Origin of the sequence: Paraburkholderia fynbosensis, from assembly GCF_902859935.1 — a bacterium.
Classification (GTDB): Bacteria; Pseudomonadota; Gammaproteobacteria; order Burkholderiales; family Burkholderiaceae; genus Paraburkholderia; species Paraburkholderia fynbosensis.
The window spans coordinates 172,061-229,731 of the sequence record NZ_CADIKI010000001.1 but is presented as its reverse complement, the minus strand read 5'-3'; the positions used below and the strand labels follow the sequence as shown (position 1 = coordinate 229,731).

Genomic DNA, 57,671 nt, shown 5'->3' with positions numbered 1-57,671 from the left:
GCCTTCGCGCGAAGTTTGTCACGAGGTGTTTAGCACTGACTGAGCATGCCTAGCCGCCGTGCTGTGTTGGTGAGCGAGACATTGCTCAGCCGCCAGGCACGGCCCGTCTGCCCACCCCTCACCGCCGCTTCACCGCCCGCTCCACCAGCCGCGCCGACAAAAACCGGTGCTCCGCCGAAAATAGCCGCCGGTATGTCAGCAGCACCGCGCCCACGGTCCCCAGCGACGATGACGCCGCGATCAGAAACATAATGACGATCTGATAGCGCACCGCCTGCAGCGGCGACTGCCCCGCCAGCACCTGGCCCGTCATCATGCCGGGCAGGCTCACCACGCCGACCACCGCCATCTGGTTCAACGTCGGCATCATGCCTGCGCGCACGGCCTGCTGCGCCGGGGCCTGCGCCGCTTCCCAGCGCGTCGCGCCGAGCGCGAGCGCCATCTCGACGCGATCGCGCCGCGCCGTCAATTCCTCGGTCATCCGTTCGATGCCGAGCGACACGCCGGTCAGCGTATTGCCGAGGATCATTCCGAGAATCGGAATCGCATATTGCGGTTCGTACCAGGGATGAATGCGGATTACGACGAACAAACCGACCGCGGCCACCAGCCACGAACTGACCCAGATCGACAGCACGCTGTCGGCGCGCTGCCCGGCATAGGTACGGCTGCCGCGCCCCGCGCCCGCGAAGCCGGCGATCAGCGTCATCACGATCATCAGCGGCAGCACGACGTACCAGCGGCCGTAACTGAATACCCAGCCGAGCACATAGCCGATCGCAAGCAGTTGCACCACGGTGCGCAGCGCGGCCCACGCGAGCTTGCGTTCAAGATCGAGCTTCAGCGCCACCGACACCGCGCCGTTGACGACGATCAGCAGCGCGGCGATCGCGACGTCCCACAAAGTCAGGTTCTGCAATGTCATGGCGCGGGCTCCTGATGCGCGGACATCGGCGCGGTGATTTCGTCGAGCGTGCCGGCGCGCATCGTCAGATGGCGTTCGCTCATGCGCGCCGCTTGCGCCGAATCGTGCGATACCCAGATCGACGCATGACGGCCGGGATCGGCGTCGAACCACGCGCGCACCAGAGCTTCGATCGCGAGCGACGACGCCGGGTCGAGCGATGCGGTAGGTTCGTCGAGCAGCAGCACCTCGGGTGCGAGTTGCAGCACGCGGATCAACGCGGTGATCTGCGCTTCGCCGCCGGACAGTTCGCTCGCGCGTTTGTCGAGAAAATCGTCGGCACGGCCCGCCTGCGTGGCGAGACTAGTCGCCCGCGCGCGATCGAAGCGCACGTCGCGATAGGCGCGCAATTCGAACGGATAGCGCAGGTTGTCTTCGACACTGCCGTCGAGCAGCGCGGGACGCTGCCGGATATAGGCGACGTTGCGCCGGTAACGCGGAATCGCGGTGCGCTCGACCGCCGCACCGTGCCACAGCATGCGTCCCGCATCGAGCGGATCGAGCAAGGCGAGTGCGCGCAGCAACACGCTCTTGCCCGAGCCGGACGCACCGGTGATCGCGACCCGCTCGCCGGCGTGCAGCGCGAAGGTCGTCGGCTGCAGCAGGGTCTGGCCGCGCAGCGCATCACGCCGGACCATACCGTCGGCGAGGACGAGGGGAACATCGGTCATAAGCTGGATCGTAGTGGGTTGTGCCGCGGCCTGGATCACCTGCGAGGCGGCGCGCCGTGCCGCCGATTCGCTGTAGCGGGGTGCAGCATGATAAAACGACAACGCGACCGACAACGCGATCCATCGCGAGGCGCCGGGCATGATATCTGCTGCCCGGTCCATCACGAAGAACAATGACGGAGCTTCGCAATGGCAGTGTCGAGCATCGGACGGCGAATCGGAAAAGTCATCGCCTGGCTGCTGGCGACCATCGTCCTTCTGATTATCGCGCTGATCATTTTTATTTTGACCTTCGACTGGAATCGCGCCCGGCCTTATGTCAACGACAAGGTCACGCAAGCTATCGGCCGGCCGTTCGCGATCAACGGGGACCTGAAGGTGGGCTGGCGGCATCCGGTGGGCGAGAGCGGCTGGCGCGGCTGGGTGCTCTGGCCGCGCTTCTCGGCGGCCAATATCACGGTGGGCAATCCCGACTGGACCAAACAGCCGAACTTCGCCACGCTCGATGAAATCGATTTCCAGGTCAAAGTGCTGCCGCTGCTCGCGCACGACATCGTGATTCCGGCGATCAACCTCGTCAATCCGTCCGTCGATCTCGAACGTCTGCTTGACGGGCGCAACAACTGGACTTTCAAATTGCCTGCATCGACCGGGCCGTCCGAATGGAAGCTCGATCTGCACGACATCGCGTTTGCGAAGGGCAATATCGCGCTGTCCGACCAGCAGAAGAAAGTCGACGCGCAGATGGTCATCGACACGCTCGGCCAGCCGATTCCGATCGGTGAGGCGATCAAGCAGCAGGAGGCGGCCTCGCGCAGCGCGTCCGCGCAGGCGATCGGCAAAACGGGCGCGAGCAGGCTGACCGCGCAGGCGAATGCGCAGGCGGCATCGGAGGCCGCGGCGGCATCGGCGGCAGCCGCCTCGGCCGCCTCGGGCGCCTCGGCGACCGATATCGATGCATCGGGCGCAAGCGCGGCGACGGGCGCCTCGGGCGCGCTGACGGCCGGCGGTTCGCGCGTGGCCAGTGAGAGCGCAGCCGCATCGGGGGCGAGCGAAACGAAGGCACAGCAGAACGCAGCGGCAGGGGCGAAGCGGGAGGTCCCGCCGTATGCGATCGGCTGGACCATCAAGGGCACCTATAACAAGACGCCGGTGGCGGGCAGCGGCAAGGTGGGCGGCGTGCTGGCGCTCCAGGACGCGAACCGGCCGTTCCCCGTGCAGGCCGACGTGAAGGCGGGCGACCTGCACGTGGGCCTCGTCGGCACGATCACCGATCCTGCGCATCTCGCGGCGGTCGATCTGCGCCTCTGGTTGCAAGGCAACAGCATGGCGCGCCTCTACTCGCTGACGGGCGTGACCTTGCCCGACACCCCTCCGTACGCGACCGAGGGCCGGCTAATCGGTCAATTCAGGTCGAGCGGCAACGTCTTCAAGTATGAAAATTTTACAGGCCGGGTCGGCGGAAGCGACCTGAACGGTTCGTTGACCTATACGGCGCGCGAGCCGCGTCCGTTGCTGCAGGGCGAACTGGTGTCGCATCTGCTGCAGTTCTCGGATCTGGCACCGGTGATCGGCGCGGATTCGAACGCGAGCAAGGCCAAACGCGGCGATGCGAAGGCGCAGCCGAGCGGCCGCGCGCTGCCGGTCGAGGAATTCCGCACCGATCGCTGGAAGGCGATCGACGCCGACGTCAGGTTCACCGGCCGGCGCATCGTCAAGACGACGGACCTGCCGATTACGGACCTGTACACGCATGTCGTGATGACCGATGGGGTCCTCTCGCTGGAGCCGTTGAAATTTGGCGTGGCGGGCGGCTCGCTCGCATCGGACATCCATCTGGACGGCAGCGCGGTGCCGCTGAAAGGGCGCTTCTCGACCTCGGCGCGGCATCTGAAGCTCAAGCAGTTGTTCCCGAACTTCAAGACGATGCAGAACGCGCTCGGCGAGATCAACGGCGACGCCGCCTTGACGGCGACCGGCAATTCGCCGGCGGCGCTCGCGGCCACTTCAAACGGAGAATTGAAGGCGCTGGTGACGGAGGGCACGGTGAGCCGTCTGCTGATGGAAGCGGCGGGGCTGAACGTGGCGAACGTCGTGTATGAAAAACTGTTCGGCAATCGCGACGTGAAGATCAATTGCGCGGCCGCCGATTTCGTCGCGACCAACGGTGTGCTCGAATCGCGCATATTCGCACTCGATACCGACGACGCGGTGATCAACATCGACGGCACCGTCAATCTGCGCGACGAGACGCTCGATCTTGGCGTGCATCCACATACCAAGGGCTTCCGGGTGTTTTCGCTGCGCTCGCCGCTGTACGCGAAGGGCACCTTCAAGGACCCGCACGTCGGCGTGAATGCGGCGGCGCTCGCGCTGCGAGGCGGCGCGGCCATCGGGCTCGGCCTGATCAATCCGTTCGCGGCGCTGATTCCGCTGCTCGCGCCTAGCAACAACAAGCCGCTGCCGTGCGCGCAGTTGCTGTCGCAGGTTCGTCAGGCGCCGACTGCGCCGCCGCCAGGCGTCAAGCAGAAGCCCAAGGCGCCGCTGTCTCTGGAAGGCGCGCCGGTCAACAAGTCCGTGGGCGGTGCATCGTCTCCCGCCGCGGTGAATCGAAAGCCCGCTGTCATGTCACCGGCGAGCGCGGCCGAATATAAGGGGAGCTGATGTTTTCCATGCTGCCGGTACTGCCCGCGGACTGGCTGAGCTGGAGCGTCGGCGGCGGCCTGTCGTTCATCTTCCTGTGGCTGATCAGCGTGCCGCCTCCGCGCGGCCACGCCGACGAATCTATCCCGGAGTAACGGACAGCGGCACGCCGCCTATGGGGCGCACGCGGTCAACGCGGTGCCTGACATGGCAAGTTCAACTGAAGAGAGGGGATGCAGCGCCACCCGGATCACACCGGTGGCGCTGCCGGATGCGGCAAGTGCAGGAATGAACCGCTGGGGCTATCGCAACGTCTCTACCGGAGCGAGCGCGGTGTGGCATCGCCCGCGGCATCCTGCCGACGCACACCTCGCCGCGAACCGACTCGCGTAGCGCCGAATTCCGTGAGAATCTTGCCGCGCGCGCGGCTGGCGAAGACAAGGAAGCCGAAGCCGTCCGCCTCGTACCAGTACCCGCCGTTCTCGAGCCCGTCGAGCGGCTGTTCCAATGCATTGGTGATGGATTCGATGCAGCGTCGCCTCAATTCGGCGGCCGCCGGATAGGGCGGTTGCGCGCCGCGCACGCTGCACAGGAGCACGTCGAGCCCGGGCAACACATGGGCATACAACACCGGCTCGTCTTGTGCACGAGCACGCGCAATCTTGGTGTCGAGCTGGCCGAACGGTTTGAAATGCCGCAGTACCGCGAGGAACGACTCATCGCCGTCCACCTTCGCGCGTCTACGCTTTTTCGGGAAGGACATAAAAATTCGCCTGAAAAAGAATTGCAAGAAACGCTGCGTCCTCATGCGACAACTCCCGGCTTCGCGCGCCGCACGTCGATCTTTTATAGCATACGACAAGGTCGGATTCACGATGAATCGACGCCTTTGCCGCCTCATCGCCTCCCGCACGAATCATGCCGAACCGCCTCGCCGCGCGCTTTCGCATCCCAGCACATCTGTTTCCATCATAGACGCACGAGCCGCCGAAAAAACATCCAATAACAATAAAAAAGTCATTTTTATGTGGGCGAGCGCATCTTGCGGTCGCGTTGAAATATCTTGCGTTCACGTCGATAATGGCCCGGCCGGCTGCATTGCGCAGCGCGCGGGGCGCTCGCCTCTGGCGCTTCAGCGGCGCGCGCGCAACCGGTGCTCGCGAGCCGCCTCGGCACGAACGACCCTTCGGGCGAAACATGAAATTATTCACGAAGGGTCTGCTGCTGATTGCAGTGCCGAGCGTGGTCGAGCTGGCGCTTCTCGGCGTCGTCTTCGATACCCAGGAGCAGACAGCGCAGGCCGCGCAGTGGGTCGACAACAGCAAGCAGATCCTCTATCAGTCATCGGCCCTCGTCGATCCGCTGCTGCGTCAGGCCGCGCGAGTGCGCACGGCCATGGCGACCCACGACGCCTCGCTGCTCGAGCGTCATACGGTGTGGGTCGACCTCGGCGACCGTCTGTCGAAACTCGACGCGCTGGTCGCCGCCACGCCGCAGCAGCTCGAGCGCGTGCGCAACATGCAGCGCGTGGTCGATGCCTATCGCGCGCATACGCTCGCCATTTCGCAGGCGCTGCACGAGGGGCGCAGCCTCGCGCCGTTCATCGCACGGGAGAGCGGCGCATTGCCGCAGCAGATTGTGCTGTTTCGCGACGAGCTCACCGCGTTCGGCAACGAGGCCACGCGGCTCGATGCGGACCGTTCAGCGGCGCTCGCACGGCGCCGCGAGCGCCAGCAATACGCGCTGATCGCGGCGGTGTTGGGCTCGATGCTGATCTGGGCGGCCACGGCGGCAGTGTTCGCGCGCAGCATCGGGCGGCGCCTGGAAGTGTTGACCGACAACGCCGAGCGCCTTGGCAACGGCCGGCCGCTCGCAGTACCGCTGTCGGGCAACGACGAAATCTCGACGCTCGACGCCGTGCTGCATCAAACCGGTGCGCGTCTGCGCGAAGCGGAGAACAAGCAGGCCACGCTGAAGACACGGCTTGAGGCGCACGCGCTGGCGCTCGCGGGCGTCAACGAGGAGCTGCGTCAGGAAACGCAAGACAACGAAATGTTCATCTACAGCGTGTCGCATGATTTGCGTTCGCCGCTGGTGAATCTGCAAGGCTTTTCGAAGGAATTGCAGGTGTCCTGCGACGAACTGGATACCATCGTGGCGCAGGCCGGATTGCCGGAGGCGCAGCGCCGGCGCATGGCGCATATTCTCGACGGCGACGTGCGCGAGTCGTTGCACTACTTGCGTACCGCGGTGACGCGGTCGGCGGCGATCATCGACGCGCTGCTGCGCATTTCGCGCGCGGGCCGCCTCGAATATCAATGGCAGCGGGTCAGCGTTGGACGCGTGGTGGGCCGCGTCGTCGACGCGCTGCGGGGCGCGATCGGCCAGCGCCAGGCGGTCGTCACGGTGCGCGAGTTGCCGCCTGCATGGGGCGACCCCGCCGCGCTCGAGCAGATCTTCAGCAACCTGATCGGCAACGCGCTGAATTTTCTCGATCCGGCACGTAGCGGACGTATCGAGATCGGCGCACTGGAGCCCGGACCGGTCGACGAAACCGAGCCGCACGCGGTGCGCATGCGCACGTATTATGTCCGCGATAATGGCCTCGGGATACCGGCTGCGTATATGTCGAAGGTGTTCCGCGCGTTCCAGCGTCTGCACGGCGAGGTCGTGCGCGGCGACGGCATCGGACTCGCGGTGGTGCGGCGCACGGTGGAGCGGCATGGCGGGCGAGTGTGGGTCGAGTCGGCCGAAGGTGCGGGATCGACCTTCTTCGTCGCGTTGCCCGAACAGCCGTTACGCCTCTGACGTGGCACGGGCGGGCGCACGGCAACGGTGCGGACATGACGGGCGTGACGGACACGGCGGACCTGACAGTCCGCATGGCTGGACGAATGAATAGCACGGAGCGCATATGAGTCACGGGGAAACCGTCAGTATCGTGCTGATCGAAGACGACGACGGCCACGCCACGCTAGTCGAGCGCAATCTGCGCCGTGCGGGCATATCGAACGGCTTCGTGCGTCTTCGCGACGGGCAGCAGGCTCTCGATTATTTCTTCGGCCCGGCGCCGCCCGAAGGCGCAGGCGGTTCGACGCCGAGCCCCGTCGCTGACATTTATCCGCCGTGCGCAGACCTGACCAATTTCGTCGTGCTGCTCGATCTGAAAATGCCGCGGGTCGACGGCTTCGAAGTGCTGCGGCGTCTGAAGGAATCGTCGCGGACCGCCTCGGTGCCGGTCATCGTGCTGACCACGACCGACGATCCGCGCGAAATCGCACGCTGCTACGAACTCGGCTGCAACGTCTACATCTGCAAACCGGTCGAATACGAAGCGTTCATCGAAGCAGTGCGCCGTCTGGGCTTTTTCCTGCAAGTGGTCAAGCTGCCGCCCGGCCATCGGCTCGGCGCGCGGTGATCGCGGGCTTGCGCGCGTGCGTGTCCCGGTGCAGCCCGAAGCTGCCCGAAAGCCGCTCATGACAAGATAGAGCAAACCGACAGACCAACCGATCAGCCAGAGGACAGTTCGCATGACCGAAGAAGTGTCCACGCCGCACGCCGCCTATGTGCTCGTCGTCGATGACGACGAAGGCATTCTGCGGCTCGCGCGCAAGTCGCTCGAACGCGCCGGCTGCCGGGTCGCGATCTGCGCGGGCGCCGATGCCGCCCGTGCGCGGCTCGCCGACGGCGGCCCCGATCTGCTGGTGCTCGACTACCAGTTGAGCGGACCGGAAACCGGACTCGACTTCTTTCGCCGCCTGCGCGCGGAAGGCGTGCGGATTCCCGCGATCCTCGTGACAGGTTTCACCGATGAGTCGCGCGTGATCGAAGCACTGCGGGCGGGCGTGTCCGACGTGGTGCCGAAGGCCGGCGATTACCTCGATTACCTGCCGGAAGCCGTCGAGCGCGTGCTGTCGCAAGTGCGCCTGCAACGAGCATCGGACGAGGCCTTGCTGCTGCGCGATCGCGAGCAGCATTACCGCACGTTGTCGGAAGCATTGCCGCACCTCGTGCTGACGTGCAACGCGGCCGGCGACTGCGATTTTCTCTCGAAGCAGTGGTGCGACTACACGGGGCTCTCCGACCAGAGTTCGTATGGTCTCGCCTGGCTGGACGCGGTGCATCCCGACGATCGCGAGGCGATCCGCCGCAGTTGGCTCAAAGCGGTGGCGAACCCGACCGGCGATTACCGGCGCGAGATGCGGATTCGCCGCCATGACGGCGAATACCGCTGGTTCGACACGCGCGTGGTGGCGGTGCGTGACGCCGAACGCAACGTCGTCAAGTGGTTCGGCAGTTGCACGGACATTCATTCGCAGCGCGAGGCGATCGAGGAACGCGAGCGGCTGCTCGCATCGGAGCAGGCCGCCCGTCAGACCGCCGAAGAAGCGAACCGCGCGAAGGACCGCTTCCTGGCGATGCTGTCGCATGAATTGCGCACGCCGCTCACGCCGGTGCTGGCCGGCGCCCGCGTGCTGGAGATGATTCCCGATCTGCCCGACCAGGCGCGCAACAGCGTGCGCATGATCCGTCGCAACGTCGAACTGGAAGCGCGGCTGATCGACGACCTGCTCGATCTGACGCGCGTGGCGAACGGCAAGCTGCGGCTGTCGCTCGAAACGGTCGATGTGCACGACGTGATGGACAGCGTGCTCGAACTCTTTCGCAGCGAGATTCAGATCAAGCAACAGGATGTGCACGTCGACAAGCGGGCGACCCATCATTACGTGCTGGCCGATCGCGCGCGCCTGCAACAGATGCTGTGGAACCTGATTCGCAACGCCGCGAAGTTCACGCCCGACGGCGGCCATATCTACGTGCGCACGCGCGACGAGCGCATGCACGTGCAGATCTGCGTGGAGGATACCGGCATCGGTATCGAGCCGGAACAGATCGGCAAGCTGTTCAACGCGTTCGAGCAGGGCGGCCAGAACATGACGCGGCAATTCGGAGGGCTGGGTCTGGGCCTCGCGATCACGAAAGCGTTGACCGACGTGCACGGCGGCACCGTCACCGCGCAGAGCCCCGGCGCGCACTGCGGTGCGACCTTCACGATCACGCTGCCGACCGCGGCGCCGCCATCGGGCGCGCAACCGGTCGCAGTTCAGGCCGCGGTGCACTCGGGCGGATTGCTGACCATCCTGCTGATCGAAGATCACGTCGATACCGCCGAGGTGATGGCGCAGCTGATCCGTGGCCTGGGTCACGACGTGACCGTGGTGGGCCGGGTCGACGATGCGCTCGCCGCCACCCAGCAGCAGGCTTTCGATCTGATCGTCAGCGATGTCGGCTTGCCGGACGGCACGGGCCTCGATTTCATCAAGGCGTTTCGCGAGCACTCCGATGCGCCCGCCGTCGCGCTGACCGGCTTCGGCACCGATGAAGATGTGCGCCGCTGCCTGAGCGCGGGCTTCACGTCGCATCTGACCAAGCCTGTCAATTTCGGCCAGCTCGAAACGATGATCGAAAGCGCGGTGAATCTGAAGGCACAAAAGTAGGCGTGACGCGTGCGCCGCATGAGCGCGTTGCTTCACGCTCATGCAAAAGACAAAGGCCTGTTGCGACTCTTGTCGCAACAGGCCTTTCTTTTGGCTCGATCCGGCGCACTGAATGTGCCGTTTCGATACGGTTCAACGTGGGGAATTCTTCAACGAATCGCGGATTTCGCGCAGCAGCAGTACGTCTTCCGGCGTCGGCGGCGGCTCTGCCGGTGCGGCTTCAGTCGGCTTGCGCAGATTGTTGATGAACTTGACCATCAGGAAAATGATGAAGGCGAGAATGATGAAGTTGATGAGCACGGTGATAAACGAGCCATAACCGATCACCGCGACGCCTGCCGTCTGCAGGTCTTTGTACGAAGTGGGATTGCCGTGATAAGTGGGCGGAATCGCGCCTAGGCGAATGAACATATTAGAGAAATCGAGACCGCCGGTGGCAAGCCCGACGATCGGCATGATCAGGTCTTTGACAACTGAATTTACAATGGTGGAAAAAGCGCCGCCGATAATCACACCGACCGCGAGATCCATCACGTTGCCTTTGAGGGCGAATTCCTTGAATTCCTTGATCATGCTCATAGAGGTTCTCTCCCAGATATCAATAGCCGCATGATACCAACCTGAGAAGGATAGGCCAGTGTTTTGGCCCGGGCTGCGCCGATGAATGTTTCTATTGAGGAAACTGTGACTCGCCATGGCGCGCACGCTCGAGATGCGCGGCAAAACTGACCGGGTCGGTATTAGTGCCGCACAACAGCACGCCCACGCGCTTGCGCCGCAACGGCTCGCGCAGCGGCCCAAGCAGCGCCGCGGTCGCCGCCGCGCATGCCGGTTCCACCGCCAGCTTCAGTTGTGCGAAGAGGATCAGCATGGCCGCACGCAACTGGTCGTCGGAGACGGTCACCAACTGGTCGATATGACGGCGGCACAACTCGTAGCTGTATTGCTCGGTATGCGGCGACATCAGCGAATCGGCGATGCTGTGCATGTGGCCCATCCTGACCGTGTGATTGGCGGCGAAACTCTTGCTCATCACGTCCGAGCCTTCGGGTTCGACGCCGTACACATGCACATTGGGATTGGCGAGCCGCATCGCGGTGGAGACGCCGGCGGCAAGACCGCCGCCACCGACCGGCACGATCACCGCTTCGAGGTCGGGCGTTTGCGTGGCCCATTCGTAGCCGAGCGTGGCTGAGCCCAGCACCGTGCGATAACCGTTGAACGGATGCACGAAATAGCGGCCTTCTTCGGCTTCGATACGGCGCACCAGCTCGAACGCCTCGGCAATATCCTCCGCGAACACGATGTCGGCGCGATATTGCCGGCACAACGCGACACGCGCCGGATTCGCCGCGCGAAACAACACGACCTTGGCGCTGATGCCCAGACGCATGGCCGCATACGCGAGCGCCACCGCATGATTGCCACCCGAGACGCACGTGACGCCCGCGCTGCGTTGGCTTTCGTCGAGCGCGAGCAGGTTCGTGAAGGCGCCGCGCGCCTTGAAGCTGCCACCCGCCTGCAGCAGTTCGAACTTGAAATTCACCACCGTGCGTTCTAGCGAAGAAAAGTCGAGCCGGTCGAACACCGGCGTTCGCATGACCCACGGCGTCAACGCAAAATGCTGTGTGGCGATGTCGTCGAGCGTGGGGATCGGCTCGCCGTCGATCGTGTGGTCGGTGTGCTGCGGCGTGGCGGTTGACATGGCGGGAGCGTGTTGTCCTCGATGAGAGTAAGACCGGTTTGACGCAGCAACCGTTCCGCCGCGCGCCGTTTTCAGTGAGCGTCCGCGCTGACCGACATGCTGCGGATGAATTTCTGCAGGAAGCGCTCGCAGGCCACCAACTGGTCCAGCGCGACGAATTCGTTGGCCTTGTGCGCCTGCTGGATGTCGCCGGGGCCGCAAACGATGCTCGGAATGCCGGCCAGCGAAAACAGCCCGGCTTCGGTGCCGTAAGCGACTTTGCGCTTGTCCTGATCGGCGGTCAGCGCGCGCACGAGTTGCGTGATGGCCGCTTGTTCAGATGAATCGAGGCCGGGCGCCGCAGCGATCTTCGTGATCTCGATGGCTGCCGACGGATGTTCGCGCAGCATCTTCGGCAACAGCGTTTCACGCGCGTATTGATCGATGCGCGCGAAGATCGGTTCGGGATCGAGCGTGGGCAGATTGCGGAATTCGAACTGGAACCTGCATTCGGCCGGCACCGTGTTGATCGCGTTGCCGCCGCTGATCGTGCTGGTTTGCGCGGTGGTGAAGGGCACGTCGTACAGTTCGTCGAACGGACCTTGCTCGCGGAACTGATCGGCCATGTCGCGGATGTAGCAGATCAGACGCGCCGCGTACTCGATCGCGTTCAAGCCCTTCGGCGTCAGCGACGAATGCGCCGCCTGGCCGCGCACGCAGCACTGGTACGCGTTGATGCCCTTGTGCGCCACGATCGGGCGCATGCTGGTCGGCTCGCCGACGATGCAGCCGTCCGGCTTCACGCCGCGCTTCATCAGGTCGGCGATCAGGAGCGGCGCCCCTGCGCAGCCTACTTCCTCGTCGAACGACAACGCGAGGTGAATCGGTTTGGCGAGCTTCGCGCGCTGCATCTCCGGCACGAGCGCGAGCGCCGCGCCGATGAAACCCTTCATGTCGCAGGTGCCGCGGCCATACAGCTTGTCGCCGCGAATCTCCGGCTTGAAAGGATCACTGTCCCATTGCTGGCCGTCCACCGGCACGACGTCGGTATGACCCGATAGCACCACGCCGCCGTTCGTTTCGCCGTCATGCGCGGGAATCGTGGCGAACAGGTTCGCCCATTTGCCGCCGCGTTCGTCATGCGTGAGCGTGGCTTCGATACCGGCGGCGCGCAGTTCGTCGCGCACGGTTTCGATCAGGCCGAAATTCGGATTGCGGCTGACCGTGTCCATCGACACGAGACGGGTGACCCACGGCAGCGAGATGGGAGAGGCGTCTGAAGCGGAGGTGGACGATGGCGAGGATTGCGCCGATTCAGCGACTTGAGACATGACAAGACTCCAGCATTTGAGTCATTCGATCATACCCAAAAAAAATGCGCCCGTATGCTGCGGCGGCCATTGGCGCACCGCAGCATGAGCATGAAAACGCAGCACGTCCCCCCGTTTTGTGACGCGCGACGCTACCGCGCAACGCTAACGGGCAGGCCTGCGGGCGGTGCGTGGCCGACTCAACGCGCGGCGGCAGCAGGCGCCGTGCCGCGGCTTGGCGCGCCGAGCGCGCGCAAGGTCTCCTTGACCGTCGCGACCCGCACCGCGAGATCGGGGCTGCGCGTTTCGATACGCAGCTTGTCCTGCCCAGCGAGCTTGATGTGCTTGTGCTTCTGGACCATCTCGATGATCCGCATCGCGTCGACCGGCGGATTGGGGATGAACTGCAAGCCGATCACCGCTTCGCCCGCATCGATCTTCGAAATGCCGAGCGGCTTCGCGGCGAGCCGCAGACGATGCGTCTCCACGAGCGCATGCGCTTGGGGCGGCAACTTGCCGAAGCGGTCGATCAGCTCTTCCTGGATGCCATCGATCGAGTCGTTGAGTTCGCAGTTGGCGAGGCGCTTGTAAAGCGACAGGCGTTCCTGCACATCGCCACAATAGTCGGCCGGCAGAATGGCCGGCGCGTGCAGATTGATCTCGGTGGTCGCGGCGAGCGGCGCGGTGAGGTCGGGCTCCTTGCCTTCCTTGAGCGCCCTCACCGCGTCGTTCAGCATGTCGGTGTAGAGCTGGAAACCGATCTCGTGAATCTCGCCCGACTGCTTGTCACCGAGCACTTCGCCGGTGCCGCGAATTTCGAGGTCGTGCATCGCCAGATAGAAGCCCGAGCCGAGTTCTTCCATCTGCTGGATTGCTTCGAGCCGCCGTTGCGCCTGCTTGGTGAGTCCTTGCGGATCATGCACGAGCAGATACGAATACGCCTGGTGATGCGAGCGGCCCACGCGTCCACGCAACTGATGCAATTGCGCAAGGCCGAACTTGTCCGCGCGATGGATCAGGATCGTGTTGGCGCTCGGCACGTCGATGCCGGTTTCGATGATCGTCGTACACAGCAACACGTTCGCGCGCTGGGCGACGAAGTCGCGCATCACGCGTTCGAGTTCGCGTTCATGCATCTGGCCGTGCGCGACCGCGATGCGCGCCTCGGGCACGAGCGCTTCGAGCATCTGCCGACGGTTCTCGATGGTTTCGACTTCGTTGTGCAGGAAGTAGACCTGGCCGCCGCGCTTCAGCTCGCGCAGCATCGCTTCGCGAATCACGCTGTCTTCCTCGCGACGCACGAAAGTCTTGATGGCGAGGCGCTTTTGCGGCGCGGTCGCGATCACCGAAAAATCGCGCAGCCCTTCGAGCGCCATGCCGAGCGTACGCGGGATCGGCGTGGCGGTCAGCGTGAGCACGTCCACTTCCGCGCGCAGCGCCTTGAGCGCCTCTTTCTGGCGCACGCCGAAGCGGTGTTCCTCGTCGATGACCACGAGCCCGAGCCGCTTGAACTGCACGTCCGAGGACAGCAGCTTGTGCGTGCCGATCACGATGTCGACCGTACCTTCGTTGATCTGCTGGATTGCCGCGTTGACTTCTTTGGTCGACTTGAAGCGCGACAGCTCCGCGATACGCACCGGCCAGTCGGAGAAGCGGTCGGTGAAGGTCTGCGTATGCTGTTCGGCGAGCAGCGTGGTGGGCGAGAGCAGCGCCACCTGCTTGCCGCCCATCACCGCGATGAACGCCGCGCGCAAGGCCACTTCGGTCTTGCCGAAGCCGACGTCGCCGCATACGAGGCGATCCATCGGCTTGCCGCTTGTCATGTCGCCGATCACGGCCGCGATCGCGGCGGCCTGGTCGGGTGTTTCCTCGAAGCCGAAGCTCTCGGCGAACTTGACATAGTCCTTCGGTTCGAGCGCGAACGCATGGCCCGAACGCGCGGCGCGGCGCGCGTATAGATTGAGCAGCTCGGCTGCGGTATCGCGGATCTGCTGCGCGGCTTTGCGTTTGGCCTTTTCCCACTGGCCCGAGCCGAGCGCGTGCAGCGGCGCGCTCTCCGGATCGGCGCCGCTGTAGCGCGAGATCACGTGCAATTGCGCGACCGGCACGTAGAGCTTGCTATTACCCGAGTATTCGAGGTGCAGGAACTCCGTCTCGCCTTCGCCGAGGTCCATCGTGACGAGGCCCATGTAGCGGCCGATACCGTGCTGCGAATGCACGACGGGATCGCCCACTTTCAGCTCGGACAGATCGCGTACCATCGAATCAACGTTGCTCGCCTGTTCCTGGCGGCGACGCCCCGCGCGCCGCGCGAGCGGCCCGTACAACTCGGTCTCGGTGATGATCGCGATGCCGTCGGCCGGCACGGCGAAGCCGTTGGCGAGCGGCGCGACGCCTAACGAAAAACGCGCGTCGCCGAGCAGCCAGTCCTGAAAGCTGTCGCTCGAGGCGGGCTTCAGATGGTTGTCGGCCAGCAACTGCAGCAGCGTCTCGCGCCGGCCCGCCGACTCCGCCGCGAACAATACGCGATTCGGCGTGGTGTCGAGATACGCGCGCAAGGCCAGCACCGGATCGTCGGCGTGGCGGTCGATCGCGAGATTCGGCAGCGGGGTGGACCAGCCGCCGCCCGCGTTGGCGGGCAGCGCGAGCCGCGCGAACGGCTTGGCGAACGCAAAGAAGTCTTCGTCCGACAGGAACAGCCGCTCGGGCTCCAGGATCGGCCGGTCGCGGTCATGCGACAGGAAGTTGTAGCGCTGCTTCGTGTCGTTGGTAAAGCGCCGGATGGCGGCGTCGAGATCGCCGACGAACGCCAGCTGCGCGCCTTGCGGCAGGTAGTGGAACAGCGTCGCCGTCTCCTCGAAGAAGAGCGGCAGATAGTATTCGATACCCGCCGACGGCACGCCGTTGCCGATGTCCTTATAGATCGACGCCCGGCTCGGATCGCCCTCGAAGGTCTCGCGCCAGCGGCTGCGGAAAGCGGTGCGCGCGGCTTCGTCGAACGGGAATTCGCGGCCTGGCAGCAAGCGCACGTCCTTGACCGGATAGAGGCTGCGCTGCGTGTCCGGATCGAACGCGCGGATCGAGTCGACCTGGTCGTCGAACAGGTCGATCCGGTAAGGCAGGGGCGAGCCCATCGGATAGAGATCGAGCAGCGAGCCGCGTACGCAGTACTCGCCGGGCCGCACGACCTGGCTCACGTGCTCGTAGCCGGCGAGCGTCAGTTGCGCCTTGAGTTTCGCTTCGTCGAGACGCTCGCCCTGCGAGAAGGAGAACGTATAGGCCGCGAGGAACGACGCGGGCGGCATCCGGTACAGCGCCGTGGTGGCGGGTACCAGCAGGATGTCGCAACGGCCTTCGCCGAGATCGTGCAGCGTGGCGAGACGCTCGGAGACGAGGTCCTGATGCGGCGAAAAGGTATCGTAAGGCAGCGTCTCCCAGTCGGGCAGCAGACGCACCCGCGCCTCGGGCGCGAAAAAGCCGATTTCCTGCGACAGACGCTGCGCATCGACAGCGCTTTCGCACACGACTGCCAGCAGCGGCACCTTCTCGCGCCAGGCGAGATGGTAGCGGGCGATCAGCAGCGCGTCGGACGAGCCGTGCGTGCCGTCGAAGACGAAACGCTGGCCGGCCTTGACGAGCGCGACGGGCGGGGAGGACTGCGATAATGCGGCGATGTCTGGCATAGAAGAGAGAAAGCGGCCTCGGGCTCACACGGACGGCCAAGTTTACGCGCCTCGGGGCGTGGATGCGAAGCACCTATTATAAAATCTGACCTTTACTTTGACCTCGCGGCATCCGCACTCGTGACTTCCCGTCTATTTGCCCTGATTCCGTGCGCAGGCACCGGCAGCCGTTCCGGCGCCGCGATGCCCAAACAATATCGCACTGTCGCCGGTCGCGACATGTTGCATTACTCGCTCGCCGCGTTCGACGCGTGCAGCGAATTTGCGCAAACCCTGGTTGTGATTGCGCCCGACGACCAGCACTTCGACGCTCGCCGCTTCGGCGGCTTACGCTTCGCGGTGCGCCGCTCGGGCGGCGCGTCGCGCCAGGCGTCGGTGCTGAACGGCCTGCATGCGCTCGCCGAGTTCGGCGCGCGCGACGACGACTGGGTGCTGGTGCACGATGCGGCGCGCCCGGGCATTACGCCCGCGCTGATCCGCACGCTGATCGGCTCCCTGAAGGACGACCCGGTGGGCGGCATCATGGCGCTGCCGGTGGCCGATACGCTAAAACGGATCGACGCCGCGTCCGCCGATGGCCGCATCGCCCGCACTGAAGCGCGCGACGGCTTGTGGCAGGCGCAGACGCCGCAGATGTTCCGCATCGGCATGTTGCGTGAAGCGATCCTGCGCGCGCAGGCCGACGGTCACGAACTCACCGACGAAGCGAGCGCGATCGAATGGCTCGGACATGCGCCGAAGCTCGTGCAAGGCAGCTTGCGAAACTTCAAGGTGACTTACCCGGAAGATTTCGATCTGGCCGAGGCGATTCTGAGCCGCCCTGCGGCTTCGTGATGAATTTCAATTTTAGCTGGCGGACTTTGAGGACTTGACGCATATGGATTTGAGGATTGGGCAAGGGTACGACGTGCATGCGCTGGTGCCGGGGCGTCCGTTGATTATCGGCGGCGTGATGATTCCTTATGAGCGTGGGCTGCTCGGCCATTCGGACGCGGACGTGCTGCTGCATGCCATTACCGACGCGCTGTTCGGCGCTGCCGCGCTGGGCGATATCGGCCGCCATTTCTCTGACACCGACGCGAAGTTCGCCGGCGCGGACAGCCGCGTGCTGTTGCGCGAGTGCGTCGCGCGCGTGAGGGCGGCGGGATTTGCGATTGCCAACGTGGATAGCAGCGTGGTCGCTCAGGCGCCGAAGCTGGCGCCTCATATCGAAGGAATGCGCGCGAACATCGCCGCCGATCTCGGCCTGCCGGTCGAGCGGGTCAATGTCAAGGCGAAGACCAACGAGAAGCTCGGCTATCTCGGCCGAGGCGAGGGGATTGAGGCGCAAGCCGTGGCGCTGCTGGTCAAAAGCTGATTCGCGTGAACGGCCTTCGTGCTGGCGGGCAACGTACGAAGGCTACCCAGACCATCCGATTACATGATGCGCGCGTGGCGACCATAGCCGCCCAGCGCGCGGTCGATCGGCTATTTGCCCTCTGCGCCCTCGGCGGCAATGCACTGCGCAGCCGCGTTGATCACCGCCGCGATGCGGCCTACGTCGCGCAATTGCGTGGAACTCATGCCCTCGGCGACCAGCGTATCGAAGTGCGACTTCACGCAAAAATGGCATTTGCCGATGATCGACGCCGCCAACGCATACATCTCGAAACGCCGCTTGTCCACGCCGCCATGCGACGCGTAAGCGTTCATCCGTAACTGCGCCGGTTGCGATTTGATATCCGCGCTCTCCGTCATCTCGACGTACGGGTACCAGACGTTGTTCATGCCCATCAGCGCGGCGGCTGTCAACGCGCCTTGGGTTTCTTCCGGCGACAACACGCCCGCATGGCGAATCGCATCGACGATCATCGTGCTTTTGGCGGCAAATGCCGCCGCCAGCGCGACGCCGACCGCGTCGTTGCCTTCGAGCGACGAGCGGGCAATCGTCCCGTCGAGATTCAGCCGGATGTCCTTCGCGTAGTCGGGCACGCGTGCCTTGATCGAAGCCAGGAATTCCATGGCATCTCCTATCGGATTGTCGATAAAAAAACCCGCTGCCTCTTCGAGGCCGGCGGGTTTTTGATGGCACGGCTTAAAGCGTTGCACCGCCGACTGAGCGGTTGCAAGGACACAGTTCATCGGTTTGCAAGCCGTCGAGAAGACGCAGCACTTCTTCCGGATTGCGGCCGACGTTCAGGTTGTTCACCGACACGTGCTGGATCGTATTGTCCGGATCGACGATGAAGGTGGCGCGCAACGCGACGCCGGCTTCCTTGTCGCGCACGCCGAGCTGATCGATCAGTTCGCCCTTCACGTCGCCGAACGAATAGTGGTTCAGCTTGTTCAGGTCCTTGTGTTCGCGGCGCCATGCCAGTTTCACGAATTCGTTGTCGACGCTGCCGCCCATCAACACTGCGTCGCGCTCCTCGAAATCGCCGGCGAATTTGCCGAACTCGGCGATCTCCGTCGGACACACGAACGTGAAATCTTTCGGGTAGAAATAGATGATTTTCCACTTGCCCGGGAACGATTGTTCCGTGATGTCTTCGAACGCCGACGCGCCGTTTTCTTCATGGTGATTGAAGCCCGGCCTGGCAGCGGTGACGGTAAACGCTTCGATTTTATCGCCAACGGTTTTCATGCGAGTGCTCCTTCGTGGGTTGGAAAAAACAGCATGTTGAGGCTAGCGACTCGTTGCAACGAGCGCGTTACACCGTCCCACTATATTTCTATAAAAATATGGGGCTGATAGTTTTTTCTGCCGGGCTGGATAGTTATTATTCAACGCGTCAACAGCGTTGCAGAGAAGGCGGCGCCCGTTTCCGTTCAGACGCCTTTGGCGAGCGGAAACTCGATCGTGACTTCGAGACCGGGCCCTGGCGTGCGATTGCGCAAGCGCAGCGCACCGCGATAGCGACCCACGAGACGCTGAACGATCGCCATGCCGAGGCCCGTGCCGTTGGCCTGGGTGCGCGCCGAATTCACCCGGTAGAACGGCCGGGTGACAAGCGCCAACTGGTCTTCCGGAATGCCGGGGCCTTCGTCGACCACCGACAGCTCGACCCGCGAATGCGATACCCGCGTCTCCAGAATCACGTGCGGGACGCCGTCGCCGTCGCTCAGGCCGTATTTGCGCGCGTTCTCCAGCAGATTGCCGACCACGCGCCGCATGTCGGTTTCATCGGCCTCGATCACCGCCGACGGCGCGAGCCGCGTGATCAGGCGCATGCTGTCCTCGCTTTGCATGCGCGCAGCCAGTTCGCTGGCGATCACGGACAGGTCGACCGGCTCGGGCACGCGCTGCACAGGGCGCGCGTAATCGAGGAAGCGGCCGATGATCATGTCCATCTGCTCGATGTCGTCGACCATCGCGTCTTTCGTGCTCTGGTCCGACGGGCTCATTTCGGTTTCGAGCCGCAGCCGCGCGAGCGGCGTGCGCAGATCGTGTGAGATGCCCGCGAGCATCAGCGCGCGATCGGCTTCGAGCTGTTCGAGGTCCTGCACCATCTGGTTGAAACTGCGGTTGGTTTCGGCGGCCACGCCCATGCCGCGCTCGGGCAGCGGCTCAGGCGACTGACCCGAGCCGACTTTGCGCGCGGCCATCGCGAGCCGGGCGAACGGCCGGTTCACGAGACTCGTGATGAAGGCCGCGCCGAACAGCGACAGCGCCAGCGCGAACACGCCCCAGCCGGCCCATTGCAGACCGGTCGCGTTGTCGAGCTGATCGCGGTCGAGCGCGACCCAGTAGTCGTCGTCGTCGATCTTGAAGCTGATCCACACGCCGTTGATGTCGTTCACGCTTTGCGCGATGACGGTGTCGTCGCCGAGGCGCCCGCGGATGTCGTGTTCGATCAGGCGGTTCAGCGATTCGTCGGGCTGGAGTTTGTATTTGTCGGTAGCTTCGCGCGGGTACACGCGCACCCCTTCATTACTTTCCAGGTCCTGCAGCAGCGCGCGCCGCAGGTCGGGATCGGAATAGAGGAGTGCGGTGCGCGTGAGCTTGACGATCGCGACGAGCTGCAACGCCACGCGCTGCGCGCGCGGCTCGCGTTCGATCACGCGAAAGCTCTGGAACCACGCGGCGAGACTGACTGCGATCAACAGCGCGATCAACAGGAAGGTCCGCCAGAAAAGGCCGCCGAACGCGAGCGTCAGGAGGCGCCGGTCGATCCGCATGGGCCCTTCTTATCTGAAATCAGAGACAGGAAACTGAAACAAACTCAGGCCGCACCGTCGGGAATGAAGACGTAGCCCAGACCCCAGACGGTCTGAATGAAACGCGGGCTGCCCGGATCGGGTTCGATCAGCTTGCGCAGACGCGAGATTTGCACGTCGAGACTGCGGTCGAAGACTTCGTATTCACGGCCGCGAGCGAGTTCCATCAGCTTCTCACGCGAGAGCGGCTGGCGCGGATGACGCGCGAACACCTTGAGCACCGAGAACTCACCCGTGGTCAGTGGAATTTCCTGGCCGGCCTTGGTGAGTGTGCGGGTGGCGAGATTCAGCGCGAATTCGCCGAACTCGAACACTTCGGTCGTTTCGGACGGCGCGCCCGGTAATTCCGAGGGCGACTGGCGGCGCAGCACCGCGTGAATGCGCGCGACCAGTTCGCGCGGATTGAACGGCTTGGGCAGATAGTCGTCGGCGCCCATTTCGAGGCCGACGATGCGATCGACGTCTTCACCCTTGGCCGTCAGCATGATGATCGGCGTACGGTCGTTGCTGCCGCGCAGGCGGCGGCAGATCGACAGGCCGTCCTCGCCGGGCAGCATCAGATCGAGCACCAGCAGATCGAAGCGCTCACGTACCCAAAGCTTGTTCATCGACGGCGCGTTCTCGGCGACGTAGACATTGAAGCCCTGTTCGCCGAGATAGCGGCGCAACAGATCGCGCAGACGTGGATCGTCATCGACGACGAGGATTTTCGAAGGGTTTTTGGTTTCCATGGTCGGCATCTTAGCGCGATTAGAAAGTGGTGCGCGGTTGCATCGTTTACGGGGTTACAGTCAGTTACAAAATTTACCCCCACTGTGGCACGACGTAAAGCTCGGGCAGGTAGACTCCTTTACTCAATGCGGCTGTTCGGTGGATACTTCACCCGACCACAACTCTCGCACCCGGCTCGTTACCGGGGTTTGTATACGCATTTGAGGTAGCCGGTTGCCGCGCCACGAAGGGAACAACATGAAGGGAGGGGTTTGGCCAAATGTGCGCCTGAGCGTCATTGCACTGGCGGTAGCCGGGACGCTTGCAGGCTCACTGGGACCAACGCTCGCCCATGCCCAGCCTTCCGCCGACAGAGCTGCGAGTGTGCACGCGCCCCGGCCCGGCAACTCGCGGATCAGTCGCCGCAACAGCCCCAATGCCGATCGCCCCGCGTCAGACATCATGTTGCGCACTGCAGTTCCCCCCGATCTTGATCAACGTCGTCGCGATGGCCATATGACGCCCGACGAACGGCGCCTGTTGCGCCAGCACATCGAAGATGCTGTGCGCGAACTCTACAAGCGGTAGCTTTTGTCGTGCCCGCTCGCGGCACGTAGGGCGCGCAGCCTCGTCGCGTGAAAAGATCTCGTTGTGCTTCCCATTGATCAAAGCGCGTTTCCTCGACTGTTGAGCAGCGTGGAGCGATCTGCGTGCGCGTGTGCGAAAACGTTTCTTGTGTTCGTCAACCAGGATGGCTGCTGAGGCCTTGCCGGGCTGGGCGCAGTTGCGAACGCCGATGATCAGCATGTCGAATGGCAGCCTGCATGTGCTCGGCGTTACGAAACATTACGTGCAGCTTGTGTGTGGAAGCCGACGAACACACTGTCGATGCTCCTCTCAAATAAGCGTTTCACGCTGAGGTTCGGGAAAGGCCAGCCTGCGTAGCAGAGAAGGCTATTGTGCCGGGATGCCGAGGCGGCTAGATGACACCGCCCATTGCCAGCGCATGCTCAAGTAAGGACTTCGCCCGCAGCGTTCAGGCTCATCGGGTCGCCGATATTCGAAGTTCGCGGGCGAACGATGCGTCGTCCGCCATGCAGCAATAGCCGTCGTTGGAACGCACATGGCGCGAGCCGGTCAAGGTGGCGTACGCTTTGATGTCGCGAGCTTCGCTCCGCCTTGCATCACTACGCCGATGGCGAACTCGGGTGTTGCAGATTCGACCGTCGTTGCAGCGCATGGTCTTGCCGCTCACGCGAGTCGGCGCGATCACGATCCATTCGACCGCTGTGCCTCGCTGGACACATCGACGCAGATACGACCCGCGCCATACCAATAGAACGAGGGTGACAATGAAACGACGCAGCTTTCTGTCGATCGGCGCAGCCACCGGCGCGACGCTCTGGCTGCCGCGTTCGTTCGGCGCGCAGGCGATGGCGGCTGGCATGTCCCAAAGCCGCGGGTACGACAACCTCCTGATCCTGATCGAGCTGAAAGGCGGCAACGACGGATTGAACACCGTGATTCCGTTTGCCGATCCCACTTATTACGCGCTGCGCAGGAACGTCGGCATCAAGCGTGAGCAGGCGATTCAACTCGATGACCATACCGCGCTGCATCCTTCGTTGCGGCCGCTGCTTGCGCTTTGGCGCAGCCGGCAGCTGGCAATCGTGCAGGGCGTCGGCTATGCGCAGCCGAACGTCTCGCATTTCCGATCGACCGAAATCTGGGACACCGCGTCGCGCTCCGACCAGTATTTGCGCGAAGGCTGGTTGACACGCGCGTTTGCGCAGACGCCGGTGCCCGCCGGCTTTGCCGCAGATGGCGTGGTGATCGGCAGCGCTGAAATGGGACCGCTCGCGCACGGCGCACGTGCTCTCTCCGTGGCCAATCCGGCACAGTTCGTCGACGTGACGTGGCCCACGACGCCCGTGTCGCCGCCGACGCGTCTTCACAACAACGTCGCGAACAGCATCCCGAAAGCCGCCTATCGCGCGCGCCTCGCGCAGGGTCATGCGCAATTGAAGACGGTGTTTCCCGACGGCGCATTCGGTAGTTCGATCAGAGCGGCGATGCAAATGTTGGCCACTCGCGATGCGCCGAATGCACCCTCCTTTGCGAGCACCGCGCGCGGCTTGACAAAAAGCAGCCGGGGCGTCGCCGTCATCTGCCTGACGCTGAGTGGTTTCGATACGCACCAGAACCAACCCGCTCAGCAGACCGCCTTGCTCAGGCAACTCGGGGAAGGGGTGTCCGCGATGAAATCGGCGCTCGTCGAACTCGGCCGCTGGGACAGCACCCTGGTGATGACTTATGCCGAGTTCGGGCGTCGTCCGCGAGAGAATGAGAGCAGGGGCACCGAGCACGGCACCGTCGCACCGCATTTCGTGATGGGCGGACGTGTGCGGGGCGGCTTGTACGGCATGCCGCCCACTCTCGCACGGCTTGACGGCAACGGCAATTTGCCGCTGGGCGTCGATTTTCGGCGGCTCTATGCAACCGTGCTGGGACCCTGGTGGGGGCTCGATGCATCGGCGATTTTGCAACAGCGGTTCGAGCCGTTGCCGCTATTGAACGATTGACGGTGAATCGAGCGCGATGGCGATGCTTTCGATGACTGATGGCCTGAGCAATTCAGTTGCGCGAAGCGGAGCCAAACAGCACCGGGCAGCGCACCGTGCTGCGTCGGCCCGTCGCTTCTATCTCGCGCGCCACGCGATCCACAGTTTGCGGATCGGCGTCAACGCGATGCGTTGATGCAGAACGTGATAACCGTCGCGTTCGATTTCATCCAGCAGGGCAGACGCCAGCGCCACTAATGCGAGCAGCGTGCGCTGCGCGCGGCGCTCATGCGCGGGCACTGCGGCGAGCGCGGTTTGCAGCGTGGCGCGCGCGCGGCCGGTTTCGAAACGCATCAGCTCGGTGAACGCGTCGCTATATTTCCGGTTGATCAGATCGGCTGCGGTGACGTTGAAGCGCTGCATTTCGTCGATCGGAATATAGATGCGCCCGTGCCGCGCGTCATTGCCCGTTTCGGCGACGAACTGCGCGAGCGTGAGCGCCTCGCCGAGCGGCGCCGCCCAGACCGGTGCCTGCGCGGCGTCCTTCGCCGTCGCGCGTGCCACCAGCGACGCAAAGGTGCCGCCGACGCTTTGCATATAGCGTCGCAGATTCGGATAGTCGAGGTAACGCGCCTGGTCGAGATCGATTTCGAAACCGGCGAGCAACGCCTGGAGCGCTGGATATTCCCCCTTCACGTCGGGCAGATAGGCGGCCAGTGCCTTGGAAACCGGGTGGGAGGGCGAGCCCGAAGCGAGCGCGGCGATCTCGTTTTGCCACCATGCAAGCTTCGTGCGGCCGATGGTCGGATCGCTGGTTTCCTTGACCGTTTCCTCGAACTCGCGGCGCAATGCGAACAGCGCCGTCAACAATGGCTGGCTCGCTGTGGGCGCCTGCCGAAGCGCATAGTAAGTGCTCGATCCGGGCGGCGCCGCTTTCTGCTGGCAATATTCGTCGAAATTCACTGGATTGGGAATGTGGGCAAGGGCAGGCGAAGAAGGGCACGGCGTGCCTGCGTCAAGCCAGAAATTCTAGCATCGGCGCCGCTTCTACAGACACCGGACAGATGCAGACAAGCGCGGATCAATCGGTTAGAATCTCGCGCTTACGCTTTCGGGTGCGTGTTTCTGGCGCGGCCGCGAGCAGGCTGGACATCGGGCAGGACGCTTGGCGGCGTGCCCGGCTGCGAGGGTGGCGAAATTGGTAGACGCACCAGGTTTAGGTCCTGACGCCCGCAAGGGTGTAGGGGTTCGAGTCCCCTTCCTCGCACCACTTATCAGTAGCGAAAAACCCCGTTAAGTCGTTGGACTGACGGGGTTTTTTGTTTTCTGGCCTGACTCTGCCGCGCGTATCGGGCGAAGCCTGCCCGCCATCACCTCAGGCGCCCGGCGTGTCCGGTTGCGCCTGCGCGCCCGGCAGGTCCGCCTGCGCTGCGCCTTCGAGGAAACGGCGGGTCGATTCGAAAGCCTGCAGCATCTGATCCGGCCACGGCGTTTGCAGCATGACCGCCTGATGGTTTTCGAATGCCGACGACAACAGTTTGACCAGTTCGGGCGAGCGAAGATGACGCAGTAGTACGCTGACCGCGATCGCGGTCGCCTGACTCGCGCCGGCAGTCTGGAGTTCCGAGGCAGTGAGGGCTGCGACCTGTTTGTTGATGTCCACTGAAACTTCCTTGGATGAAAAGTGGGAGGGTGAAGGCTCGGTGGCCGATGCCGAATTTTGACATGGTTGGCGCGCTGTCGCGAATTCGGCCGCATGGCCGCACGGGCTGTACAGTATCGCGGCGTGGGCGCTGGTTCGAGGCCGGCGGATATCACCTCGACGCACGCAGGCGTCAGTTTAGGTATTCTCGATGGTCTGTGTATTACCGCGATCATGTGGACGGCTAGCCGGGCGTTCTGCCTCGCTGGCGGTGCGCTCGGACGGCAATCGTCGTCTCCTTTCGCTGTCTGGCCTGTCTGGCTATATTCCCGTTTCACTCCCAAGCAGTCGTTCCGGAAACTGAACAATGAAGCATGCGTTGAGACTGACCGCCTGGTGCTTTGCAATCGCCGCTGCGTGGATGTCGCCACCCGCAGCCGCAGCCGACCATTTCGCGCAACGTTTCGCGCTCCAGCTCGAAGACGGCGCCGCGTACTACAGCGTGATGCTGCCGGCGAAGGTGTATGCGGCGAGCCAGCGCAGCGACCTCGGCGACGTGCGCGTATTCAACGGCGCCGGCGAAGCGGTGCCGTACTCGCTCGATGCGCCGCGCGAACCCGCGCGCCCTGCGCCGGCTCTGCGTGCCGTGAGCTGGTTTCCCGTGCCGCCAGCCGCGGCAGGCGGCAACGGCGCACCAGTCGGGGTAGCGATGGCGGCCGATGGATCGTTGCGCGCGACCTCGCCGCCGCCGCCGCGCGCCCAGCATGACGTAGACCTGATTGATACCGGACGCGCGCCGCGATCAGGGCAGATCGGCGCGCTGCGCGTGCATCTGCGCGACGACAACTACCAGGGCCGTGTAAGCATCGAGTCGAGCGACGATTTGCGTCACTGGCAACCCGCGGGCAATGCGCAACTGCTGAAGGTCAACTACAACGGCAGCCTGCTGAGTCAGGACCGCATCGAACTGGACGGCGCCCACGCGCGTTACCTGCGACTGCGCTGGCTCGATGGCGTGCCGTATGTCGAGTCGATGGACGCGGAGGTGCATACGGGCATCGCAGGATCGGCGTGGCGGGGCGACGCGCAGCGCGAATGGCGTGAAGGCATCGTCGCTCACGCGGGTCCGAGAGCCGGCGAGTATTTCTTCACGACGGGCGGCCCGTACCCGGTAGACCGTTTGCGCGTGATTCTGCCGCAGACCAATACGGTGGCGCCTGCCGTGGTGTACTCGCGAGCGGGACTGGACGCGCCTTGGCGCGAGGTCTCCAGTGCGATGCTGTTCCGCTTGCATAACGGCGCGGTGGAGCAGAACAATCCATCGCTCGAACTGAAGCCGGACACGGATCGCCAATGGCGGGTGGTGGTCGATACGCGCAATGGCGGACTGGGCACCGGCAGTTTGACCGTTGCTGCCGGCTGGCAGCCGGCGACGCTGAGTTTTGCCGCGCGCGGAGCCGCACCGTTCGTGTTGATGGTGGGGAGCGCGGCCGCGTCATCGGCGGCGGTGGCGCGGGACGAGTTGCTGGCGGGCGCGTCGTCGACCGTGGCGGGCGCGCGCCTGGGCGATGTGCTGCCGCCTGTGGCGCAAGGCACGAGCGCAGGCTCCTCGGTGCTCGGCGAGCCGGATGCGCCGCGCCGCTATCTGTCGTGGCTGGCTTTGCTGCTGGCCGTGAGTTCGCTCGGGATGATCGCATGGTGGCTCGCGCGGATGGCGCAGTCACGCGTGCGGGAAGTGGCCGCTGATCTGCCCGCGGCGCCCGGTGTGACAAGCGGCGCGGTGGGTGATGCGGGAATCGGTGGCAGTGCGAATGTCGACGACGGGCCGGACCGCGAGAAAAGGTGATGGTGCGAGCGACTGGGGTTGGCCGCCGCATAGTCAAACGAACAGGGCAGTGTTGGACGCTGCGGCGAATCAATCCGCGCAGAGCGAGCCGCATGCAAGGCAGATCAGCGCAGAGCCCGCGTCGTCCGTCCACGCTCCCACCGCTTACACCACTCGCTCAATCATTGTCTCGATGAGTTTGTCGAGCGCATCGCCGAAGGCGGCCTTTTCCCGCTCGTCGAGGCAATCGAACATATCGCCGTTCCACTTGCGCGCGATCGGCATCACCTTCCTGTACAGCGCGCGGCCCTCCGGTGTCAGCGACACCAGCACCACGCGACCGTCTTCGGCACTTGGCCGGCGCTGCACGAGCCCTTGCCGGATCATCGCTTCGGCCGCGCGGCTCGCCTGGCTTTTGTCGAGATTGGCATGCCTCGCCAGTTCCATGATGGAAAACGGTCCGAACGAACCCACCGATGCAATCACCCGCGCTTCCGGCAAGCTCACGCCGAGCTTCGCCTGATAACGCTCGCTGATGCCACGCTCCGCGAGTTTGTTCAGCACGTGCAGACGATACGTGAGGAACTGTTCAAGCCCGGCTTTGGCGGAGTCCTTCATGCTGATCCCGTGGTGAGTGGAGCGATCGCGGCGCAGTGATTGTTGCCGCAACCGTCCCGCCGGTCAACGCGAGCCGTATTTGAGGCGCGTCAGTTGTTCGGCCTCGTCGGCGAGCAGGCGTGCCGCATCGCGAATCGCGACGTCGAGCGTGATCGGTCCGGGTGCCGGAGAGAAGCAACCGCTGAAGTATTCGGCGAGACGAGGCAACGCGGCGGAGTCGACCCCTCCGGAGAGCAGCGTGGCAGGCACACCGGCCGCTCGCGCATGACCGCACGCAATAAAGGGCGCTTTGCCGTGCAGCGTTTGCACGTCCGAACGGCCTTCGCCGGTAATCAGCCAGTTTGCGCCTTCGAGCGCCGCATCGAGACCGATCTGCCGCGCGACCGTTTCCGCGCCCGGCTCGAACTGCGCGCCGAGCATATGCAGCGCGAAGCCGAGGCCGCCGGCCGCGCCCGCACCGGGCTGATCGCGCGCCGTGCGGCCGAGCGCGGCCTCGAGCAGGTCGGCAAAATGGGCGAGGGCGGCGTCGATCGACGCAACCTGGCCGGGCTTGACGCCTTTTTGCGGACCGAAGACCGCTGTCGCGCCGTGCTCGCCGGTGAGCGGGTTATCCACGTCCGACATGCCGACAAACTGCGTGTCTGCGAGCCGGGCGTCGAGTTGCGAGACGTCGAGACGCGCGACGCGCGCCAATTGTTCGGGCGTGCCTTCGAGCTGGTTGCCTTGCGCGTCGAAGAGTCTGAGGCCGAGGCCGGCCAGCAGGCCGGCGCCGCCGTCGTTGGTACTGCTGCCGCCCAGCGCGATGAAAAAGCGCCGCACACCGGCGTCGAGCAGCGCGCGAATGGCTTCGCCCATGCCCCGCGTGCTGCGCGCTTCGACCGGCACACCCATTCCGACCGGATCGGTAATGCCGACGATTTCCGCCGTCTCGATGATCGCGCTGCCATCCACGAGCAGGCCCGTCAGCGCTTCACGCAGTGGACCGGCCGCGCCGCGCACGCTCAGTTTGCGGCGCTCGCCGCCGCTCGTGAGCATGGCGTCGAGGGTGCCTTCGCCGCCGTCGGCCATCGGGCAGATGCGCACGCTGGCGTCGGGGCGAGCGCGCAGGATGCCGGATGCGATCGACTGCGCGACCTGCTCCGCGCTAAGCGAGCCTTTGAAGGAATCGGGGGCAATGACGACGACAGGCGAGGACGGCGAATTCGGCATGGTGTCTCTGAATGGTTGGAATCGTTGCGAAGGCGGGGCAATGACATGAGGCGAATGCAGCCCCGAGCGCGTTCGCTAGCTTATCAGCATGGGCGGGCCGACTGAATATGTCGAAAGGCATAGCTGGGATCGTCCGTCGTAGCGCGCCAGGCGGGCAAGGTTGCCGGTCGCCGCAGGCAGCTGGCACGCCATAACGCCGGCGAAGCGGAGCTTCGCAATCGACGCGGCCACCCGCCCATGCCGCGCTACCGTCGCGCAGCAGACAGCGCAGGTGTGGAGAAATACGCCTGCGCGCGTGCGTCAGGATGACGGAAACGGCACGCCCCCCACCGAAACCGCGCCAAAACAGCCCGGAAAGCGCCCGGAATGCCGATAAAAATCCGCGCATTTATCGAATCCCGGCTAGGCGCGCAAATAGTTTGCTAAAATATTCGGCTCTTTGGACCCAACCGTGCTGCCGGCGGCCTGCAAGCCCGCGGCGCAGGCGCGCAATCGATGCTAAACGACGCAAACGCGACATCGGCGACATCGAAAAGCGGCACGGAGAAGATAACTGATTCGCTCGAATAAATTTAGGACGATTGAAGCCATGGCTAACGTTGTTGAGAACCTCGGCAAGCTCGAACGCCGCGTAACGATTTCCCTGCCGAAGGACGCCGTGCAGAAGGAAGTGGACTCGCGTATCCGTCAACTCGCGAAGAACGTGCGCATGCCGGGTTTCCGCCCGGGCAAGGTGCCGCTCAAGATGGTGACGCAGCAGTATTCGGGCCAGGTGGAAGCCGAAGTGCTGAGCGACAAGGTCGGCAAGGAATTCTTCGACATCAGCCGCGCGGAGAACCTGCGCGTGGCCGGTCAGCCGAGCTTCGCGCCGAAGGCCGACGCAGTCGAAGGCGACTACGCATTCGACGCGACCTTCGAGGTGTACCCGGAAGTGCGGCTGGGCGACGTCGCCACGGCTGAAATCGAGCGCACCACGACCACCATCAGCGAAGCGGAAATTGACCGCACGCTGGAAATCCTGCGCAAGCAGCGCGTGCACTTCCACGCTCGCGGCGAAGCCGGCGAGCACGGCGACGGCGGCGCGGATACGACAGCGAAAGAAGGCGATCGCGTGACGGTCGACTTCGTCGGCAAGATCGACGGTGAAGTGTTCCAGGGCGGCAGCGCGGAAGACTTCGCGTTCGTGCTGGGCGAAGGTCGCATGCTGCCGGAATTCGAAAAGGCGGCGCAAGGCCTGAAGGTCGGCGAGGCGAAGGAATTCGATCTGGCCTTCCCTGAGGACTATCACGGCAAGGACGTGGCGGGCAAAACGGCGCAATTCACGATCACGATGAAGAAGATCGAGTGGCCGCACCTGCCGGAAATCGACGCTGACTTCGCGAAGTCGCTCGGTATCGAAGACGGCGACCAGGCCAAGATGCGCGCCGAGATCAAGGACAACCTCGAGCGCGAAGCGAAGCGCCGCACGCAAGCGATCGTCAAGAACCAGGTGATGGACGCGCTGCTGAAGATTTCGGAACTCGACGTGCCGAACGCGCTGATCGAACAGGACCAGGAACGCCTCGTCGCGATGGCGCGCCAGGATCTGGAGCAACGCGGCGTGCCGAACGCCAAAGACGCGCCGATCCCTCCCGCCATGTTCAAGGAGCAGGCCGAGCGCCGCGTCAAGCTGGGCCTCGTACTGGCCGAACTGGTCAAGGCCAACGAACTGCAAGCCAAGCCGGAGCAGATTCGCGCCGAAGTCGACGAATTCGCGAAAAGCTACGAAGACCCGAAGGAAGTCGTCCGCTGGTATTATTCCAACCAGCAACGTCTTGCTGAAATGGAAGCGTACGTCGTTGAAGCCAATGTCGTCGAATTCGTGCTCAGCAAGGCCAAGGTGACGGACAAGGAAGTGAGCTTCGAAGAACTGGCAAGCGCGACGGCGCAAGCGTAAGTGTCGCTGCAACGGCGTGCCGGCTGTCGGAGTGACGGCCCGCACGCCGTTTTTTTGTGCTGTGAATGTGCTTTGCGTTGTGTCGTGCAACGCGCTTGTGCTGATCGCGCACTTGAATACGGGCTCGTCGCACACCACCTGTCCAGCATCTGATATTTAGAATATTTCCAGACAAGGATCCATTGCATGACCTTTCGCGCTCAAATGCTGGACACGTTGACCTCCCAGTCGTCGCGGGATCTCGAAGCGCAGGCGCTCGGACTTGTGCCGATCGTCGTGGAAACGAGCGGCCGGGGCGAGCGCTCGTATGACATCTATTCGCGTCTGCTCAAAGAACGCATTGTGTTTCTGGTCGGTGAAGTGAACGACCAGACGGCGAATCTCGTCGTGGCACAGATGCTGTTTCTCGAGAGCGAGAATCCGGACAAAGACATCAGCTTCTACATCAACAGCCCGGGCGGCTCGGTGTCGGCCGGCATGGCGATCTACGATACGATGCAGTTCATCAAGCCGGACGTCTCCACGCTGTGCATGGGTCTCGCGGCGAGCATGGGTGCATTCCTGCTGGCGGCGGGCGCGAAGGGCAAGCGGTTTGCGCTGCCGAATTCGCGCGTGATGATTCACCAGCCGTTGGGCGGCGCGCGCGGTCAAGCGTCGGACATCGAAATTCAGGCGCGCGAAATCCTGTATTTGAAGGAGCGGTTGAACCATCTGCTCGCGCACCATACGGGCCAACCCGTCGAACGTATTGCGCGTGACACCGATCGTGACAACTTCATGTCCGGCGACGACGCGCAAGCTTACGGTCTGGTTGACCAGGTCGCACACAAGCGTCCTTGATCCGGTGCGCTTTTGCCTCTAATTGGGGCAAAACCGCCGTCAGATCGATTGTGAAATAATCAAGACCGTCCGAGCGCCTGCGGCAAGCGCCGTCACCTTGGCTCAAGTCCCCTGCGGCGCTGCGAGGTAGGGGGCAAACGGCGTATCATGTAATTGAGTGTCCGGAGGCTCACACATCTATGGCGGACAAGAAAAGTTCTAACAGCGAAAAGCTGTTGTATTGCTCGTTTTGCGGCAAGAGCCAGCATGAAGTCAAGAAACTGATTGCCGGCCCATCGGTATTCATCTGCGATGAATGTATCGACCTGTGCAACGAAATCATTCGCGACGAGGCTGCCGGCGCGGGCATCGAGGCGGGCTTGTCGAAGTCCGATCTGCCGAGTCCGCAGGAAATCCGCGAGATTCTCGACCAGTACGTGATCGGTCAGGAACGCGCGAAGAAGATTCTCGCGGTCGCGGTGTACAACCACTACAAGCGCCTCAAGCATCTCGACAAGAAGGACGAGATCGAGCTGTCCAAGAGCAACATTCTGCTGATCGGTCCGACCGGTTCTGGCAAGACGCTGCTCGCGCAGACGCTCGCGCGCCTTCTGAACGTCCCGTTCGTGATTGCCGATGCAACCACGCTGACGGAAGCCGGCTATGTCGGCGAGGACGTCGAGAACATCATCCAGAAGCTGCTGCAGAACTGCAATTACGAAGTCGACAAGGCTCAGCGCGGTATCGTTTATATCGACGAAATCGACAAGATCAGCCGCAAGTCCGACAACCCGTCGATCACCCGTGATGTGTCTGGCGAAGGCGTGCAGCAGGCTTTGCTGAAGCTGGTCGAAGGCACGATGGCGTCGGTGCCGCCACAGGGTGGCCGTAAGCATCCGAATCAGGACTTCATCCAGGTCGATACCACCAACATTCTGTTCATTTGCGGTGGCGCATTCGACGGGCTCGAGAAGGTCATTGTCGATCGTACCGAGAAGACAGGTATCGGTTTCGGCGCGAGCGTAAAGAGCAAGCAGGACCGTGACGCCGGCGAAGTGCTGCGCGAAGTGGAGCCGGAAGATCTGATCAAGTTCGGCCTGATTCCTGAACTGATCGGCCGTCTGCCTGTCGTCGCCACGCTCGGCAAGCTCGATGAAGCGGCGCTGATGAAAATCCTCGTCGAACCGAAGAACGCATTGGTGAAGCAGTACCACAAGCTGTTCAACATGGAACGCGTCGAGTTGGAAATCCGTCCGGGCGCGTTGCAGGCTGTGGCGCGCAAAGCCATTCGTCGCAAGACGGGTGCGCGTGGTCTGCGCTCTATCCTGGAACAGGCGTTGCTTGACGTGATGTACGACCTGCCGCAAATGAAAGGCGTTAGCAAGGTCATCATCGACGATAACGTGATTGACGGCGACGGCAAACCGCTACTGATCTACGAAGACGCGCCCAAGGTCGCGGGTTCGAACTGATCGGCTTCGGGTTCTGTAAAAAAGCCGTTCATGGCGACGTGAACGGCTTTTTCGTTTATCGTGTGGTCAGGATGGTTGTTTTCACTATGGAGTCACTGAACCTTCGGAGTCACTGAACTTTTCCCACACGCGGAGGCTTGCAATATTTTCTGCTGGCCTCACCTATCGAACGAACTGATTCCACTCATGGGGAAATGAAATGTCAGGAACCCAACTCCTCCCGCCGGAACGCATTACGCTCCCGCTGCTCCCGCTGCGTGACGTAGTCGTTTTCCCGCACATGGTGATTCCGCTCTTCGTAGGCCGCCCGAAGTCGATCAAGGCTCTCGAAGCAGCGATGGAAGGCGGCAAGCACATCATGCTCGTCGCCCAGAAAACGGCTGCGAAAGATGAGCCGACCGAAAAGGACATGTACGAAGTAGGGTGTGTTGCCAACATCCTGCAAATGCTCAAGCTGCCCGATGGCACCGTGAAGGTGCTCGTCGAAGGCTTGCAGCGCGCGAAAACGCTTTCCATCGAAGAGCAGGAAACGCAATTCTCGTGCGAAGTCATGCCGCTCGAACCCGACCACGCCGACAGCGCTGAAACCGAAGCGTTGCGCCGCGCGATCGTGTCGCAGTTCGATCAGTATGTGAAGCTGAACAAGAAGATCCCGCCGGAAATCCTGACATCGTTGTCGGGTATCGACGAAGCCGGGCGTCTGGCCGACACCATCGCGGCGCATCTGCCGCTCAAGCTCGACCAGAAGCAGCACATCCTCGAGATGTTCCCGGTGATCGAGCGACTTGAGCATCTGCTCGCGCAACTCGAAGCTGAGATCGACATCCTGCAGGTCGAAAAGCGCATCCGCGGGCGTGTGAAGCGCCAGATGGAGAAGAGCCAGCGCGAGTACTACCTGAACGAACAGGTCAAGGCGATCCAGAAGGAACTCGGCGAAGGCGAAGAAGGTGCGGACCTCGAAGACCTCGAGAAACGCATCACGGCTGCCCGCATGCCGAAGGAGGCGAAGAAGAAGGCCGACGCCGAGCTGAAGAAGCTCAAGCTGATGTCGCCGATGTCGGCGGAAGCGACAGTCGTGCGCAACTATATCGACACGCTGATCGGCTTGCCGTGGCGCAAGAAGAGCAAGGTCAACAATGACCTCTCGAATGCGGAGCGCGTGCTCGACGAAGACCACTTCGGTCTCGAGAAGGTGAAGGAACGCATTCTCGAGTATCTCGCGGTCCAGCAGCGTGTCGATAAGGTCAAGGCGCCGATCCTGTGCCTCGTTGGGCCCCCGGGCGTCGGTAAGACGTCGCTCGGTCAGTCGATCGCTCGCGCCACGAACCGCAAGTTCGTGCGCATGGCGCTCGGCGGTGTGCGCGACGAAGCCGAGATTCGCGGCCACCGTCGTACGTACATCGGTTCGATGCCTGGCAAGATTTTGCAAAGCCTGACCAAGGTCGGCGTGCGCAATCCGCTCTTCCTGCTCGACGAAGTCGACAAGATGGGTCAGGATTTCCGCGGCGATCCGTCGTCGGCGTTGCTCGAAGTGCTCGATCCGGAGCAGAACCACACGTTCGCCGATCACTACGTCGAAGTCGACTTCGATCTGTCGGATGTGATGTTCGTCGCGACGTCGAACTCGCTGAACATTCCGCCGCCGCTGCTCGACCGGATGGAAGTGATCCGCTTGTCGGGCTACACGGAAGACGAGAAGGTCAGCATCGCGCAGCGTTATCTGTTGCCGAAGCAGAAAAAGAACAACGGCCTCAAGGATGGCGAGGTCGATGTGACGGAAACCGCGATTCGCGACATCATTCGTTACTACACGCGTGAAGCGGGCGTGCGTTCGCTCGAGCGTGAAATTTCGAAGATCTGCCGCAAGGTCGTGAAGATGCTTCTGCTGAAGAAGGCGGAAGGCGCGGTGAAGGTCGACGGCAGCAATCTCGACACCTTCCTCGGCGTGCGCAAGTACGACTTCGGTCTGGCTGCGAAGGAAAATCAGGTTGGCCAGGTCACGGGCCTCGCGTGGACGGAAGTGGGCGGCGATCTGCTGACCATCGAAGCCGCGGTGATGCCGGGCAAGGGCAATGTGATCCGCACGGGTTCGCTCGGTGACGTGATGAAGGAATCCGTTGAAGCGGCGCGCTCGGTTGTGCGCTCGCGTTCGCGTCGTCTGGGTGTCAAGGACGAAGCGTTCGAGAAGCAGGATATTCACATCCACGTGCCGGAAGGCGCGACACCGAAGGACGGTCCTTCGGCCGGTATCGCGATGACGACCGCGCTGGTGTCGGTATTGACCGGTATTCCGGTACGTGCCGACGTCGCGATGACGGGCGAAATCACGTTGCGTGGCGAAGTCCTGCCGATTGGCGGTCTGAAGGAAAAGCTGCTGGCGGCGCATCGTGGTGGGATCAAGCTGGTGCTGATTCCGGAAGAAAACGTCAAGGACTTGACGGAGATTCCGGATAACGTGAAGAACGCAATCGAAATCGTGCCGGTCCGCTGGATCGACAAGGTGCTCGAGCTGGCGCTCGAACGTGTGCCGCAATCTTTGCCTGAAGAAGAACCGAAACCTGCCGCGCCCGTTGCGGCGGAGCCGGGCAAAGACGCAGCATCAGAGGTTGTGAAGCACTAAAACATCCAGAAGCGAAGCTGCTTGCTGAACAGAAACCCGCGGTCACGGCCGCGGGTTTTTTATTGCCCGCGCGATTTTGCAATGCGCTCGTAGGTCACGTTTTCCCACCTTGTGAGCATCGCGCCAGGTGCCTCGGGTGACAGGTTGCTTGCGCGTTGACGCCAGACAATATTTGCTAATAAAAAGCCCCTTAAAAACCCGTCGAATCAGGCTCAACCCCGCTTGACACAAGGGTTTCGGCCAATTCTAATGAGGCGGCCCGGCGTTGCCCGCCGGTCGCGTGATGCCAGGTGCTACAGAGCACCGTCACGATTGTCATAAACATTCTCGGGGGTTGGAATGAACAAGACGGACTTGATCGATCACATTGCCCAGCAGGCCGACATTTCGAAAGCTGCGGCAGGCCGTGCACTCGATGCAGTGATCGGCGGCGTCAAAGCAACATTGAAGACCGGCGGTTCGGTGACTCTGGTCGGCTTCGGCACGTTCGCGGTCGGCAAGCGGACCGCGCGTACGGGCCGCAATCCGCGCACCGGCGCGGCGATTAAAATCAAAGCGGCAAAAGTTCCTAAATTTAGGCCTGGCAAAGCTCTGAAGGATGCGCTAAACTAACGGGCTTGCTGCTTGAGAAGCAGGTGGCAATAACGAAGCACACTGAATCGCGAAACGGGTGCTTAGCTCAGTTGGTAGAGCGGCGCCCTTACAAGGCGTAGGTCGGGAGTTCGAGCCTCTCAGCACCCACCAGTTTCAGATTCGGATCAAGTGGTCTCGTTGCAGCAAAGCGCAGTATAAGGAGTGGTAGTTCAGTCGGTTAGAATACCGGCCTGTCACGCCGGGGGTCGCGGGTTCGAGTCCCGTCCACTCCGCCAGTATCCACGAAAGGCGAACTCCGGTTCGCCTTTTTTATTGCCCGCTGTTGTAAGATCGGGCGTTCTGTTTTTGGCACTCCTTTCGCATGCTCGATTTTTTCCGCAATCACAAACGCCTGATGATGTTCATGCTCATCCTCGTCATTGTGCCGGGGTTGGGTTTTGTGGGTATTCAAGGCTTCCGCGGCTTTTTTGACGAAAGTGCAAACGTCGCGAGCGTCAACGGTCACAAGATCACCCGCGCAGAGTACGACGACGCGACGCGTCAGCAACTCGACCGCGCCCGTCAGATGCTCGGCGCGCAGTTCGACATGAAGTCGTTCGATACGCCGGAGCGCCGTCGCCAGATGCTCGACGGTCTGATCGAGCAGCGCGTGCTGGCCGATGAAACGCAGCGCCTCCATCTGACCGCATCCGACGACGCCGTGCGCCGCGTGCTGCTCAACGATCCGGTGATTTCGTCGCTGAAGAACCCTGACGGCTCGATCGACGTCGACCGTTACAAGCAGTTGCTTGCGATGCAGGGCATGACGCCCGATCAATACGACGAACGCGTGCGCTACGGCCTCGCGATGCAGCAGTTGCCCGCGAGCATTCAAGGCAGCGCGTTCACGTCGAAGACCCTCGCGCAGCATCTGACCGAGCTTGCCGAACAGCAGCGTGAAGTACAGGGCATCGCGTTCCATCCGCGTGACTATGCGGCGAAGGTGCAGCCGACCGATGCGCAACTGCAGGCCTACTACGACGCGCATCGCAACGACTTCGCGACGCCGGCCACTGCGACGATCCAGTACCTGGTGATGTCCCCGGCAAGCCTGGGCGCGTCCATCCGGCCGAGCGACGCCGATCTGAAGAAGTACTACGACGACAATATCGCGCACTTTCGCACCGACGTCGAAGTGCGTGCGAGCCACATCCTCATCTCGGCGCCGAAAGACGCGAGCGCGGCCGACAAGGCCAAGGCGAAGCAGAAGGCCGAAGAGTTGCTCGCGCAGATCAAGGCGCATCCCGACCAGTTCGCGCAGATCGCGCAGGCGAATTCGCAGGATCCAGGTTCGGCGTCAAAGGGCGGTGATCTGGGTTACTTCGGCCGCGGCATGATCGCTGGCGGCCAGGCATTCGACGACGCCGTGTTCGCGCTGAAGAAGGACGAAGTCAGCGGCATCGTGCAGACCGACTTCGGCTTTCACATCGTCAAGGTGACCGACGTGAAGCCGGCGGTCACGAAGCCGTTCGACGAAGTGAAAGATCAGATCGCGAAAGACCTGAAGACGCAGTTGGCAAGCAAGGCCTTCAGCGATGCTTCGGAAGGCTTCACGTCGCTCGTGTATGAGAAGGCAAAGAGCCTGCAACCGGCCGCCGACAAGTACAAATTGCCACTGCAGACCGCGACGGTGACGCCGCAACCGGATCCGAAGCTGCCGCCTGACAGCCCGCTGAACAATGCGAAGTTCCTCGCGGCGGTGTTCGCGAACGATGCGGCGGTCCAGCGTAACAATACGCAGGCCATCGACGTCGGCAGCAACACACTGATCGCTGCGCGCGTCACCGACTACAAGCCCGCGGCCGTGCCCGCGTTCGACGCCGTCAAGGACGCCGTGCGTCAGAAGGTGATCGCGGTGCAGTCGAACGAAGCTGCGCACAAGGACGGTGCGGCAAAGCTCGCGGAGTTCGAGAAGTCGAAGTCTACCGCTGGTTTCTCGTCGACGCTGAAGGTATCGCGCAACGATGCGCAAGGCGTGCCGCCTGCCGCATTGAGCGCAATCTACAAGGCCGATGCGCAAAAATTGCCAGCCTACGTCGGTGTGGATCTCGGCGACGACGGCTATGCGATCTATCGCGTGAATGCGGTAGCGGCGGGTGCGCCGATTGATCCGCAGCGTTTGGCCGCTGCGCAGCAGCAGATTGCGCAGGTCGAGGCACAGTCCGAAGCCGAGGCCTATGTCGAGGCATTGCGGGCCCGCTCGAAGGTGAAGTTCTATGGCTCACTCGACAGCAGCGACGCGCAGCAGAACGGCGAGTAAACCCGGCAAACCATGTTGCTGGCGCGCGGAGCACAGCGCGCAAATAAAGAAAAGCCCCGCAAATTGCGGGGCTTTTCCATTTGACGGGCATCATACCCATCACACGGTACGCAGTGGCACGTTAGAGGCAACCGCTGATCGCACCGGTGGCCTGACCGCCCGCGGCATTGCCGCGGAAGCCGACCCACGTCCCTGCGCCGGTGTATGCCGGGCGTACCACGGCGGCTGCGCCGTTAGGCGGCTGTTGACCGGGAACATAGACGTCCATCGCCCGATCGTTCGCCAGCGTGTTTTGCGAAACGACCTGCTGCTGCGAGGCGTCGGCCCATTTCTGCGCGATGCAACTGGCCACGGCCTGTGGCGGTTGCTGGCTTTGACCGACGGATTGAACGCCAGCAGGCGGTTGAGCGGCGCAGGCAGAGATTGCCACGGTCAAAGCGATTAACGGTAAGTATTTCACGTTATCTCCTCAGAGGCGCTCAGATTCGAGCTGGATTACACGGGATACGAAAGTGTCTGAGTGACCTTTACCGATCCGTGTTCCCAAAGTTCTAGAAACAAGTTGTTAGCCAGCTTTTCAGCGCGGCGAACTTGTGCGAAGAAGTGGCTTAACAGTGGGCCACACGTTGTCCAGTAGCACTGGCTGTGCCTGCTGCGTCGGGTGAATCTGATCCGCTTGGAACATCTCGGGCTTATCAGCGATTCCTGCGAGCAGGAATGGCACCAGCGGCACGCGCAACTGCTTCGACAGTTCGCCATACAGTCCGTGGAACTTTTGCGTATAGTCCGGGCCGTAATTTGGCGGGACGTACATGCCCACCAGCACGACTTTCGCATGGCCCTGCTGAGCCTGTTCGATGATCGTGCGCAGGTTGTCTTCGGTGGTGGAGAGCGGCACGCCGCGCAACGCGTCGTTGGCGCCGAGTTCGACGATCACGATGCTCGGCTTCAGACGCTGCATCAGCGCCGGCAAGCGGGCCCGCCCGCCGCTCGTGGTGTCGCCGCTGATGCTTGCATTGGCGACGCTATAATCGATTCGCTCGTCGGTGAGACGCTGGCGCATCAACGCAACCCAGCCGGTGTCGCGGGGCAAGCCGTACTCGGCGGAGATGCTGTCGCCCAGGACGACGATCACCGGTCTCGCCGGGTCCGGCGCGTTGGCGGCGTGAACCGGTAGGGGCATCGAAAACAGGGCGGCGGCCATGACGGCCGAGCCGAATGCCGTAGTCAGCGCCGTAGCGCGCGGGGCGATGGCGAGCACTTTCAACCTACGCTTCACCATGCTAAACAAAACTGATCCAGTCATTGAAGTGCGGGGTTTGTGCAAGAAAGTTAAGGATGCAACAGGCGAACTGACGATTCTCGACGACATCGATCTTGCTATCGCTGCCGGCAGCAGTGTGGCGATCGTCGGTGCATCCGGATCGGGCAAGTCTACGCTGCTCGGCTTGCTCGCGGGATTGGACAGCGCCAGTTCGGGCTCGGTTCGGCTGCTGGGCCGCGAGCTCACCGAATTGACCGAAGATGAACGGGCCGCGTTGCGTAGCGGCTCGGTCGGCTTCGTGTTCCAGTCGTTTCAACTGATGCCGCATTTGACGGCGCTCGAAAACGTCACGTTGCCGCTCGAGCTGCAGGGCGGCATCGGCACACGCGAGGCCGCGACGCGCGCGCGTCTTCTGCTGGAACAGGTGGGACTCGGGCAGCGTACCGGCCATTATCCGAAGCTGCTGTCGGGCGGCGAGCAGCAGCGCGTCGCGTTGGCGCGCGCGTTCGTCACGCATCCGGCCATCCTGTTCGCGGATGAACCGACCGGCAGTCTCGACGCCGCGACCGGTCATGCGGTGATCGATCTGATGTTCGAGATGAACCGGGCGAACGGCGCCACGCTGATTCTCGTCACGCACGATGTCGAGCTGGCGCGCCGTTGCGATACGACCGTGACGATCGAAGCAGGGCGGCTTGCGTGAACGTGTACGCTCGGCCGTGATGAGCCGCGAGCGCGGTTGACCCAGGCGCGAGCTTCGATATAAAAGCAAAAGCGGGCCGTAATGGGCCCGCTTTTTCATTGCTGCTTTGGCCGGCAGCCGAGCGCGATAGAGCAACATGCGGCCAACCTGAAGCACCACGCAATCGCGTTCAACGAGCTACTTGCCGACGCGCGCATCGAACGAATCGCCGACTCATCCGAGCACGCACCGCTTCAACTCACCGCTTCAACGCAGTCCGCGCCCGCGCGATCAACGCTGACGTCGACGAGTCATGCTTGTTCTCATCCACGCTCGCCGCGCTCAGATCGGCCTCGACCACCTTGCCGAGAATCTTGCCCAACTCGACACCCCATTGATCGAACGGATTGATGTTCCACACCGACGCCTGCACCAGCACCTTGTGCTCGTACAGCGCGATCAACGCACCGAGCGAACGCGCGGTGAGCGCGTCGACGAGCAGCGTAGCGGTCGGCCGGTTGCCCGGAAACACCAGGTGCGGCGCGAGTTCCGGCTTGTCCGGCCCGGCCACTTTCTTCGCTTCTTCGAGCGTGCGGCCCAGCATCAGCGCCTCGCTCTGCGCAAAGCAGTTGGCGAGCAGCTTCGGATGATGACTCGCGAGCGGATGCTCCGGCGTCAGCACTGCGATGAAGTCGATCGGGACGATGGTCGGCCCTTGATGCAGCATCTGGAAGAACGCATGCTGGCCGTTCGTACCCGGTTCGCCCCATGTGACGGCGGAAGTCGGATAGTCGACCATTGCACCGTCGAGGCGAGCGGACTTGCCGTTGCTCTCCATCTCCAGTTGCTGCAAATACGATGGCAGGAAGTGCAGCGCTTCCGAATACGGGGCGACCAGATAGCTTTGCGAACCGAAGAAGTTGCGATACCAGATGCCGATCATGCCGAGCAGCACCGGCAGGTTCTTCTCGAGCGGCGCGTCGCGGAAATGCTGGTCCATCTCGTTGGCGCCGGCGAGCAGTTCGCCGAACTGCTGCGGGCCAACCGCGATCATGATCGACAGCCCCACCGCCGACCACAGCGAATAACGCCCGCCGACCCAGTCCCACATCTCGAACACGTTCTCTTTCGCGATGCCGAACTTGACCACTTCCGCGGGGTTCGCCGACACGCCGACGAAGTGTTTCGCGAGCGCGCTTTCGGGGCAGCCTTTCTCGACGAACCAGTCGCGCAGCGAGCGCGCATTGGTCATGGTCTCGAGCGTCGTGAAGGTCTTCGAGACGATGATCGCGAGCGTCTCTTCGGGATCGATCTGCTGCATCACGTTATACAGATCCGCGCCGTCGACGTTCGACACGAAGTGGGTGGTGATCTCAGGCGCAGCGAGATGATGCAGCGCGTGCACGACCATCTTCGGCCCGAGGTCCGAGCCGCCGATGCCGATGTTCACGACATAGCGAATCCGCTTGCCGGTGTAGCCGGTCCATGCGCCGCTGCGCACCTGGTCGGCGAACGCGGCCATCTTGGCGCGCTCGGCCTGGACTTCGGCGAAGAACGGCGCTTTCGGATCAGTGGCGCGCAACGCGGTGTGCAGCGCGGCGCGGCCTTCGGTCGGGTTGACCACGTCGCCCGCGAACATGGCGTCGCGACGTTTCTCGACGCCGGCTTCGCGGGCGAGTTGCACGAGCAGTTGCAGGGTATCGGCGGTGATGCGGTGCTTCGAGAAATCGGCCGCGAGACCGCCGCCCGCGAACGTGAAGCGTTCGGCCCGGGTAGGGGCGGGGTCGTTCTCGGGGGCGAACCAGTCGCGCATGTGTGCATCGCGAATCTTCTCGTAATGCGTTTGCAACGAGGACCAGGAGGGGAGCGAGTTCTGGGTCATAGCGTCCGTCTAACCAAGGGCACGAAGAAAGGCGCGCGCATGAAGCGCTGCCGAGGATGATGCAACGATGCTGTTAGAGCGATGCCACGCGCCCGGGTTCGTCCACGGGTGCCGGCAAAGCCTCGACGAGCCGTCAAACAGCGTAGGGCCAGCCCGTTGAAGTTTCGCCGCCACCCGCGATCGACCCGACGCGCGGCGCAGTTAGTCAGTATAGCGGCGTTGCGTGGCAGGCTGCAGCGGTATGGCATTGCCGCGGCCAAATTGGGGCACAGTGTTTCGCGGGTTCACATGTCCCCCGGCGGATAGAAGAGACGGTTGAGCAGCGTGCGCACCATCGGCGCGAGTTCGCCCGCCGTGAGGCCGGCCGGCCCGTGGCCTTGCGCGCTGAGCGTGTCGGCGGCGAGGCCGTGCAGGTAGACGCCCGCCAGCGCCGCTTCGTAGCGCGGCAGATGCTGCGCGAGCAGCGCGCCGATGATGCCGCCGAGCACGTCGCCGGTGCCGCCCGTTGCGAGCGCGGCGTTACCCGTCGGGTTGATCGCGAGCCGGCCGTCCGGTGCGGCAATGATCGTGCCGGTGCCTTTCAGCACGACGACGCTCGCGAAGCGCGCGGCCAGCGCGCGCGCGGCGCCGAGCCGGTCGCGTTGCACCGCTGGCGCGTCGCTGCCGAGCAGACGCGCCGCTTCCAGCGGATGCGGCGTGAGGATGCATGGATCGCCTTGCACGCCGCGCTCGGTCACTTCGGCGGCGAGCGCCGGATCTTTGCCGATCAGATTCAGCGCGTCCGCATCGAACAGCTTCGGCACGTCGAGTTGCAGCACGTCGTGCATCACTTGCGTCGCGCACTCGCGATGCCCCATGCCGCAACCGACGGCGAGCGCGCCCATCTTGTCGAGCGGCAGATCGTCGAGCGCATGCAGCATCAGTTCGGGATGCGGCGGATCGTAGGGCGGAGCGCCTGCGCCGAGCAGCGCGACGTGCACCTTGCCCGCACCGCTGTAGAGCGCCGCGCGCGCCGCGAGGATCGGCGCCCCACACATGCCGGTGTCGCCGCCGACCACCGCGAGGCTGCCGAAGGTGCCCTTGTTGGTGGCGAAATCGCGCGGCGGCAGGAATGCGCCGAACAGCTCCGGCGCGTTCAGTTGCACGGCTGCGCGAAGGCTGCTGTCGACGCCGATCGGCGCGAGCGTCACCGCGCCTGAAAGGTCGCGGCCTTGCGCGGTGAACAGGCCCGGCTTCGCGGCGATGAAGGTGATCGTATGGGTGGCGTGGACGGCGGCGCCGTCCACACCACCGCCGACCACCGTGCCGGTGTCGCTGTCGAGTCCGCTGGGCACGTCGAGCGCGAGCACGCCGCCTTTCCTCGGCCGGGCCTTCGCGCGTTGCGACAACTGCCGGGCGACGCTCGCGAACACGCCGTCGAGCGCCCGCGTGAGGCCAATGCCGAACATGCCGTCCACGAGCCAGCGATAGCCGTCGAGCGAAACGGGCGGTGCCGTCGCGATCGGCACGCCAGCGGCGCGAGCCGTGTCGAGCGCCCAGCGGGCGTCGTCCGGCTTCGCTTCGACCGGCATGCATACCTCCACCGCGATGCCGGCCTCGTGCAGCGCGGTCGCAAGAACCAGCGCGTCGCCGCCGTTGTTGCCGGGACCCGCGATCAGCCATACGCGCTGCTTCGATTTTTCGATCGACGTGTCACGTGTGATCTGCTCGTGCAGGAAGCTCGCGGCCGACTGGCCGGCGCGCGCCATCAGCGTGTGCGGCGCCAGCCCCGCCGCGGCCTGCGCTTCCGCGATCCGCAGATCGGTCAGCGTCAGCAGGGGCAGCGCGCGCTGGTGCGGTGTGATGAGCGTCGGCGGCATGTTTTCGGCGTCTGTCATGGCAAGACCCGGCAGTGTTGGCGCCGCCGGGCGGAAAACCTGGGAATCGCTATGTTAGTGCCGATACGCGCGCCGCGCGCGGCGCTGCCTGCAATGACCGGCTCGCTCGCGAGCGGGCCCGGCATCGCAGATCGAAGGAAGAGGATTTACTGGAAGCGCTCGGCGCGCAGCGCAGCCAGCGTGCCGGCGGGCAGCTCCGGCGTCTGGTCCGACAGCAGCTCGGCGACCAGTTTGCCCGCTCCGCATGCGAGTCCCCAGCCCGACGGGCCATGGCCGACGTTGAGGAACAGGCGCGGGTGCAGTGCGTTGCCGATCACTGGCAAGCCATCGGGTGAAAGGAGCTTGACGCCTTCCCACGGCAGGGCTGCCGAAATGCGCGCAGCGCCGGGAATCCAGTCGTGGGTCGCCTGGCCGAGCAGCGCCAGCGCTTCCTTGGTCACGGCTTCGCCGAGCGGCGTGTCGATCTGTCCGGCACCTTGCAGCACCGCCCCCCCGGCGATGCGCAGCCGGTGGTTCATGCGGCTGATGCCGATCCGCTTGACCGCGTCGACGATCGCCACGTGCGGCGCGCATTCCTCATGCGCGATCGGCGCCACGAGCGTGTGCAGCCGCAGCGGATGCAACGGCAGGCGCAGGCCGAGGCGCTCGAGCAGCGCGAGGCTGCCGTAACCGGCGGCCACCACGACCGCGTCGGCATGAATCACGTCGACTTCGCGCGAACGCGGAGCCGCACCCGCGCGCGGCGCCAGTTCCACCGCGGCGCGCTGGCCGTCGAGGCGGATCGCCGATACTTCGCAGCCGTGCATGAACTGCACGCCGCCTTGCGCGTCGAGGGTCTGCTTGAGGAGCTTGGTGAACAGCGGGCTGTTGGCCGTGCGCTCCTGATCGAACAGCACGCCGCCGGCGAATTCAGGCTCCGTGCGCACAGAATGCTCGTAGGATGCGCATTCGTCCGGCGTGAGCACGTGGTGCGGCACCTCGTACTGGCGCAGCAGGTCGAGCGCGGGCTGGGTCTGCTCCCATTCGTGCTCGCTGCGCACCAGATAAAGCAGTCCGCTCGCCTGTTCGAATTCGAGCCCGAAGCGCGCTTCGACGTCCGCGAGCGCGTCGCGCGACGCTTCGATCAGCGGCCGCAGCCGCCCGAACTGACGGGCGAACGCCTCCGGCTCCTGCAATGCACCGAGTTGCTTGACGAACTGACGCGCCGCGCCGTTGAAGCCGATCTTGTTGACGACGCCGTTTTTGGCGTTCTGACGGCTCGCGAGAAAGGTCGGGCCGAACCAGACGTCGAGCGGGGTCGGCAAAACGGTGCCGCCGTGCCCGTAGGTTGCGCCCTGCGCGACGGTCGCGTGGCGCTCGACGACACACACCCGGTGGCCGGCCGCGCGCAGGTGATAAGCGGTGGCGACGCCCGCTATCCCGCCGCCAATGACGATGACATCCATGTTTTGATTCGAACTGCCGAAGGGGGCGCCGAAGCGGCGCATTCCCGTTGAGCGGGGCATGCGGCGCGGCCCGGCATGGCTCGGGCGGCTCGCGCCGATCTGATGAAAGGGCGAATGATAGCAGTCAAAGCGCCGCTGCGGCCACGTGGAGCGCATCCCGCGCGCGGACCGAAAGCGCACCGCGAGGCCCGCTGGAAGCCCGTTCCCGGGGTATAATCTCGGACTTCCTTTCCGCCTCACGTCGCCTGCATGCGCGGCTTCTCGGCATCATTGAGCGACGCAACGTCAAGTCCATGGCCCACTTCTCGTGTTTCCCCGGCGCTTCGGCCCTTTCCGATTTCCGTCAAACCCGCCTGCTCGAAACGCTCACGCGCATCGACCCGAATATCACCGGCGTGCGCGGGCAGTACCTGCATTTCGTCAATGCCCAGACCCCGCTGTCCGCTGAAGACAGCGCGAAGGTCGAGGCGCTGATGCACTACGGCGATCCACTCGAAGACAGCAAGGAGCGCGGCGCCGTCGAGACCTTCCTCGTGGTGCCGCGTTTCGGTACGGTGTCGCCGTGGGCCAGCAAGGCCACCGACATCGCCCACCTGTGCGGCCTCACGCAGGTGCGCCGCATCGAGCGCGGCGTCGAGTACACGGTCATGCTGAAAAGCGGCCTGCTGGGCGGCAAGAAAGCGCTCTCCGATGAAGCCCGCGCGGCCGTCGCCGCGGCGCTGCACGACCGCATGACCGAGAGCGTGTCGAGCTCGCGCGAGTACGCGCTGCATCTGTTCGACGAACTGCCGGCCAAGCCGCTGCAAACCGTCGACGTGCTCGGCCACGGCCGTGGCGCGCTGGAAGCGGCGAACACGGAACTGGGCCTCGCGCTCGCCGACGACGAAATCGATTATCTCGTCGAGGCGTTCACGAAGCTCGGCCGCAACCCGACCGACGTCGAACTGATGATGTTCGCGCAGGCCAATAGCGAACACTGCCGCCACAAGATTTTCAACGCGGACTGGACCATCGACGGCGAGAAGCAGGACATCTCGCTGTTCAACATGATCCGCAACACCGAAAAGCTGAACCCGCAAGGCACGATCGTCGCGTATTCGGACAACTCGGCGATCATGGCGGGCGGCATGGCCGAGCGCTGGTTCCCGCGCACGCCGGCTGACCTCGGCGCGAACGAGCTGCCGGAGCACTACCGCCGCAGCGTCGAACTCACGCACACGCTGATGAAGGTGGAGACTCACAACCACCCGACCGCGATCTCGCCGTTCCCGGGCGCCGCGACCGGCGCGGGCGGCGAAATCCGCGACGAGGGCGCGACCGGCCGCGGCGCGCGTCCGAAGGCGGGTCTGGCGGGCTTCACGGTGTCGAACCTGACATTGCCGGACGGCGTCGAGGCCTGGGAAAACGCACGCGACGCCGCACAGCCGCTCGCGCACCGCAATCCGGACGACCAGCACGAAGCGTATGGCCGCCCCGACCGCATCGCGTCGCCGCTGCAGATCATGATCGACGGCCCGCTCGGCGGCGCCGCGTTCAACAACGAATTCGGCCGGCCGAACCTCGGCGGTTATTTCCGCGCGTATGAACAGAACGTCGCGGGCCTGGTGCGCGGCTATCACAAGCCCATCATGATCGCCGGCGGCATCGGCAATATCTCGGACCAGCACACGCACAAGCACGATCTGCCGGAAGGGTCGCTGCTGATCCAGATCGGCGGCCCGGGCATGCGCATCGGCATGGGCGGCGGCGCTGCGAGCTCGATGGCGACCGGCACCAACACCGCCGAGCTCGACTTCGATTCCGTGCAGCGCGGCAACCCGGAAATCGAACGCCGTGCGCAGGAAGTGATCAACGCGTGCTGGCAGCTCGGCGACAAGAACCCGATCCTGAGCATTCACGACGTCGGCGCAGGCGGCTTGTCGAACGCGTTTCCGGAAGTGGTGGACGGCGCGGGCAAGGGCGCGCTGTTCGAACTGCGCAAGATCCAGCTGGAAGAAAGCGGTTTGTCGCCGCGCGAAATCTGGTCGAACGAAGCCCAGGAGCGTTACGTGCTGGCAATCGCGCCGGCCGATCTGCCGGCCTTCGAAGCAATGTGCCAGCGTGAGCGCTGCCCGTTCGCGGTGATCGGCACAGCCACCGCCGAACGCCAGTTGAAGCTGATCGACTCCGAAAACGACGCCGCCGCGCATCAGCCGGTCGACATGCCGATGGAAGTGCTGCTCGGCAAGGCGCCGCGCATGCATCGCGACGTCAAGCGCGTCGAGCAGACGCTCGAACCGGTCGATGTCACGGGCATCGCGTTGCCCGATGTGGCGACCAGCGTGCTGCGTCATCCGACGGTCGCGAGCAAGTCGTTCCTGATCACGATCGGCGACCGCTCGGTGGGCGGCACCACCGCGCGCGACCAGATGGTCGGCCCGTGGCAGGTGCCGGTGGCCGACGTCGCGATCACGACGATGGACTACGCGGGCTTTAGCGGCGAAGCGATGACGATGGCCGAGCGCACGCCGCTCGCCGTTATCAACGCGCCGGCGTCGGGCCGCATGGCGGTCGGCGAGGCGATCACCAACATCGTGGCGGCGCCGATCGCGTCGCTCGACAAGCTGAAGCTGTCGGCGAACTGGATGGCCGCGTGCGGCGCGCCGGGCGAAGACGCGGCACTCTACGACACGGTCAAGGCGATCGGCATGGAACTGTGCCCGGCGCTCGGCATCAGCATTCCGGTCGGCAAGGATTCGCTGTCGATGCGCACGAAGTGGGAAGAGCGCGGCGTCGCGAAGGAAGTGGTCGCGCCGGTCTCGCTGATCATCTCGGCGTTCGCACCGGTCGCTGACGTGCGCAAGCACCTCACGCCGCAACTGCGCCGCATCAGCGACGCAGGCGACTCGGTGCTGATCGCGATCGACCTCGGCCGCGGCAAGCATCGCCTCGGCGGCAGTATCCTCGCGCAAGTGACGCAGCAGGTGGGCGACACGGTGCCGGACGTCGACGATCCGGAAGACCTGAAGCGCTTCTTCAACGTGATCCAGGCGCTGAACAGCGACGGCAAACTGCTCGCTTACCATGACCGTTCGGACGGCGGCCTGTGGGCGACGGTCTGCGAAATGGCGTTTGCGGGTCACGTCGGCGTGTCGCTGAACGTCGACATGCTCGTGCTCGATCCGCACCACGAATCCGATTACGGCGACGCGAAGGACTGGGCGAAGCAGACCAGCGGCCGTCGTGAAGATCGCACGATTCGCGCGCTCTTCAATGAAGAACTCGGCGGCGTGATCCAGGTGCGTGCGGCGGACCGCGACGCCGTGCTCGGCGCGTTGCGCGAGCACGGCCTGTCGGCGTGCTCGCATGTGATCGGCAAGCTCAACGAGCGCGACGCGATCGAAATCTATCGCGACGCGAAGAAGATCTACGACGCACCGCGCACCGAACTGCATCGCACGTGGAGCGAAGTGAGCTGGCGCATCGCGCGTCTGCGCGACAACCCGGCTTGCGCCGATGCCGAATACGATGCGCTGCTCGACGCCGCCGATCCGGGCATCACGCCGGTGCTGAGCTTCGATCCGGCTGAAGACGTGGCCGCGCCTTTCGTGGGCAAGAGCGCGCGTCCGCGTGTCGCGATCCTGCGCGAGCAGGGCGTCAACTCGCACCTCGAAACGGCCTATGCATTCGACCGCGCCGGTTTCGACGCGCACGACGTACACATGAGCGATCTGCTCGCGGGCCGCGCGAACCTGGCGGACTTCGCCGGCGCGGTGGCGTGCGGTGGCTTCTCGTACGGCGATACGCTCGGCGCCGGTGAAGGCTGGGCGAAAGCGATCCGCTTCAACGCGCAACTGGCCGACATGTTCGCCGCGTTCTTCGGCCGCGAAGACACGTTCGCGCTCGGCATCTGCAACGGCTGCCAGATGATGAGCAGCCTCGCGTCGATGATCCCCGGTGCGCACGCGTGGCCGAAGTTCACGCGCAACAAGTCGGAGAAATTCGAAGCGCGCTTCTCGCTGGTCGAAATCCAGGCTTCGCCGTCGATCTTCTTCGCGGGCATGGAAGGCTCGCGCATTCCGGTCGCGGTCGCGCACGGCGAAGGTTTTGCGGACTTCTCGCAGCAGGGCGATGCGTCGAAGGTAGCGGTGGCGATGCGCTACGTCGATCACCGTGGTCAGGCGACCGAGCAGTATCCGTTCAATCCGAACGGTTCGCCGGACGGCATCACGTCGGTCACGACGGCAGACGGCCGCTTCACCGTGTTGATGCCGCACACCGAGCGCGTGCATCGTGCCGTGCAGATGAGCTGGCATCCGGAAGGCTGGGGCGAAAATGGCACGGACGCGAGCCCGTGGCTGCGCGTGTTCCAGAACGCGCGTCGCTGGCTGGGATGATTCGGGCAGGGCTGCCGCTTCGGGCGGCGGCCTTGTTGAGCGATACCTTCGCAGCAAACAAAAAGCGGCCCTCGGCCGACGAATGCTCGCACTAGCACTGGCCTGTACCGCACATTCGATCCACTCGTACGGAAGATGCTGCCCCAGCCGGTCCCATTCGAACGGCCGCTGTGATTCGACCAATGGGCGTAGATCATCGACCAGCATGGCGATGAAAGTTAACACCCCTGCGTCACGTTTACAACCACTTTGCACCACAAACAAAAAATGCCGTTCAGTCGCTTAACTGAACGGCATTACGCCCTCGGGCGGCTTTTCTGCATTCCAACGTCAAACGAAGAAGCGGCGACTCGACAACTCGCTTACTGAATCTTCGCGTTCTTGCGCAGACCTTCTTCGAACGCTTGCAGCTTTTCCTGCTGGATCTGCTGGACGATCTGGGCACGTACCTGCTCCAGCGGCGGCGGCGTGGTAGCACGCACATCGTCGACGCGGATGATGTGCCAGCCGAATTGCGTGCGCACAGGCGTGTCGGTCATCTGACCTTTCTGCAGATGCGTGGCCGCTGCCGCGAATTCAGGCACGTAAGCCTTCGGGTCCGACCAGTCGAGGTCGCCGCCGTTCTTGCCCGATCCCGGGTCCTTCGAGTATTGCTTCGCGAGTTCTTCGAAGCTCGCGCCGCCCTTGATCTTCGCGATCAGGTCCTTCGCCTGCTGCTCGTTGTCGACGAGGATGTGGTGCAGGTGGTATTCCTTGCCGCCCGCATCCTTGATCAGCGCGTTGTAGCGCGCGGTGACTTCGGCGTCGGTCGGCTGGTTGTTCTTCACGAAGTCTTCGATCAGCGCGCGCAGCACGACGGTCTGTTGCGCGACGGCGATTTGCGCCTTGACGTCCGGACGATTCGGCAGGCCGCGGCGCAGCGCTTCCTGCATCAGGATTTCGCGGTTCACCAGTTCTTCACGCACGGCCATTTGCAGTTGCGGCGTGTTTTGCTGGCCTTGATGAACCAGTTGATCGATCAGCGCATCGGCGCGCGCTTTCGGAATCGGCGTGCCGTTGACGACGGCGATGTTCTGTGCAAATGCAGGTGCGGCTGCAAATGCAGCCAGCAATACCCAAAGGCGGGTTTTCTTCAAGGTCATCGGAAGTTCCTAGCGGGGCAACAAAGCAAATTCTTCGGGCGTATACGCCGTGATGGCAAGGGCATGAATGCCGCGCTGCATGGCATCGGCCAGCGCATCATACACCATGCGATGCCGCGCCACGCGGGCCTTGCCGGCAAATGCGGCAGCCACGATCGTGACACTGAAATGACCGCCGGCCGAGGCGCCGGCGTGGCCCGCGTGCTGCGCGCTGTCGTCGGTGATGCGGATCGATTCGACTGGCGCGAGCGCGGCCGTAAGGCGCGCTTCGATCAGCGCGGCGCGCTCGGCGGTGGTGGCGTGCATGAACACATCGTTCGTCATGTCATTCTTCCTTCATGTACTTCGACAACCACAAACTCTGCCCGACGATGAACACCAGCAGGCAGCCGGTTGCGCCGAACAGCTTGAAATTGACCCATTGGTCGGTCGTGTAGTGATACGCGACGAACAGGTTGACGAGTCCGAGCAGCACGAAGAACACCGCCCAGATGATGTTCAGCTTGCCCCAGATCGCGTGCGGCAGCGTGATCTGCTTGCCCATCATCGCTTCGATCAGGTTTTTGTTGAAGCCCAGTTGCGAGACGATCAGCGCGACGGAAAACGCCCAGTACAGCACGGTCGGCTTCCACTTGATGAAAGTGTCGTTGTGCAGCACGAGCGTGGCGCCGCCGAATACGGTGACGACGCCGAGGCTCACCCACAGCATCGGATCGACCTTGCGGTGGCGGAAGGCCACCCACGCGATCTGCACCAGCGTGGCGACGATCGCCACTGCCGTCGCCGTGAAAATGCCCCAGATCTTGAAGGCGACGAAGAACAGGATGATCGGGAACAGATCGAACAGGAATTTCATTATCTGGTCGGGAACACGGAGAGTGAGTCGAAGGTGAGGGCGCGGCGAAGCGCCCGATGGTGTGTAAGCGGCCGGAAAGCCGCCGCGCCAACCTGCCATGAGTGTCATGGCAAGCGGGCTAACGGACGGCTTCTGGCGAGGCCGTTAGCAGCAGACCCGCAGCGCCAAGGTGCCGCTCCGCCGGGCCGGAGCCGCTCCGCGTCCTCTCGCAGCCGGCTCGAATCCCGCCGGCCACGCCGGCCGGCAACGCGCCAGACTTCGCGCCGCTGCGCTTACTTGGGCTCGAATTGTAACGCAGCCGAATTGATGCAATAGCGCAAGCCCGTCGGTGCGGGGCCGTCTTCGAACACGTGGCCCAGATGCGCGCCGCAGTTCTTGCATTGCACCTCGATGCGCAGCATGCCGTGCGAGCGGTCGGTCTTCTCGGCGATCACCTCGCCGTTGATCGGCTTGAAGTAGCTCGGCCAGCCGCAGCCGGCGTCGAACTTGGTGTCCGATTCGAACAGCGGCGTGCCGCAGCACACGCAATCGTAGATGCCGCGGTCCCAGTGATCGTGGTAGCGGCCAGTGAAGGGACGTTCGGTGGCCGCGTGGCGCGTCACCTGGTATTCGATATCGGAAAGCTGCTGGCGCCACTCGGCGTCGTCTTTCTGCACGGCGGGGACGTCGGTGTTGAGGTCGTCGGGCTGGTTCATGGTCGGATTCCTGTCTCGGGCTTGTTTTGGCGATGCACGTTGAAGGCGAACTGGTTCGGTCCGGTTTGGCGCGTCACGAGGAGCAGCTCACTTCCAGCGAGCTAGCCCAGTCCGGCGGCAAGGCCGCATACGCTTCGTGCTCGGGCTGTTCGTCGAACGGGCGGCGCAGCACCGCCGCCAGACGCTCCACTTCGGAAAAGTCCTTCTCTTTCGCGTGGCGGATCGCCGTTTCCGCCAGGTGATTGCGAAGTACGAATTTGGGGTTCACACGGTTCATTGCAATGGCGCGCGCCGCGTCGTCGCGTGTTTCATGGGACAGCCGCGCGCGATAGTCGTTCGCCCATGCGTCGAACGCGGCGCGATCGAGAAACAGGTCGCGCACCGGCGCGTCGCCGCTCGCGTCGTGCTTCGACACGCGCGCGAGATGCCGGAAGGTCAGCGTGAAATCGGCGCGGTTCGCGTGCATGACTTCGAACAGACGATTGACCAGCGTGTCGTCGCCGTCGCGCTCGATGTCGAGGCCGAGCTTCGCGCGCATGCGCCGCTCAAGCGCCGGTGCGAAGCGGTCCTTGAAACCGCCGAGCACGCGCTGCGCGTCTTCGATCGCCTTGTCGCCGCGCACGCTTTCGGCGTGCTGTTCGCCGAGCAGGGGCAGCAATCCTTGTGCAAGGCAGAACAAATTCCAGTAGGCGATCTGCGGCTGCATTCTGTACGCGTAACGGCCTTGCGTGTCGGAATGATTGCAGATGTAGCCGGCGTCGAAGCCGTCCATGAAGCCGAATGGGCCGTAGTCGATCGTCAGGCCGAGGATCGACATGTTGTCGGTGTTCATCACGCCGTGGCAGAAGCCGACCGCCTGCCACTCGACCATCAGGTCGGCGGTGGAGAGCACCGCTTCGTTGAGCAGCGCGAGATAGGGATCGTCGGCGTCGCGGCAATGCGGATAGAAACGCTCGATCACGTGGTCGGCGAGCGCGCGCAGCGCGTCGGTTCGATCGTTCGAATAGAAATGCTCGAAGTGGCCGAAGCGCACAAAGCTCGGCGCGACGCGCGTGACCACCGCGGCGGTTTCGACGGTCTCGCGCCGCACCGGCTGATCGGAGCCGATCACGCACAGCGCGCGCGTGGTCGGAATGCCAAGGTGATGCATCGCTTCCGAACACAGATACTCGCGGATCGACGAACGCAACACCGCACGGCCGTCGCCCATGCGTGAATAGGGCGTGCGTCCCGCGCCCTTCAATTGCAATTCGAAGCGCTGGCCGTCGTGTTCGACCTCGCCGAGACCCAGCGCGCGGCCGTCGCCGAGCTGGCCCGCCCACACGCCGAACTGATGGCCCGAATAGACCGATGCATAAGGCAGCGCATCGGCCGGCCACTCGCGCGTGACGTTGCCGGAGAACAGCTCGACGAAGCCCGCATCGTTCCGAAGGTCCGGCGTGAGACCGAGCAGCGCGGCGGTCTCGGCGGAGAAGCCGACCATGTACGGCGCGTTGAGCGGCGCGGCGGGCAGGCGCGTCAGGAACGTGCTGCCGAGCCGCGCGAACGCGCTTTCGGGGGAGCTGAGAAGAACGTTGGAAAAAGCCGTTAAAGCTTCGGATAACCCTGCAATGCTTGGGGAAAACGACATATTGAGCGCCTCTGGATTAACCGATATTGTAAGTCCGCGCCCGCGGAGCTGCTGGCCGGCCGTTGAACGAAGCTGCACCCATCTCATCTTTCCCCGGTCGTGCGGATTTCGCCGGCGGCGCATGGAGAAGCGCGCCATTGCGCCCCAACGGCTCCCGGACCCCCATTCGATGGAAACAGACAAGCCGAGGAGACCACGCTTTATGACGACGCCGCTGCTGGGCCAGATGATGGATGTGCCGCTCACTGTGTCCTCGCTGCTCGCGCATGCCGCGCGGCATTTCGGCAGCACCGAGATCGTCTCGCGACGCATCGAAGGCGATCTGCACCGCTACACCTATCGCGATTGCGAGAAGCGCGCGAAGCAGCTCGCGCAGGCGCTGATTGCGCTGGGCGTCGAACCCGGTGAGCGCGTCGCGACCCTCGCGTGGAACGGCTACCGGCATCTGGAAGCGTATTACGGCACGACCGGCTTCGGCGCGGTGTGCCATACGATCAACCCGCGCCTGTTCCCCGATCAGATCGCCTATATCATCAATCACGCCGATGACGCCTACGTGCTGTTCGACACGACGTTCGCGCCGCTCGTCGACGTGCTCGCGCCGCAATGCCCGAAAGTGCGCGGCTGGATCGCGCTCGCCGACACGGCGCATCTGCCGGCCATGCAAACGCCCGCGCTCAGCTACGAAACGCTGATGGACGCGCAGGACGGCGACTTCGAATGGCCGACTATCGACGAGCGTCAGGCCTCGTACCTTTGCTATACCTCCGGCACCACCGGCGATCCGAAAGGCGCGCTGTATTCGCACCGCTCGACGGTGCTGCATGCGTTCGGCGCGTCGTTGCCCGATGCGATGAGCCTGTCGGCGCGCGACGCGGTGCTGCCGGTCGTGCCGATGTTCCATGTGAACGCATGGGGCATTCCGCACGCCACGCCGCTGACCGGCGCGAAGCTGGTGTTTCCTGGCAAGGACCTCGACGGCAAGTCGCTTTATGAACTCATGGAGAGCGAGCGCGTCACCTATTCGGCGGGCGTGCCGACCGTGTGGCTCGGCTTGCTGAACTACATGCGCGAGACCGGCGCGAAGTTCTCGTCGCTGCAACGCACGGTGATCGGCGGCTCCGCGTGTCCGCCCGCGATGCTGCGCACGTTCGAGGACGATTACGGCGTGCAGGTGATCCATGCGTGGGGCATGACCGAGATGTCGCCGCTCGGCACCCTCTCGAAACTGACTTGGGAGCAAAGCCAGCGGCCGCTCGCCGAGCAGCGCGCGTTGCTCGAAAAGCAGGGCCACGTGATGTATGGCGTGGACATGAAGATCGTCGGCGAAGACGGGCGCGAGTTGCCGTGGGACGGCGTCGCGTTCGGCGACCTGCACGTGCGCGGGCCGTGGGTGATCGACCGTTATTTCCGCAAGGACGACTCGCCGCTCGTGCACGGCTGGTTTCCTACCGGCGACGTCGCCACCATCGACCGCGACAGCTTCCTGCATATCACCGACCGCTCGAAGGACGTCATCAAGTCCGGCGGCGAATGGATCAGTTCCATCGACCTCGAGAACGTCGCGATTGCGCATCCGGCGGTGGCGGAAGCGGCGTGCATCGCGTGTGCGCATCCGCGCTGGACCGAGCGTCCGCTGCTGGTAGTAGTCAAGCGTCCGGGTTTCGAGCTCACGCGCGAGGAGTTGCTCGCGTTCTACGAAGGCAAGGTCGCCAAATGGTGGATTCCCGACGATGTCGCGTTCGTCGACGAATTGCCGCATACCGCCACCGGCAAGCTGCAAAAGCTGAAGCTGCGCGACATTTTCCGTGACCACGTGCTGCCGTCCGCGCTCGCCGACGAAGCGAACTGCCCGCTTACCAGGGGAAACCCCGCATCATGATAAATTGAACGATCGTGCTTTTCTGTGTATCCTGCCTGCAGACCCGGGAACAATCGGTTGAAAGACGGACAATGAGCCGGACATCGAGGCGGCTCGCAAAACGGCACAGGCGGCGCGCAAGGCGCCGCCTCATTGCATGGATCGCATGGAGGCAGGCAGATGGCAGTGGACTACACAACTCATGACGGCGTGGCCGTCATCACGCTGAACAATCCTCCCGTGAATGGCCTCGGCCTCTCGACGCGAGCGGGCATCGCCGACGGCATCGAGCGCGCGCAGAACGATCCGGCCATCAGGGCCATCGTGCTGACGGGAGCGGGCAAGGCCTTCTCGGGCGGCGCCGACATCACCGAGTTCAACACCCCGAAGGCCACCCAGGAGCCGACGCTCGCCACGGTCATCCGGATCGTCGAAGGCAGCGCCAAGCCGGTGGTCGCGGCCATTCACAGCGTCGCGATGGGCGGCGGGCTGGAACTGGCGCTCGGTGCGCATTACCGCATCGCCGCGCCCGGCGCGCAGATCGCGCTGCCGGAAGTGAAGCTCGGCATCCTGCCGGGTGCGGGCGGCACACAGCGTCTGCCGCGCGCGATCGGCCTCGAAGCATCGTTGAACATGATCGTGTCCGGCGCGCCCGTGTTCTCGGAGAAACTGGCCGACTCGGGGCTGTTCGACGAAGTCGTCGCGAGCGAGGAAGATCTGCCCGCCGCGGCGCTCGCCTTCGCGCGCAAAGTCGGCGCGAAGACTGGCCCGCATCCGAAAGTGCGTGATCGCAAGATCGAGCATCCGAACGCGGCCGGTTTCATCCAGTTCGCGCGCAATAGCGTCGCGGCGATCGCGAAGAACTTCCCGGCGCCGCACAAATGCATCGACGCGGTGGAAGCGGGCGTGCAGAACGGTTTCGACAAGGGCCTTGCATTCGAGCGCGAATGCTTCGTCGCGCTGGTCCAAACGCCGGAAAGCCACGCGTTGCGGCATGCGTTCTTC

Annotated in this window: 45 protein-coding genes and 3 tRNA genes (1 of these 48 cut by a window edge); 23 read left to right on the top strand and 25 right to left on the bottom strand. The window is 63.8% G+C overall.

Annotated features, from left to right (window positions below; all coding sequences use genetic code 11):
* Positions 1–118 precede the first annotated feature (118 nt).
* Together HV770_RS00975 and HV770_RS00970 are read right to left on the bottom strand one after the other, a co-directional pair.
* Positions 119–925 (bottom strand): ABC transporter permease, encoded by an 807-nt coding sequence (locus HV770_RS00975; protein ID WP_121318312.1) that lies wholly within the window; start codon positions 923–925, stop codon positions 119–121.
* On the bottom strand, positions 922–1,635 hold the full coding sequence (locus HV770_RS00970) for an ABC transporter ATP-binding protein (protein ID WP_175158011.1): 714 nt from the start codon (positions 1,633–1,635) through the stop codon (positions 922–924). Before HV770_RS00970 ends, HV770_RS00975 begins: the two co-directional genes overlap by 4 nt.
* A 189-nt stretch (positions 1,636–1,824) precedes the next feature.
* Between HV770_RS00970 and HV770_RS00965 the strand changes: the two genes are divergently transcribed.
* Both HV770_RS00965 and HV770_RS39340 read left to right on the top strand, forming a co-directional pair.
* Positions 1,825–4,299 carry an AsmA family protein gene (locus tag HV770_RS00965; protein WP_175157691.1) on the top strand — a complete coding sequence of 825 codons (2,475 nt, stop codon included), beginning with the start codon at positions 1,825–1,827 and terminating at the stop codon, positions 4,297–4,299.
* Complete coding sequence (locus tag HV770_RS39340; protein WP_281366188.1) at positions 4,299–4,433, top strand: hypothetical protein; 135 nt, start codon at positions 4,299–4,301, stop codon at positions 4,431–4,433. Before HV770_RS00965 ends, HV770_RS39340 begins: the two co-directional genes overlap by 1 nt.
* A gap of 161 nt (positions 4,434–4,594) precedes the next feature.
* Here the strand turns inward: HV770_RS39340 and HV770_RS00960 are convergent, their stop codons facing one another.
* Positions 4,595–5,086, bottom strand: a complete 492-nt coding sequence (locus tag HV770_RS00960; protein ID WP_175158010.1) for a hypothetical protein — start codon at positions 5,084–5,086, stop codon at positions 4,595–4,597.
* Positions 5,087–5,475: 389 nt separating this feature from the next.
* Here HV770_RS00960 and HV770_RS00950 point away from each other — a divergent pair, with 389 nt between their 5' ends.
* The 3 genes from HV770_RS00950 to HV770_RS00940 all read left to right on the top strand — a co-directional run bounded on the left by HV770_RS00950 (position 5,476) and on the right by HV770_RS00940 (position 9,776).
* Positions 5,476–7,086, top strand: coding sequence for a sensor histidine kinase (locus HV770_RS00950; RefSeq protein WP_175157690.1), 1,611 nt, complete (start codon positions 5,476–5,478; stop codon positions 7,084–7,086).
* 106 nt (positions 7,087–7,192) lie between these two features.
* Positions 7,193–7,696, top strand: a complete 504-nt coding sequence (locus HV770_RS00945; protein WP_175157689.1) for a response regulator — start codon at positions 7,193–7,195, stop codon at positions 7,694–7,696.
* 112 nt (positions 7,697–7,808) lie between these two features.
* Positions 7,809–9,776, top strand: a complete 1,968-nt coding sequence (locus HV770_RS00940; RefSeq protein ID WP_175157688.1) for a hybrid sensor histidine kinase/response regulator — start codon at positions 7,809–7,811, stop codon at positions 9,774–9,776.
* Between the two features lie 132 nt (positions 9,777–9,908).
* Here HV770_RS00940 and mscL read toward each other — a convergent pair whose 3' ends face one another.
* The 4 genes from mscL to mfd form a co-directional block, all read right to left on the bottom strand.
* Positions 9,909–10,355, bottom strand: coding sequence for a large conductance mechanosensitive channel protein MscL (gene mscL / locus HV770_RS00935; protein WP_175158009.1), 447 nt, complete (start codon positions 10,353–10,355; stop codon positions 9,909–9,911).
* Between the two features lie 91 nt (positions 10,356–10,446).
* On the bottom strand, positions 10,447–11,481 hold the full coding sequence (locus tag HV770_RS00930) for a threonine/serine dehydratase family protein (RefSeq protein ID WP_175157687.1): 1,035 nt from the start codon (positions 11,479–11,481) through the stop codon (positions 10,447–10,449).
* Positions 11,482–11,552: 71 nt separating this feature from the next.
* Positions 11,553–12,791: an acetylornithine deacetylase gene (argE, locus tag HV770_RS00925; protein WP_175157686.1), complete on the bottom strand. Its 1,239-nt coding sequence runs from the start codon at positions 12,789–12,791 to the stop codon at positions 11,553–11,555.
* 179 nt (positions 12,792–12,970) lie between these two features.
* Positions 12,971–16,453, bottom strand: coding sequence for a transcription-repair coupling factor (gene mfd, locus HV770_RS00920; protein WP_175157685.1), 3,483 nt, complete (start codon positions 16,451–16,453; stop codon positions 12,971–12,973).
* 120 nt (positions 16,454–16,573) lie between these two features.
* Between mfd and ispD the strand changes: the two genes are divergently transcribed.
* A complete protein-coding gene (gene ispD, locus HV770_RS00915; RefSeq protein ID WP_175157684.1) occupies positions 16,574–17,287 on the top strand; it encodes a 2-C-methyl-D-erythritol 4-phosphate cytidylyltransferase in 714 nt (237 codons plus the stop codon).
* A gap of 43 nt (positions 17,288–17,330) precedes the next feature.
* Positions 17,331–17,810: a 2-C-methyl-D-erythritol 2,4-cyclodiphosphate synthase gene (ispF, locus tag HV770_RS00910; protein WP_175157683.1), complete on the top strand. Its 480-nt coding sequence runs from the start codon at positions 17,331–17,333 to the stop codon at positions 17,808–17,810.
* Positions 17,811–17,920: 110 nt separating this feature from the next.
* Here ispF and HV770_RS00905 read toward each other — a convergent pair whose 3' ends face one another.
* From HV770_RS00905 to ompR, 4 genes are all read right to left on the bottom strand, one after another.
* Positions 17,921–18,454 carry a carboxymuconolactone decarboxylase family protein gene (locus tag HV770_RS00905; RefSeq protein ID WP_175157682.1) on the bottom strand — a complete coding sequence of 178 codons (534 nt, stop codon included), beginning with the start codon at positions 18,452–18,454 and terminating at the stop codon, positions 17,921–17,923.
* 73 nt (positions 18,455–18,527) lie between these two features.
* Complete coding sequence (locus HV770_RS00900; protein WP_175157681.1) at positions 18,528–19,076, bottom strand: peroxiredoxin; 549 nt, start codon at positions 19,074–19,076, stop codon at positions 18,528–18,530.
* A gap of 185 nt (positions 19,077–19,261) precedes the next feature.
* Positions 19,262–20,611: an ATP-binding protein gene (locus HV770_RS00895; protein WP_121318282.1), complete on the bottom strand. Its 1,350-nt coding sequence runs from the start codon at positions 20,609–20,611 to the stop codon at positions 19,262–19,264.
* Between the two features lie 44 nt (positions 20,612–20,655).
* Positions 20,656–21,390: an osmolarity response regulator transcription factor OmpR gene (gene ompR / locus HV770_RS00890; protein WP_006048917.1), complete on the bottom strand. Its 735-nt coding sequence runs from the start codon at positions 21,388–21,390 to the stop codon at positions 20,656–20,658.
* A gap of 229 nt (positions 21,391–21,619) precedes the next feature.
* On the opposite strand from ompR, the gene HV770_RS38365 reads away from it, so the two are divergent.
* Both HV770_RS38365 and HV770_RS00880 read left to right on the top strand, forming a co-directional pair.
* On the top strand, positions 21,620–21,949 hold the full coding sequence (locus HV770_RS38365) for a hypothetical protein (RefSeq protein WP_246290662.1): 330 nt from the start codon (positions 21,620–21,622) through the stop codon (positions 21,947–21,949).
* 764 nt (positions 21,950–22,713) lie between these two features.
* Positions 22,714–23,943, top strand: a complete 1,230-nt coding sequence (locus HV770_RS00880) for a DUF1501 domain-containing protein (protein ID WP_175157679.1) — start codon at positions 22,714–22,716, stop codon at positions 23,941–23,943.
* Between the two features lie 117 nt (positions 23,944–24,060).
* Here HV770_RS00880 and HV770_RS00875 read toward each other — a convergent pair whose 3' ends face one another.
* Positions 24,061–24,885 (bottom strand): squalene/phytoene synthase family protein, encoded by an 825-nt coding sequence (locus HV770_RS00875; RefSeq protein WP_175157678.1) that lies wholly within the window; start codon positions 24,883–24,885, stop codon positions 24,061–24,063.
* Between the two features lie 220 nt (positions 24,886–25,105).
* Here HV770_RS00875 and HV770_RS00870 point away from each other — a divergent pair.
* Positions 25,106–25,192, top strand: a tRNA-Leu gene (locus tag HV770_RS00870).
* A 105-nt stretch (positions 25,193–25,297) separates the two neighbouring features.
* On the opposite strand, the gene HV770_RS00865 is transcribed toward HV770_RS00870, so the two are convergent.
* On the bottom strand, positions 25,298–25,585 hold the full coding sequence (locus tag HV770_RS00865) for a hypothetical protein (protein WP_175157677.1): 288 nt from the start codon (positions 25,583–25,585) through the stop codon (positions 25,298–25,300).
* Between the two features lie 346 nt (positions 25,586–25,931).
* On the opposite strand from HV770_RS00865, the gene HV770_RS00860 reads away from it, so the two are divergent.
* A complete protein-coding gene (locus HV770_RS00860) occupies positions 25,932–27,410 on the top strand; it encodes a DUF3999 domain-containing protein (RefSeq protein WP_175157676.1) in 1,479 nt (492 codons plus the stop codon).
* A 144-nt stretch (positions 27,411–27,554) separates the two neighbouring features.
* Here HV770_RS00860 and HV770_RS00855 read toward each other — a convergent pair whose 3' ends face one another.
* Together HV770_RS00855 and HV770_RS00850 are read right to left on the bottom strand one after the other, a co-directional pair.
* Positions 27,555–28,007: a MarR family winged helix-turn-helix transcriptional regulator gene (locus HV770_RS00855; RefSeq protein WP_121318267.1), complete on the bottom strand. Its 453-nt coding sequence runs from the start codon at positions 28,005–28,007 to the stop codon at positions 27,555–27,557.
* Between the two features lie 63 nt (positions 28,008–28,070).
* Positions 28,071–29,216 carry a glycerate kinase gene (locus HV770_RS00850; RefSeq protein WP_175157675.1) on the bottom strand — a complete coding sequence of 382 codons (1,146 nt, stop codon included), beginning with the start codon at positions 29,214–29,216 and terminating at the stop codon, positions 28,071–28,073.
* 589 nt (positions 29,217–29,805) lie between these two features.
* On the opposite strand from HV770_RS00850, the gene tig reads away from it, so the two are divergent.
* The 8 genes from tig to HV770_RS00810 all read left to right on the top strand — a co-directional run bounded on the left by tig (position 29,806) and on the right by HV770_RS00810 (position 38,956).
* Positions 29,806–31,152: a trigger factor gene (gene tig, locus HV770_RS00845; protein ID WP_175157674.1), complete on the top strand. Its 1,347-nt coding sequence runs from the start codon at positions 29,806–29,808 to the stop codon at positions 31,150–31,152.
* A gap of 186 nt (positions 31,153–31,338) precedes the next feature.
* Entirely contained in the window at positions 31,339–31,992 is a 654-nt protein-coding gene (clpP, locus tag HV770_RS00840) for an ATP-dependent Clp endopeptidase proteolytic subunit ClpP (RefSeq protein ID WP_007182010.1), read from the top strand.
* A gap of 179 nt (positions 31,993–32,171) precedes the next feature.
* Positions 32,172–33,443 carry an ATP-dependent Clp protease ATP-binding subunit ClpX gene (gene clpX / locus HV770_RS00835; RefSeq protein WP_121318261.1) on the top strand — a complete coding sequence of 424 codons (1,272 nt, stop codon included), beginning with the start codon at positions 32,172–32,174 and terminating at the stop codon, positions 33,441–33,443.
* Between the two features lie 199 nt (positions 33,444–33,642).
* Positions 33,643–36,063 (top strand): endopeptidase La, encoded by a 2,421-nt coding sequence (gene lon, locus HV770_RS00830; protein WP_175157673.1) that lies wholly within the window; start codon positions 33,643–33,645, stop codon positions 36,061–36,063.
* Positions 36,064–36,402: 339 nt separating this feature from the next.
* The gene (locus tag HV770_RS00825) at positions 36,403–36,675 is read left to right on the top strand and encodes an HU family DNA-binding protein (protein ID WP_121318257.1); all 273 of its coding nucleotides are present in this window, start codon (positions 36,403–36,405) and stop codon (positions 36,673–36,675) included.
* Between the two features lie 56 nt (positions 36,676–36,731).
* Positions 36,732–36,807 (top strand) — tRNA-Val (locus tag HV770_RS00820).
* A 48-nt stretch (positions 36,808–36,855) separates the two neighbouring features.
* Positions 36,856–36,932, top strand: a tRNA-Asp gene (locus tag HV770_RS00815).
* 86 nt (positions 36,933–37,018) lie between these two features.
* Positions 37,019–38,956 (top strand): SurA N-terminal domain-containing protein, encoded by a 1,938-nt coding sequence (locus HV770_RS00810; RefSeq protein WP_175157672.1) that lies wholly within the window; start codon positions 37,019–37,021, stop codon positions 38,954–38,956.
* Between the two features lie 121 nt (positions 38,957–39,077).
* Here HV770_RS00810 and HV770_RS00805 read toward each other — a convergent pair whose 3' ends face one another.
* The gene (locus HV770_RS00805) at positions 39,078–39,416 is read right to left on the bottom strand and encodes a hypothetical protein (RefSeq protein WP_175157671.1); all 339 of its coding nucleotides are present in this window, start codon (positions 39,414–39,416) and stop codon (positions 39,078–39,080) included.
* A 117-nt stretch (positions 39,417–39,533) separates the two neighbouring features.
* Positions 39,534–40,238 (bottom strand): arylesterase, encoded by a 705-nt coding sequence (locus HV770_RS00800; protein ID WP_121318251.1) that lies wholly within the window; start codon positions 40,236–40,238, stop codon positions 39,534–39,536.
* Between HV770_RS00800 and HV770_RS00795 the strand changes: the two genes are divergently transcribed.
* The gene (locus HV770_RS00795; RefSeq protein ID WP_175157670.1) at positions 40,237–40,923 is read left to right on the top strand and encodes an ABC transporter ATP-binding protein; all 687 of its coding nucleotides are present in this window, start codon (positions 40,237–40,239) and stop codon (positions 40,921–40,923) included. The two genes, HV770_RS00800 and HV770_RS00795, sit on opposite strands and share 2 nt — an antisense overlap.
* 238 nt (positions 40,924–41,161) lie before the next feature.
* Here the strand turns inward: HV770_RS00795 and pgi are convergent, their stop codons facing one another.
* From pgi to HV770_RS00780, 3 genes are all read right to left on the bottom strand, one after another.
* Positions 41,162–42,784: a glucose-6-phosphate isomerase gene (pgi, locus tag HV770_RS00790; RefSeq protein ID WP_175157669.1), complete on the bottom strand. Its 1,623-nt coding sequence runs from the start codon at positions 42,782–42,784 to the stop codon at positions 41,162–41,164.
* Positions 42,785–43,068: 284 nt separating this feature from the next.
* Entirely contained in the window at positions 43,069–44,661 is a 1,593-nt protein-coding gene (locus tag HV770_RS00785; protein WP_175157668.1) for an NAD(P)H-hydrate dehydratase, read from the bottom strand.
* A gap of 146 nt (positions 44,662–44,807) precedes the next feature.
* Positions 44,808–46,106, bottom strand: coding sequence for an FAD-dependent oxidoreductase (locus HV770_RS00780; protein WP_175157667.1), 1,299 nt, complete (start codon positions 46,104–46,106; stop codon positions 44,808–44,810).
* Between the two features lie 293 nt (positions 46,107–46,399).
* Between HV770_RS00780 and purL the strand changes: the two genes are divergently transcribed.
* Positions 46,400–50,482: a phosphoribosylformylglycinamidine synthase gene (gene purL, locus HV770_RS00775; protein WP_175157666.1), complete on the top strand. Its 4,083-nt coding sequence runs from the start codon at positions 46,400–46,402 to the stop codon at positions 50,480–50,482.
* 362 nt (positions 50,483–50,844) lie between these two features.
* Here the strand turns inward: purL and HV770_RS00770 are convergent, their stop codons facing one another.
* From HV770_RS00770 to HV770_RS00750, 5 genes are all read right to left on the bottom strand, one after another.
* A complete protein-coding gene (locus HV770_RS00770; protein ID WP_175157665.1) occupies positions 50,845–51,624 on the bottom strand; it encodes a peptidylprolyl isomerase in 780 nt (259 codons plus the stop codon).
* Positions 51,625–51,633: 9 nt separating this feature from the next.
* Positions 51,634–51,948 (bottom strand): BolA family protein, encoded by a 315-nt coding sequence (locus tag HV770_RS00765; protein ID WP_175157664.1) that lies wholly within the window; start codon positions 51,946–51,948, stop codon positions 51,634–51,636.
* 1 nt (position 51,949) lies between these two features.
* Positions 51,950–52,480, bottom strand: coding sequence for a septation protein A (locus HV770_RS00760; protein ID WP_121318237.1), 531 nt, complete (start codon positions 52,478–52,480; stop codon positions 51,950–51,952).
* 272 nt (positions 52,481–52,752) lie between these two features.
* The gene (gene msrB, locus HV770_RS00755) at positions 52,753–53,175 is read right to left on the bottom strand and encodes a peptide-methionine (R)-S-oxide reductase MsrB (RefSeq protein ID WP_121318235.1); all 423 of its coding nucleotides are present in this window, start codon (positions 53,173–53,175) and stop codon (positions 52,753–52,755) included.
* 73 nt (positions 53,176–53,248) lie between these two features.
* Positions 53,249–54,805, bottom strand: a complete 1,557-nt coding sequence (locus HV770_RS00750) for a protein adenylyltransferase SelO (protein WP_175157663.1) — start codon at positions 54,803–54,805, stop codon at positions 53,249–53,251.
* Between the two features lie 202 nt (positions 54,806–55,007).
* Here HV770_RS00750 and HV770_RS00745 point away from each other — a divergent pair, with 202 nt between their 5' ends.
* Together HV770_RS00745 and HV770_RS00740 are read left to right on the top strand one after the other, a co-directional pair.
* Complete coding sequence (locus tag HV770_RS00745; protein WP_175157662.1) at positions 55,008–56,687, top strand: 3-(methylthio)propionyl-CoA ligase; 1,680 nt, start codon at positions 55,008–55,010, stop codon at positions 56,685–56,687.
* A gap of 159 nt (positions 56,688–56,846) precedes the next feature.
* Positions 56,847–57,671, top strand: the 5' end (the start) of a protein-coding gene (locus tag HV770_RS00740) for a 3-hydroxyacyl-CoA dehydrogenase NAD-binding domain-containing protein (RefSeq protein ID WP_175157661.1). 1,266 nt of this gene lie beyond the right edge of the window; only the first 825 of its 2,091 coding nucleotides appear in the window; the start codon lies at positions 56,847–56,849; its stop codon lies off the right edge, out of view.

What these genes read in the sequence shown, in the direction of transcription:
- HV770_RS00750 (WP_175157663.1), bottom strand. Translation starts at nt 54,805, where the DNA reads ATGTCGTTTTCCCCAAGCATTGCAGGGTTATCCGAAGCTTTAACGGCT.
- HV770_RS00940 (WP_175157688.1), top strand. Translation starts at nt 7,809, where the DNA reads ATGACCGAAGAAGTGTCCACGCCGCACGCCGCCTATGTGCTCGTCGTC.
- lon (WP_175157673.1), top strand. Translation starts at nt 33,643, where the DNA reads ATGTCAGGAACCCAACTCCTCCCGCCGGAACGCATTACGCTCCCGCTG.
- HV770_RS00930 (WP_175157687.1), bottom strand. Translation starts at nt 11,481, where the DNA reads ATGTCAACCGCCACGCCGCAGCACACCGACCACACGATCGACGGCGAG.
- HV770_RS00860 (WP_175157676.1), top strand. Translation starts at nt 25,932, where the DNA reads ATGAAGCATGCGTTGAGACTGACCGCCTGGTGCTTTGCAATCGCCGCT.
- purL (WP_175157666.1), top strand. Translation starts at nt 46,400, where the DNA reads ATGGCCCACTTCTCGTGTTTCCCCGGCGCTTCGGCCCTTTCCGATTTC.
- argE (WP_175157686.1), bottom strand. Translation starts at nt 12,791, where the DNA reads ATGTCTCAAGTCGCTGAATCGGCGCAATCCTCGCCATCGTCCACCTCC.
- HV770_RS00880 (WP_175157679.1), top strand. Translation starts at nt 22,714, where the DNA reads ATGAAACGACGCAGCTTTCTGTCGATCGGCGCAGCCACCGGCGCGACG.
- HV770_RS00810 (WP_175157672.1), top strand. Translation starts at nt 37,019, where the DNA reads ATGCTCGATTTTTTCCGCAATCACAAACGCCTGATGATGTTCATGCTC.
- HV770_RS00975 (WP_121318312.1), bottom strand. Translation starts at nt 925, where the DNA reads ATGACATTGCAGAACCTGACTTTGTGGGACGTCGCGATCGCCGCGCTG.
- clpX (WP_121318261.1), top strand. Translation starts at nt 32,172, where the DNA reads ATGGCGGACAAGAAAAGTTCTAACAGCGAAAAGCTGTTGTATTGCTCG.
- ompR (WP_006048917.1), bottom strand. Translation starts at nt 21,390, where the DNA reads ATGCCGACCATGGAAACCAAAAACCCTTCGAAAATCCTCGTCGTCGAT.
- HV770_RS00850 (WP_175157675.1), bottom strand. Translation starts at nt 29,216, where the DNA reads ATGCCGAATTCGCCGTCCTCGCCTGTCGTCGTCATTGCCCCCGATTCC.
- HV770_RS00780 (WP_175157667.1), bottom strand. Translation starts at nt 46,106, where the DNA reads ATGGATGTCATCGTCATTGGCGGCGGGATAGCGGGCGTCGCCACCGCT.
- tig (WP_175157674.1), top strand. Translation starts at nt 29,806, where the DNA reads ATGGCTAACGTTGTTGAGAACCTCGGCAAGCTCGAACGCCGCGTAACG.
- HV770_RS00945 (WP_175157689.1), top strand. Translation starts at nt 7,193, where the DNA reads ATGAGTCACGGGGAAACCGTCAGTATCGTGCTGATCGAAGACGACGAC.
- HV770_RS39340 (WP_281366188.1), top strand. Translation starts at nt 4,299, where the DNA reads ATGTTTTCCATGCTGCCGGTACTGCCCGCGGACTGGCTGAGCTGGAGC.
- mfd (WP_175157685.1), bottom strand. Translation starts at nt 16,453, where the DNA reads ATGCCAGACATCGCCGCATTATCGCAGTCCTCCCCGCCCGTCGCGCTC.
- HV770_RS00960 (WP_175158010.1), bottom strand. Translation starts at nt 5,086, where the DNA reads ATGAGGACGCAGCGTTTCTTGCAATTCTTTTTCAGGCGAATTTTTATG.
- HV770_RS00905 (WP_175157682.1), bottom strand. Translation starts at nt 18,454, where the DNA reads ATGGAATTCCTGGCTTCGATCAAGGCACGCGTGCCCGACTACGCGAAG.
- ispF (WP_175157683.1), top strand. Translation starts at nt 17,331, where the DNA reads ATGGATTTGAGGATTGGGCAAGGGTACGACGTGCATGCGCTGGTGCCG.
- HV770_RS00895 (WP_121318282.1), bottom strand. Translation starts at nt 20,611, where the DNA reads ATGCGGATCGACCGGCGCCTCCTGACGCTCGCGTTCGGCGGCCTTTTC.
- clpP (WP_007182010.1), top strand. Translation starts at nt 31,339, where the DNA reads ATGACCTTTCGCGCTCAAATGCTGGACACGTTGACCTCCCAGTCGTCG.
- HV770_RS00795 (WP_175157670.1), top strand. Translation starts at nt 40,237, where the DNA reads ATGCTAAACAAAACTGATCCAGTCATTGAAGTGCGGGGTTTGTGCAAG.
- HV770_RS00785 (WP_175157668.1), bottom strand. Translation starts at nt 44,661, where the DNA reads ATGACAGACGCCGAAAACATGCCGCCGACGCTCATCACACCGCACCAG.
- HV770_RS00765 (WP_175157664.1), bottom strand. Translation starts at nt 51,948, where the DNA reads ATGACGAACGATGTGTTCATGCACGCCACCACCGCCGAGCGCGCCGCG.
- HV770_RS00970 (WP_175158011.1), bottom strand. Translation starts at nt 1,635, where the DNA reads ATGACCGATGTTCCCCTCGTCCTCGCCGACGGTATGGTCCGGCGTGAT.
- pgi (WP_175157669.1), bottom strand. Translation starts at nt 42,784, where the DNA reads ATGACCCAGAACTCGCTCCCCTCCTGGTCCTCGTTGCAAACGCATTAC.
- HV770_RS00800 (WP_121318251.1), bottom strand. Translation starts at nt 40,238, where the DNA reads ATGGTGAAGCGTAGGTTGAAAGTGCTCGCCATCGCCCCGCGCGCTACG.
- HV770_RS00965 (WP_175157691.1), top strand. Translation starts at nt 1,825, where the DNA reads ATGGCAGTGTCGAGCATCGGACGGCGAATCGGAAAAGTCATCGCCTGG.
- HV770_RS00855 (WP_121318267.1), bottom strand. Translation starts at nt 28,007, where the DNA reads ATGAAGGACTCCGCCAAAGCCGGGCTTGAACAGTTCCTCACGTATCGT.
- HV770_RS00825 (WP_121318257.1), top strand. Translation starts at nt 36,403, where the DNA reads ATGAACAAGACGGACTTGATCGATCACATTGCCCAGCAGGCCGACATT.
- HV770_RS00745 (WP_175157662.1), top strand. Translation starts at nt 55,008, where the DNA reads ATGACGACGCCGCTGCTGGGCCAGATGATGGATGTGCCGCTCACTGTG.
- HV770_RS00770 (WP_175157665.1), bottom strand. Translation starts at nt 51,624, where the DNA reads ATGACCTTGAAGAAAACCCGCCTTTGGGTATTGCTGGCTGCATTTGCA.
- HV770_RS38365 (WP_246290662.1), top strand. Translation starts at nt 21,620, where the DNA reads ATGAAGGGAGGGGTTTGGCCAAATGTGCGCCTGAGCGTCATTGCACTG.
- HV770_RS00760 (WP_121318237.1), bottom strand. Translation starts at nt 52,480, where the DNA reads ATGAAATTCCTGTTCGATCTGTTCCCGATCATCCTGTTCTTCGTCGCC.
- msrB (WP_121318235.1), bottom strand. Translation starts at nt 53,175, where the DNA reads ATGAACCAGCCCGACGACCTCAACACCGACGTCCCCGCCGTGCAGAAA.
- HV770_RS00900 (WP_175157681.1), bottom strand. Translation starts at nt 19,076, where the DNA reads ATGAAAACCGTTGGCGATAAAATCGAAGCGTTTACCGTCACCGCTGCC.
- HV770_RS00950 (WP_175157690.1), top strand. Translation starts at nt 5,476, where the DNA reads ATGAAATTATTCACGAAGGGTCTGCTGCTGATTGCAGTGCCGAGCGTG.
- mscL (WP_175158009.1), bottom strand. Translation starts at nt 10,355, where the DNA reads ATGAGCATGATCAAGGAATTCAAGGAATTCGCCCTCAAAGGCAACGTG.